This window comes from Acinetobacter sp. SK-43, assembly GCF_015351505.1.
Taxonomy (GTDB): Bacteria; Pseudomonadota; Gammaproteobacteria; order Pseudomonadales; family Moraxellaceae; genus Acinetobacter; species Acinetobacter junii.
Genome location: NZ_JADKPY010000071.1, coordinates 1 through 57671 on the forward strand (window position 1 = coordinate 1; position 57671 = coordinate 57671).

A 57671-nucleotide genomic window follows, 5' to 3' on the forward strand; every position below is an offset into this window, starting at 1 on the left:
AAAAAATGATTTTTGCAAGAGGTCTATTTAAAGATAAGGTTTTTATTTTTATACATATTGTATAGGACTTATTTTTTCGCCCGCCAGATCAAAATAAGTCCCACCAACGATGAAAAGCTGATAATGAATTAACATCGGCATGTAAGTTCATATCCATTATAGTGAATCGTCTTTTTCGTCATAGTTAAAGCCCTCTTTGTTTGAACGTACAATCAATATAATCAAGATTTCTCAAGCTGTGAAATAAGAAAGATCGCAATAAAAATCTAATTATCTGCTAGGGATTTTAAATATATAAAGCTTTAACAATAAAAAAGCTCCCTATAAGGGAGCTTTTAATCATTCACTCAGCTTAAGCTGAAAATGGATGACGTAAAATAATTGTTTCCGCACGATCAGGACCAGTTGAAATAATATCAATTGGACATTCGATCAACTGCTCAAGGCGTTTAACATATGCCAAAGCGTTTGCAGGAAGTTGATCAACCTGAGTTAAACCTACTGTAGATTCGCTCCAACCTGGCATAGTTTCATAGATAGGCTTCAAGCTTTCAAATGAAATCGCGTCAGAAGAACCTGCACAGCCTGAATCAACATCTTCATAGCCTACACAAATTTTAATTTCTTCTAAGCCATCAAGTACATCTAGCTTAGTTAAGCAAATACCAGATAAAGAGTTCACTTCAACAGAGCGGCGAAGAATCTCGGCATCAAACCAACCACAACGACGTTGACGTCCAGTAGAAGCACCAAACTCATGCCCCACTGTACCTAAATGACGACCAATTGCATCACCTGTATCTGTTGCTGCATCATAGTGCAACTCTGTAGGGAATGGACCTGCACCTACACGTGTTGTGTATGCTTTAGTAATCCCGAGTACATAATCTAAATGTAATGGACCCATACCCGAACCAGAACTCACACCACCAGCAGTTGTGTTCGAACTAGTTACATAAGGATAAGTACCATGATCGATATCAAGTAATGAACCTTGTGCACCTTCGAACATGATTGCTTTGCCTTCTTTACGATAATCATGTAACACTTTAGTTACATCGATCACTAATGGCGCAAGAACCTCACGCCATTCATCACAAAGTGCAATCACATCTTCAAACTTAACTTCTTCAACACCATAGAATTGAGAAAGTTGGAAGTTGTGAAGCTCAAGCATTTCCTTGAGTTTTTCTTCAAGTACTGCACCACCACGAACAAGATCAGCTACGCGTACAGCACGACGAGCAACTTTATCTTCATAAGCAGGACCAATACCACGACCAGTCGTACCAATCTTAGCATTGCCACGCTTTTTCTCACGTGCTTGGTCAAGTGCAATATGATTTGGCAAAATCAATGGGCAATTTGGAGAAATACGAAGACGCTCTTTAACAGGTACGCCTTCAGCTTCCAAAATCGCCATTTCTTTGATTAATGCTTCAGGTGAAAGCACAACACCATTACCAATTAAGCACAATACGTTTTCACGTAAAATACCAGATGGAATGAGGTGTAATACAGTCTTTTTACCACCGACCACTAGAGTATGACCCGCGTTATGTCCACCTTGATAGCGAACTACCGCAGCCGCTTGGTCTGTGAGCAGGTCGACGATTTTACCTTTACCTTCGTCGCCCCATTGGGTACCAAGTACCACAACATTTTTGCCCATAATAGCCTCATTACATCATGCTGTTAAAATTGGAAACTAAGTCAAAACTTAGCAATTAAATTTTTTCAATTACCCATTGCCCATTCTGTGACACCATTTGATGCGTCGCATAAGGAACAGAGTTTAAATCATCTTTACCTAACAGTTGCACTACACGCATACCTTGATGACGTGCATCTGCAATTGCTTTCAATAAATTTTGATCATTTCCACGAGGAGCTACTATCGTTTCAATTTCAGTAAACTGAGTAGATCCTAATGCATATAAATCACAGCTAAAACCAGTCGCAGGACGTGAACGACCAAAGTGTTCACCAATTCCATCATAACGACCACCTTGAGCTAGCGGTGCTGCGCGATTAGGTGCGTAAATGGCATACATTAAACCAGTGTGATAGTGATAACTACGAAGCTCAATCACATCAATACCAATATTTAAATTCGACCATTTAGACTGAATTTGTGTAAATGTGCTTTCTAAAGCCTCAAATGCAGTTTTGAAGTCAGCATCATTTAAAATATCTTGGCTAAGATTCGCTTTTAATGCACCCAAATCACTTGCGTAACGACCTAATGCATAAAAATCAGAGCCCATTGATAAGTCTTGGGTAAACTCAGCTAATTCTGGTAAAGCTTTACGCTGATAAAGATCAGAAAGTTGATTCTCTGTATTTTTATTTAAACCAGCGCGCTTAACTAAGCTACGGAATAAACCTACATGACCTAAGTCTAAATGAGCGCCTTCTAAAGTATGCGCTTGTTCAATTAGACCTAACATCACATCAATCATTTCAACATCAGCTTCGATGCTATCATGACCATATAGCTCAGCACCCAACTGTAAAGGCGCACGCGTTGCATTGAAATTCTGTGGTTTAGTATGAAGCACAGTGCCTGCGTAGCAATAACGAGCGACGCCTTCAATTGGTCGTACATGTGCATCAATACGCGCTACTTGAGGTGTCATATCAGCACGAACACCTAACAAGCGACCAGAAAGTTGATCTATAACTTTGAAAGTAACTAAATCTAAATCTTGATTTGATTCTGAAAGTGAAGACAACGATTCGATGTATTCAATAAATGGCGTATACACCAATTGATAACCTCGAACTGCGAGGAAATCTAGAGCTTCTCGGCGCAATGTTTCGACAACTTGCGCTTGTTCGGGTAATACATCTGCCACCCCGTCAGGGAGCAACCATGTCTCTGAAATGGTCATGTTCCAAACCTAAAATCTGTTTAACGTGGAGGCATCCACATAAAAAGCAACCACATAAAAAAATCGGGTGAATGCCCGATTCAGCGTAGTGTAGCATGAAGATTTATGTGATGCACCTTCGAATTTGAATAATTCTTTACCATTTAACTAGCAAGCCACCAACTTGTTATTTTAAATTTAACAAATAGATTCAATACATTAAGATCACTCATCAATACAAACAACACTTATGTTTCTTGAAAAGAAGTGTCCAACATCTGTACTATTGAACTGTTCTCGATTGGTGAGATATTACTTTTTGATGACGAATGTTACTTAAACAATTAAAGCAAAATATGCTTATAGTATTTTCCCAAATAAGAAACTGCTGGACTAAGTAGTAGATTTATAAAACTGCTCAAATCAAAGAACTTAGCTTTTGCCTTTTGTGCTCTTTACCACGATTTCTAGAACCCCCACCAATTCAGCATTCTGCTTTTCTAAAGCAGCGACATTCGCAATCGTCTTGTCTAATACTTCTTGTTGGACATGCATTTTTTTTGCCATATCTTGCATAATTTCAAGACCTTTTTTGAGGTGCAGCTCTAAATGCAAGACTTTTTCCTCTAGCCTAACGATATCTTTTGCAGTATCAGTAGGTTGATTATTTTTAAATAAGAACCAAAACAAAAATAAAACTGCCAATAGCAATAATCCAATAAATCCCCAAACCATCATTAAGCCCATTACATTCCCCAATAAATTGTTTTTTATTATTTAAATATTAAAAAGATTCACACAAATCTAATAAGCGATTCGCATAACCCCACTCATTATCATACCATGCAAAAACTTTTGCTTGATGCCCCACGACCATCGTTTGCGCCAGGTCAACAATTAATGAATATGGCGAATGATTAAAATCGCTTGATACCAAATCTTCATCGGTCACTTGCATAATTTGAGCATAGTCAAACTTAGCAGCTTTACTTAGAACTTCATTAATTTTATGAACTGTGATCGGTGAATGTGAAACAAATGAAAGATCTATCGCTGCAACATTAATAGTCGGTACACGAATAGAGTACCCATCTATACGACCATCCATTTTTGGCATCACGCGTTTTAATGCGCCCAAAGCACTTGAAGTGGTAGGAATAATATTTTGTCCAGACGCTCTGGCTCTTCGTAAATCACGATGAGCATGATCCAAAACTGATTGATCTGCAGTCACTGCATGGATCTCGGTCATGAGAGCAGTATCAATGCCAAAAGCGTCATCAATAATCTTGACTAAAGGCACTAAGGCCTGTGTCGTACAAGAAACGCTAGAAATAATTTGATCAGTAGGTTTGACATCCGCATGGTTAACACCATAGACGATAGCTGCATCAACAGAATCAAATGGTGCTGCACCAATAATTACTCGCTTTGCTCCTGCATCTATATGACGTGTTGCATCAGCTCTCGATCGAAATAAACCTGTGCATTCGAGCACAACATCTACAACCAAACCAGCCCAAGGTAATAGTTCTGGCTGCGCCTGTTTAAATACTTGCAGCCTTAGCTGTCTTTGATTTGAATGAATATTTAAAAAAATTTGTTCGTTCTCAATCTCAATATCGACTTGACCAGCAAAACGACCATGCGTTGTGTCATATTTAAAGAGATGAACTAAAGTTTGAACATCAGCAATATCATTAATCGCAACAATATCAAATTGAAATTGCTTAGGGCTTTCAAACCATGCACGTAATACATTTCGACCAATTCGACCAAATCCATTGATAGCGACACGTTGCATGCAAAGCCCTTATATTCATCAAAACATCATATTTTCTTGCTATATGGTAAAACATGATCAGCCTTGTTGAATATAGATTTTTAGCTGAAACACAGTTTTATATGATATTGCTTGCAAAATCGTTGGTCGGGCACACATTTTCCGTTATAATTTAGCACTTTTAAAATCTACGCCATGTAAATGCGCTTTGTTTGCAAAAATTCAAAAACAACTCGCCTATTTTACATATAGCCAAATTCAAAATTATGGAGTGTCTTGGTTGTGAGTACTCGTTTTATGACATCAGCTGAAATTCGTGAAGCATTTTTGCGTTACTTTGAATCGCAAGGGCATACACGTGTCGCTTCGAGTTCACTCGTTCCCGCCAACGACCCTACTTTATTATTCACAAATGCTGGTATGAACCAGTTTAAAGACTGTTTTCTTGGGTTAGAAAAGCGTGACTATGTACGTGCTGTTTCTTCTCAAAAATGTGTACGTGCAGGTGGTAAACATAATGACCTAGACAATGTAGGTTACACAGCGCGTCACCATACTTTCTTTGAAATGTTAGGTAACTTCTCATTTGGTGATTACTTCAAACGTGATGCATTAAAATTTGCTTGGGATTTTTTAACGAACGAGCAATGGCTAGCATTACCTAAAGATCGTTTATATGCCACTGTTTACCATACTGATGATGAAGCATTTGATATTTGGAACAAAGAAATTGGTTTAGACGCAAGCCGTATCATTCGTATCGGTGACAACAAAGGTGGTCTGTACGCATCAGATAACTTCTGGGCTATGGGTGATACTGGTCCGTGTGGTCCTTGTTCTGAAATTTTCTATGACCATGGTGATCACATTTGGGGTGGTTTACCAGGTTCTCCAGAAGAAGATGGCGATCGCTTTATCGAGATCTGGAACAACGTATTTATGCAGTTCAATCGTACCGCTGATGGTGTGATGCACCCTCTCCCAGCTCCATCTGTAGATACAGGTATGGGTTTGGAACGTATCTCTGCTGTACTACAACATGTTAATTCCAACTACGAAATCGACTTGTTCCAACACTTATTAAAAGCTGCTGCAAATATCATCGGTATTCAAGATGAGGGACAACCATCATTACGTGTACTGGCTGACCATGCTCGTTCTTGCTGCTTCTTGATTGCTGATGGCGTAAACCCATCAAATGAAGGTCGTGGTTATGTTCTACGTCGTATTATCCGTCGTGCAGTACGTCATGGTAATAAGCTAGGCGCTACAGGTACATTCTTCTACAAGATGCTACAACCATTAGTCGAAGTTATGGGTGAAGCTTATCCAGAGCTTACATCCCGTAAAGATGTGATTGAAGCGACTTTACTACGTGAAGAAGAACAATTTGCAAAAACACTTGAGCAAGGTTTGAAGCTTTTAGAAGCTGAGCTTGCACAGTTGAAAGATACTGTGATTCCAGGTGCAACTGTATTTAAACTTTACGACACTTATGGCTTCCCAACTGACTTAACTGCTGATATTGCACGTGAACGTGGTTTTACCATCGACGAAGCTGGCTTTGAAGTTGAAATGGCTGCACAACGTCAACGTGCACGTGACGCAGGTAAATTCGCAGTTGACTACAATAGTATTGTCAAAGTTGAAGGTGAAACTCAATTTGATGGCTACGATGCAACTCAAGGTCAAGGTCAAATCGTTGCAATCTACAAAGACGGTACTCAAGTTGATGAAATCAATGAGGGCGATGAAGCGCTTATCGTTTTAAACCAAACACCTTTCTATGCAGAAAGCGGTGGTCAAATCGGCGATTCAGGTATATTCAAAAACGATACAGGTATTTTCGAAGTACAAGATACTAAGAAATCTGGTGGTGCTTTTGTGCATCAAGGTATCGTGACGATGGGTAGCTTAAAAGCAACTCAAAATGTTGAAGCAACAGTTAAAGCAGATATTCGTGCTGCAACAGCGCGTAATCACTCTGCCACTCACCTTCTACATGCAGCTTTACGTCAAATTTTAGGTGATCACGTTCAGCAAAAAGGCTCATTGGTTGCAAGCGATATTTTACGTTTCGACTTTGCCAATGACCAACCAGTGACATTTGAACAGCTTCAACAAATCGAACGTCTAGTGAATGCTGAAGTTATTGCAAACACTCCAGTGACAACTGAATTACTTGACATCGAGTCTGCTAAAGCCAAAGGTGCGATGATGCTGTTTGGTGAGAAGTATGGCGAAGAAGTTCGCGTACTATCGATGGGTTCAATTATCGAAGAGAAAAACTTCTCAATCGAGCTTTGCGGTGGTATCCACGTTAAACGTACAGGTGATATCGGCTTATTCAAGATCACTTCTGAAGGTGGTGTAGCAGCTGGCGTTCGTCGTATTGAAGCTGTAACAGGAACTAAAGCTTTAGAAGCCGTTCAAAAAGCTGACAACGATATCCAAACAATTAATGGTTTATTGAAAGCTCAGAAAGACCAAACTGTAGAAAAAGTTGAAGCAATTGTTGAGACTGCATCAAGTTTGCAAAAACAAATTGAACAGCTAAATCAAAAATTAGCAAGTTTCCAAGCTGCTGATTTATTAGACCAAGTTAAAGAAATCGCTGGTCGTCAAACGTTAATCACAACCGTAAAAGGTTTAGATGCAAAGTCATTACGCAATTTGCATGACAGTGTAAAATCAAAATTGGAAGATGCAGTCATTATTTTAGCTGGCGTTGAAGGCGATAAAGTGAGTTTAATCGCGTCCGTCGCTAAACAATATGCTGCAAATCTAAAAGCGGGTGACATCATCAAACACTTGGCTCAAGAGCTAGGTGGTAAAGGTGGTGGTAAACCTGACTTAGCACAAGGTGGCGCGCCACTAAACGAGAAGTTTGATCAAGTTTTTGCAGCATTGCCTGCTTGGCTTGAGCAATAACAACTTCACTTTTGTGTAACTGACCCTGATGCCTCTCAGGGTCATGGCTTATATGGAACAACTATGGCATTAATCGTTCAAAAATATGGCGGTACTTCTATGGGTACTCCTGAGCGCATTTTAAATGTTGCTCGTCGTGTCAAGCGCTGGCATGATCACGGTCACAAAGTGGTCGTTGTTGTGTCTGCAATGAGTGGTGAAACGAACCGCTTACTTGCGCTTGCAAAAGCCATTACCAACACCCCTGACCCACGTGAATTAGATCAAATGGTGTCAACGGGTGAACAAGTAACGATTTCCATGTTAGCTATGGCACTGAATTCAATTGGTGTAGAAGCTAAGTCATATACTGGTCGTCAAGTTGGTATCAAAACGGACAGTGCTTTTACCAAAGCGCGTATTGAATCTATTGATACTGATGTCATGACCAAAGATTTAGATGCAGGTCGTGTTCTCGTTGTTGCAGGTTTCCAAGGCTTTGATGCCGAAGGAAATACCACAACTTTAGGTCGTGGTGGTTCTGATACCTCTGGTGTTGCAATTGCAGCTGCATTAAAAGCTGATGAATGTCAGATTTACACTGATGTTGATGGCGTTTATACAACTGATCCACGTGTCGCACCTAAAGCGAAAAAGGTTGATCGTATTTCTTTTGAAGAAATGCTAGAAATGGCATCTTTGGGTTCAAAAGTTTTACAAATTCGCTCTGTTGAATTCGCAGGTAAATATCAAGTTCCATTACGTGTATTATCAAGTTTTGATAATGACGATGACGGCGCATTCGATGAAGAATTCAAACAAAATGTAGGCACACTAATTACGACTGAGGCTGAAGACGATATGGAACAACCAATCATCGCAGGTATTGCATTTAACCGTGACGAAGCAAAATTAACGATCTTAGGTGTTCCTGATGAACCAGGTATTGCATCTAAAATCTTGTCACCTATAAGCAATGCCAACATCGAAGTGGATATGATTATCCAAAACGTTGAAGAAGATGGTACAACTGATTTCACATTCACTGTAAATCGCAATGATTTAGCAAAAGCTAAGGCGATTTTAGAGCAAACAGCAAGCAGCATTGAAGGATGTGAAGTTGTTACTCGTGATGATATCGTTAAAGTATCAATCGTAGGTGTGGGTATGCGTTCACATGCAGGTGTTGCAAGCAAAATGTTTACTGCATTAGCTGATGAAAGCATTAATATTTTGATGATTTCAACATCAGAAATCAAAATTTCTGTACTTATCGAAGAAAACTATTTAGAACTTGCCGTACGTTGTTTACACACAGCTTTTGGTCTAGATCGTGAACACGGCGAAAGCAGTGCACGTGCTTAATTAATAGCTTGTTAAACATATTTACTTTCAAGTAAATAGCAAAAAAAACAGAGCCACTATGGTTTTTACTACAGTGGCTCTGTTATATTAATCTTTGAGGTTTTTCAGTGATTCTCAACAGAACGTACGAAAAATAATGTTTTTTACATATTTCTGTTGGAATTTTCTGTATATTAAGGCTGTGCTTTCGAACAATGAATTCCCTGTCGCAAGTTTAAGCGTTTAGCAAGGAGATAAACATGCTGATTCTGACCCGTCGTGTCGGAGAAACATTAATGATTGGGGATCAAGTCAGTGTTACTGTGCTTGGCGTAAAAGGCAATCAGGTGCGTATTGGTGTTAATGCTCCAAAAGAAGTTTCTGTGCATCGTGAGGAAATTTACCAACGTATCCAACATGAACGTGCCATGCATGAGCATTTACAACATCTTGATCAGGATTATCAACTTTCGTATGAAGAAGATAATAGCGATTTTCCGCGACATAATAACTTTAATCGTTAATTTTCAGAATTCTCCCCACATAATTAAAGCGACACAAGATGGTCGCTTTAATTTTATTTAAAACCTCAATTTATAAGAAATTATAAACCTAAAGCTTTTTTTACAGGCGCGTAACTACGACGATGTTGATCAATTACGCCGTGTGCTGCAATAGCTTCAAAATGCGCTTTTGTAGGATAACCTTTGTGCTTTGCGAACCCATAATCAGGATATAATTCATCTAAGGTCTTCATTTGATGATCACGTGTAACTTTAGCTAGAATACTTGCTGCACTTATCTCAGCATGAGTCGCATCACCTCCCACAATTGCTTCACATGCAATCTCAATCCCTTTTGGAATTTGATTACCATCTACAATTACTTTGTGTGGCGTGGTTTTTAAATTTTCGACCGCACGGCGCATTGCAAGAAATGTGGCTTGCAGAATATTCATTTCATCAATTTCAGTGTGTGTCGCTTCAGCAATCGACCAAGCTAATGCCTTTTGTTTAATCTCTATAAACAACTTTTCGCGTTTTTTTTCAGTTAATTTCTTAGAATCATTTAATCCTTCGATTGGATTATTAGGATCTAGGATCACCGCAGCTGCAACAACTGAACCCACTAGAGGACCGCGACCTGCTTCATCTACACCAGCAACAAACATAATTTACTCGCAAAAAATTGGCTGCATTTTAGCACCCAATCAAAGTCAATTGAATACAGAACTATTTTACCACTTCTGATACACAAGCATTCATAGTTTTAGCTACTGCTACACCTGTTAAAGCTGTTCGCGCTTTAGAATCCACTGCAGCAAGTGCCAATTCTGAAGGTGATAAAACAGTAGGTGCATTTTTGCCAACGCATTTACAAATTTGGGTTTTCTTCTCTTTCTTCTAGGTCTTTGTCATTAATTTACTTGCAATTTTCCAAGCTGCAAAATCATCAATATCATGATTACACTTAGTCTGTGCAGCAAACTGAATTGCAGATGTTCCTAATTTTAAATTACTTTGCTCGCCACTTTGCACAGTACTACAAGCCGCCAAAGCAAACACCGTTGAAATTGCCAAAACAAATTTATTCTTATACATGTAATTACCATTTTAATTGAATAATATCATGATTAATTTAAGGTTTTAAGCATCTGAAAACGATCTAAAATTACAAGAAAATATAAAATTATTTTGCTAAGAAACAAAGCTGAAAATCATTCAGCTTTGCTTATATATCTTACTTTTATTTCTTCAATGCTTCAGACACGCAAGCATTAACAGTTTCAGCAACCACTTGATTCACAATTGTTGCTCTTGCAGTTGGATCAATTGCAGCTGTAGCCAACTCCAAAGTCGTTACACTATTGGGCGCTTTTTCACTTACACACCCACAAACATCCATCTGAATATTTTCACGCTGTTCAGTGGTCATCAAACGTGTTGCTGTTTTCCATGCAGGTAATGTATTGATTTCACTCATACATTTAGCATTAACCGCAACCTTTAATGCCGTTACACCTAACTGTTGAGATGTAGATGGTGTTGTAGAAGTATTTGTATTTGGCGCAACACATCCATTTAAAACAAATAATACTGGCAGAGCCAACAATAATTTTTTCACAACTTTTAACCTTATAGCGACTTAATTGCAGTCGTATTTTGCACAAAGCATTTTATTAAGCAATTGACCGTGCAGACTTATTACATATTTAAACATATCGTTTCGATTAATAATCGTTGCAAGGACAAGACGCTCTGTTACATATACACCGTATGAGGAATAAATAACGCTATTTAAAATCTACAAAATCATATCACAACTAGGATGTTGCGATGTCAACCTCAGCACAGTACTACACTCGCACAGCACAAGTATTACATTGGCTCATGGCCGTTATTTTTATAGTTGCATGGCTTATTGGATTTTACAGTGGAAATTTTTTAAGTTATGAAGTTGATGGAACGTTTAAAGGCACTGTTATTACACTTCATAAGAATATTGCAACAACCATTATCTTTTTAGTCGTTATAAGAATTTTTTGGCGTTATACCCATCCAGCTCCACAACTACCAAATACCATGTCACCAATGATGAAAACCTTGGCACATATTGGTCATTTTCTATTATATTTAATGTTATTAGCTCTACCCATTACAGGCTGTTTATTCAGTTGGAGCGCTGGTCACCCCGCCCCTGTTTTATACTTATTTGAAATTCCCCGTCTAGTTCAAGACAATCCAGATTTATTAGCAATCGTTAAACCCCTACACATTTATATATCGTGGTTTGCGGGCTTACTCATTGCAGGTCATATTCTCGCAGCGATTAAACATCATCTCATCGACAAAGATAATGTATTGCTCAGCATGCTAAGACAACCCAAATAAAAATTGATATAAAAAAAACCGCTTATAGCGGTTTTTTTATGCATTAGATTTTTCTAACTTCGGTAATCCACTTCTGCTTATCATCATCAGAAATAAACGAAGCTTCAAAAGAGTTAATCGCAAGCTGCTTTAATTCTTCATTTGATAAATTCAAAGCTTGTTGAATCGCAATAAAGTTATCATTAATGTACCCGCCGAAATATGAAGGATCATCCGAGTTTACAGTGACATGTATACCTTTTTGTAGCAAACGACGAATGTTATGCTCAGCCATATCTTTCACGACACAGAGTTTTAAGTTACTTAACGGGCACACTGTTAATGGCATTTTCTCTGCAATCAGGCGTGTCATCAATTGCTCGTCTTCTTCTGAACGAACACCATGATCAATACGATTCACCTTAAGTAAATCTAAAGCTTCCCATATATACTCAGGAGGACCTTCTTCTCCAGCATGTGCGACGATCAAGAAACCAGCTTCGCGTGCTTTGGCAAAGACACGTTCAAATTTTGATGGTGGGTGCCCAACTTCACTCGAATCCAAACCTATCGCAATAATGTCATCTTTGAATGGCAAGGCTTGTTCTAACGTTTCAAACGCTTTTTCTTCACTTAAATGGCGCAAGAAACACATAATCAATTGAGAGCTAATACCCAACTTTTCTTTTGCATCGGTGCATGCACGCTTTAAACCATTTAAAACGGTAACAAACTTAACACCACGCTCAGTGTGTGTTTGTGGATCAAAGAACATTTCTGTATGTACCACTCGATCTTCTGCACATTTTTCAAAGTATGCCCAAGCTAAATCGTAGAAGTCCTGCTCATGCACTAACACATTGGCGCCAGCATAATAAATATCTAAAAACGATTGAAGGTTATGAAAGTTATAAGCCTGTTTCACTTCTTCAACAGATTGATAAGGAATTTGAATCTGATTACGCTGTGCAATAGCGAACATCAACTCTGGCTCAAATGTCCCTTCAATATGCACATGTAATTCGGCTTTGGGCAAAGCACGAATCAGCTCGATTTGATCCATATAAACTCCACGTCTAAATAAAAAAGGGTGCTGCCTAACACGGTACACCCTTTAAAGGTTTTATCACTTAGTTTTAAGTGGCTTAGCCACCAAATGCAACAAATTTAAATACCCAAAGTGCAGCAATAATCCACACCATATAAGGTACTGTTTTTGCCTTACCTGTAAACAGCTTAACCAATGCATAACTAATGAAACCCATTGCAATACCATCGGCAATTGAATAGGTAAATGGCATAAATACGATCGTTAAAAATGCAGGTACAGCTTCAGTAATATCATCCCAATCAATGTGCGTAATTCCTTGAATCATTAACACACCGATAAATAATAGTGCTGGTGCAGTTGCAAAACCTGGTACGGATTGTGCCAAAGGAGCCAAGAATAAGCAGCCGATGAAAAGTAAAGCAACCACAACCGCAGTTAAACCTGTGCGACCACCAGCTGCTACACCTGAAGCTGATTCAATATACGGGGTGGTAGATGATGTACCTAATGCAGCTCCCGCTACAATTGCAGTTGAGTCAGCAAATAGAGCTTTCTTTAAGCGTGGTAATTTACCATCTTGAAGCAACCCGGCACGATGTGAAACACCAACCAAAGTCCCAGTACTATCAAACAAGTCAACGATAAAGAATACAAAAATAACCCCGACCATACTTGCAGTAAATAGACCTTCAAAATCCATTTGCATAAAAGTAGGTGCGATTGATGGGATATGTCCTACGACACCTTTGAATTCATTCAAACCCAGAATAGTCGCTATTGCAGTGACAACTAAAATACTGATGATGATTGCACCACGAACTTTTAATTGATGCAAAACAACAATCATTAAAAATCCGAATAATGCTAACAATACTGTTGGCTGTTTAATATCACCCAATCCAACCAATGTCGCTGGATTATCTACAATAATTCCTGCATTTTTAAGCGCAATCAATGCAAGGAAAAGACCAATTCCCCCACCAATCGCAAACTTTAAAGACATCGGAATTGCATTGACGATTGCCTCACGAATTTTAAAGAAACTGATAGCAAGGAAAACAAGACCTGAGACAAATACCGCTGCTAGAGCAGTTTGCCAAGGCACCCCCATGCCCAAACACACAGAATAGGTAAAATATGCATTTAAACCCATACCTGGTGCGAGTGCGATTGGATAATTCGCCACAATCCCCATGACCAAACACCCGATTGCAGCAGCCAAACAGGTTGCAACAAACACAGCACCATGATCCATTCCGGTTTCAGAAAGAATGAGTGGATTTACAATGATGATGTAACACATGGTCAAAAATGTGGTTACACCTGCTAGAACTTCTGTTCTAAAGTTGGTTTTGTTATCACTTAATTTAAATAAGCGTTCTAACAGTCCAACTGAAGCATTAGGCGTTGTCATATAGCACCTGTTAAAATCTAAGATCGTAGAATATGAAATCTATACGCTTGTGTTTCAAATAATTTTTTGAATGTACACAAAATGGTATACAAGGCTAAAAGCAATCTACATGCCAGTTTCACGCTTGCTATACAGAGGAGATGTATAAATTTGGTTCCGATTTCAAAATGTAAAAAGCCGCATAACAAGATGCAGCTTTTTTATTTAATGGTAAATATTTTAACAGATTCTAATAAAAACTTGGACACAACCCGATAAAAAAAGCTAAATCCTGTGACATTTCACCTGAGAACTTAATTATTCGCTTCGGTAGGTCGCTAATCGAGAATGCTTCACATAATTTGGATTGTGTTGAATCGAATTTAGGCTATGTTCTGCATCGTTCACAATCTTCATCAGCTCTTGTCTTTTTTTGTTATGCGAATCAACATAAACCGCATAACCCAAAATAAAAACAGAACAGAGAATAAGTATTGAAAGTACTATCTTCATTATTATTATCTCTAATGTATGCTTTTCTTAAATACTAACAAATGTGTACAAAAATGTTATCAATTAACACTTTTAAATCAAAAACAAATGTAATGTCACAATAAATTTTCCAATAAAAGACAAATGTGAACATTTTTTACACACTTAAATACTAGAATAATAAAGTATTTTAATCAACAACTTTTACATAAATTCAATTAGATAATTTTAATATTTTACCAATTGATTAATTAATATTTATTAAATCAGTAATAATTTAAGCTTAAAAAGTACCTTTATCGCTTAAAGGTACTTTTTGATATTGCTAAAAATCGCTTTTAGAACTGATAGTTAACTCTTACTAAGAAGTTACGTGGTGTTCCAGGCATAGAGTCCGAACGCCAATATTCTTTGTTGGTTAAATTATTCACGGCAAGCGTAATATTCCAAGGATTTGCACTATAACCAATCGCAGCATCAAGTCTTGTAAAACCTTTTAAATCAGTGGATGTACTATTGAGATTACCATTTGGATGAACTTTTGCATCACCCACATATGTAGCACCTAGCTCAGTATAGATTTGATCTGTCGGCAGATATCGAATAAACAAATTTCCTGATGGATGGAAAACAGGGTCAATAAATTAGCTCGTCGTTTATTGCCAAAAGCTTATGCGGAAATTGATACAAATACTCAATTTGATAGGAAAAATCTGCGTCTAGGTATCGAAGTTACTTTATAAAAATGATTAAACATTAAATTAAAATCGAACGCTTCGTTCGGTTTTAATTATTATTCGGAAATAAATCAATGCGGACTAGATTTTGATAAAAGGTTTAGAATCAACACACCACACATAATTAATGCTATGCCGATAATTCCCCATAGATCCAATTTTTGATCATAGAAAAACCAAGCAAAGGTCGTGATCAATACAATTCCTACCCCAGACCATATCGCATAAGCAATACCAACTGGAATTGTTTTCAGGGTCAAAGATAAGCAATAAAATGCAATGATGTAACCTAAAATCACAACGATAGAGGCAAATGGCTTTGTAAACCCTTCGCTACTTTTCAGTGCAGATGTCGCAATCACTTCTGCTGTGATCGCTACAAATAAAAATATCCAACTTTTCATTTACCACACCTGCTCTATCCAAACAAATATTTCACATCTATTAATTCAATCATAAAAAAAACACCCTTTAATAAAAAGGGTGTTTTCTAGTTCTAAGATCAAGAATCTATTAATAATATTTAAGCAGATTTCTTCGCCATATTATTTTTACGAATCGTAATCATCACCAACTGAACTGCTGCAGGAGTCACACCTGGGATACGGCTTGCTTGCGCTAAAGTTTCAGGGCGAACTGTTTTAAGCTTTTGAGTAATCTCGCGAGATAAACCTGAAACACCATCATATTCAAAGTCAGCTGGAATCTTCGTTTCTTCAAGGCGTTTCATCTGAGCAACATCATCATGTTGACGGTTGATATAACCTTCATATTTCACAGCAATTTCAATTTGCTCACCGACCTGTTCAGAAACCTCTGAGCCTGTAAGTTCAGCAATTTGACCAAAATTAATATTTGGACGTTTCAATAAATCAATCGCGCTGCACTCTTTACTTAGGTCCGCACCAGTCATTTCAACAAACTTTTTACCCATCAGGTTATTCGGTGCTGCCCATAAGTGTTGTAAACGTGATGTCTCGCGCTCAACAGCTTCCATTTTTTCGCTATATGCAGCCCAACGTTCGTCATCAACTAAACCGAGTTCACGACCAATTGGTGTTAAACGTTGATCTGCATTATCTTCACGAAGCATCAAACGATATTCTGCACGTGAGGTAAACATGCGATATGGTTCTTTAGTCCCTAATGTAATCAGGTCATCTACCAGTACGCCCATATATGCTTGATCACGTTTTGGTGTCCACTCTTCTTGTTCCCAAGCACGACGTGCTGCATTCAAACCAGCAAGTAAACCTTGAGCACCTGCTTCTTCATAACCAGTGGTACCATTAATCTGACCAGCAAAATACAAGTTTTGAATTGCTTTAGTTTCAAGCGTAAATTTCAATGCTTGCGGGTTGAAATAGTCATATTCAATTGCATAACCTGGACGCAAGATATGAGCATTTTCCATACCGCGAATCGAACGTACAAGATTGAACTGAACGTCAAATGGCAATGAGGTTGAGATACCATTTGGATAAAGCTCATGCGTATCTAAACCTTCAGGCTCAAGAAACACCTGATGCGAATCTTTATCAGCAAAACGATGAATTTTATCTTCAATCGAAGGACAGTAACGAGGACCTACCCCTTCAATCACACCTGTATACATAGGTGAACGATCTAAACCACCACGAATAATCTCATGTGTTTTTTCACTGGTATGAGTGATGTAGCAGTTCACTTGTTCAGGGTGCATCGATACATCACCCATAAATGACATCACTGGAGATGGGAAATCACCCGGTTGTGGTGTCATCACAGAGAAATCAACGCTACGCGCATCAATACGCGGCGGTGTACCCGTTTTTAAACGACCTACTGGAAGTTTTAACTCACGTAAACGATGCGCCAAAGCAATTGAAGGAGGATCACCTGCACGACCACCGCTCGAATTTTGCAACCCGATATGAATGACACCACCTAAGAAAGTACCCGTAGTGAGTACAACGGTTTTGGTATCAAAACGAATACCCATTTGGGTCACAACACCTTTAACGGTATCGCCTTCAACAATTAAATCATCAGCAGCTTGTTGGAAAATATCCAAGTTCGCTTGGTTTTCTAAAGTATGACGAATGGCAGCTTTATAACGAACACGATCTGCTTGAGCACGCGTCGCACGCACAGCAGCACCTTTGCGCGAGTTTAAAATACGGAATTGAATACCGCCCTTATCAGCAGCAAGCGCCATTGCACCGCCAAGTGCATCTATCTCACGAACTAAGTGCGATTTACCAATACCACCAATCGCTGGGTTACAGCTCATCTGCCCCAAAGTCTCAATATTATGCGTCAACAATAATGTTTGTCTTCCCATACGAGCCGCCGCAAGCGCAGCTTCCGTACCAGCGTGACCGCCACCAATTACGATAACGTCGTAAACTTTAGGATAGTGCATAGTGGTAATGTGTATTTAAAAAATGACAGAGTATTATACAGAAGTTTTCTATTAAGTTGACAAAATCCGTCAATATTCTTGTAATCCCCATCTGCTTAGCTTGATTTAAATATATACAAAATAAAACTTAATGTTGCACTTTTCATGCATTGTTAACACATGGACTTATAACTATTAACCTGATACCCACTGTTCCGATTTAAAAAATTCTTATCATTATTAGTGCATAACAAATACTTTAGGAAAATGATATGAACACTAAGCTTTTATTTTCGACGCTTATTTGTAGCCTGTGTTTTGCTGTAACAGCACAAACCAATGCAAAAACCACAGTTGATGCACAAACTCAAAAGTATCAACAAGTATGTAAGGGCAAAAAACAAGGTGATATGATTTCATTTGCCTACAAAGGTGTTGTCTTTAATGGTACATGTGAGCCAAATGAAGCTGGTAAATTAGCATTCCAACCTCCAATGCCTGCGAATAATGCAATGCCTGAAACTCAAACTAAGATTTCAGAAACACAATCAGAACCTCGACCAGTGAGTGCGCCTGTTCAGCCTATGGAAATGACACCTCCTCCAATGGAACAATCAGCTCCACAAATTGAACAAACATCTCCATAAAAAATTGGACACCTATATATAGTTATATAAGGATGCTGTTCAGCATCCTTATTTTTTGTTCAGGCGATATCAAAAGAATTATGTTTGAAAAAACATCTTAAAATTGTAATCAGTCTATTTTATAATCCCTCTGCATGGTCTGAATCTATTACAATAACCAAAATACATTAACTTAGGTTTTCCTGTGAACTGGCTACAAATTCATATTACTGTCGATCAAGAACAAGTTGAACTAACTGAAACTTTGCTCCTTTCTTTGGGTGCTGTAAGCGTTATGCTAGATGATGCCGAAGATCAAGCACTGCTTGAGCCTTTACCAGGTGAAACCCCTCTTTGGAATAAAGTCATTGTAACGGGCATTTATCAACAAGAAGAAGATGACCCAATTGATGTTGATACTTTAGAAGCATTTTTAAAAGCACAACTCCCTGATGTTCCAATGCGCCATGAGTATTTAGAAAACCAAGTTTGGGAACGCGCATGGATGGATTATTACGAACCAATTCAAATTGGTGAAAAATATTGGATCGTACCAGAATGGTTAGAGCCACCTGAAGCGGATGCAACCAACATTAAACTGGATCCAGGCTTAGCATTCGGTACAGGTAACCATGCCAGTACATTCCTATGCTTACAATGGCTAGGTAAGACTGATGTAAAAGATAAAATCGTGATTGATTACGGCTGTGGGTCAGGCATCTTGGGTGTTGCTGCTCTTCTATTAGGTGCTAAAAAAGTATATGCCACAGACATTGATCCACAGGCTGTTCTAGCAACAAAACAAAATGCAGAGTTGAATGGTGTACTTGAGCGTCTGTACGTTGGCTTACCTGAAGAATTCAATAACGAGTTTAAAGGTCAACAATCGGACATACTAGTTGCAAATATTCTAGCTGCACCTCTAATGGCTTTAGCGCCTGAATTCTCAACTTTAATTAAAAATGAGGGAGAGTTCGCACTTGCTGGTGTAATCGAAGAGCAAGTTGCTGATGTTTCTAGTGTTTACTCTGAGTTTTTTGATATATTAGAGATCGAAAAGCGCGAAGAGAACTGGTGTCGCATTTCAGGAAAACGCAAAACAACAATTTGAGAATATTGTTCCTCATGAGTGAAAAACAAACCCGCTGCCCTAAATGCTCAACCGTGTATAAAGTGACCCCTTCACAACTCAGTGTTGCTCAGGGCATGGTTTGTTGTCCCAAGTGCGTTATTAACTTTAATGCACTGACCAATCTTTTAAATACAGAGACAAACGAAACGATTCCTACACAAACCAATCGTTCACTATTCTCCTCTATCCAACCTGATAGCAGCTTTGCTGAAAAGCAAATGCAAATTTTAAGTATTTTCGATCAAAAAATTGAAAACTCAAATATCGATCTTTTGACCTATCTAAACAATTTAAATTATTTTAATACTGAGCCAGTCACAGCATTACCAAATTTAAATTTATCCGAAGATGCTTTATTGGTTGATCATGAACCAACATCAAAACAACACGGTTGGCTATATTACAGTCTTTGGGGGATCGGTAATATTGTCCTCATTTTGGTTTTCGCTTTTCAAATCTTATGGTTTAACCCAAAGCTTATGCATGAAAGCCCTGCTTTAAACCGTATCTTTAACTATGCATGTGGTGTTTTGACTTGCAAAACACTTGATGAACAATATAAATATCTAAGTTTTGAGAAAGTTAAAGTTAAACGCTACAGTAAAAACGAAACAATGTTTTCGGGTGTGCTGATCAATCATCATAAAGATAGTGTCTTGATTCCTTCGATTAGACTCATCCTTAAAGACAAAGGTGAGACCGTTACGGATATCACACTCAAACCCCAAGACTATTTAGTAGACAGTCTAAAGCCGATTCAACGCATCCCTTCAGATAGTCCATTTAAATTCGAATTTACGGTTGAAAAAAGCAAAAATAGCTTCGACAACTATAGTTTAGAAATTGTACAGCCCTAAAAGCATAAAAAAGTGACAAAAAAATAAAAAAAAGTGCAGTTAATTTGCTCACTTTTTCGCAGACAGTGGTATGATACGCGCCACGAATGCTTTGACCTACTTACTCCTCGTTATTTATAAACAATAAAATCGTTAAACGAACTGTGCTTTAATCCTATAAGCGCATTGTTGGTTTTTTTGTTTTTGAAAGTAGGCTGTAACAAATATTTAACTATTGTTACGCTTATTTTTTACACAATTCGAGGATTTGTGGCAAGCTAATAGTCCTTTTGTTTTAGAGTCACTGTTTTAGGATCTAAAACAGGGCTCAGTAATTTAGACCACATTTATATATCACTTTACCCAAGTGATATTTGATTTTTCGGATTAACACGCATGAATAGCAAATCTCCTATTTTTACGGCTCAATCTGATGTCGCTCTTCGCATCCATGTAGATCGCGCAGTTCGTCATTATTTTGCACAGTTGCAAGGTGAGCAACCATCTCAAGTATATGACATGGTTTTAGCAGAAATGGAGAAACCTCTTTTATCTGTGGTCTTAGAATATACTCGTGGCAATCAAACTCGTGCTGCCGAGATTTTAGGCCTTAACCGTGGTACTTTGCGTAAAAAGTTAAAAGCTCACGGTTTAATGAGTGAATAATTGATAAAATGCTCACGTTCTCGTGGGCATTTTTTTATGCTTAATTGTTTTAATCTGTAGACTTCAAACTGTTGACCAAAATCATGACTATCAAACGTGCTTTAATCTCTGTTTCCGACAAAACTGGAATCGTTGAATTCGCTCAAAACCTTGCTGCTCTAGGGGTAGAGATCTTATCTACTGGCGGTACTTATAAGTTGCTGAAAGACAACAACATCGCTGTCGTAGAAGTTTCTGAGCATACAGGTTTCCCTGAAATGATGGATGGTCGTGTAAAAACACTACATCCTAAAATTCATGGTGGTATTTTAGCTCGTCGTGGTCTGGACGAAGCTGTAATGCAAGAACACAACATCGATCCGATTGATTTGGTGATTGTAAACCTTTATCCATTTGCAGCTACAGTTGCAAAACCAAACTGCTCACTTGCAGATGCGATTGAAAATATCGATATCGGCGGTCCAACTATGGTTCGCGCCGCTGCGAAAAACCATGCTTCAGTTGGTATCATTGTGAATGCATCTGACTATGATGCTGTAATTGCAGAGTTAAAGACAAATGGAGCTCTTTCTTACGAGACTCGTTTTGATTTAGCAGTTAAAGCATTTGAACATACTGCTCAATATGATGGCATGATCGCATCTTATTTAGGAGCACGTGTTGGTAAAGCTGAGGGTGAAGCAGATTTATTCCCTCGCACGTTCAATACGCAGTTAAATAAAGCACAAGATTTACGTTATGGTGAAAATCCACACCAAAATGCAGCGTTCTATGTTGAAGCAAATACTAAAGAAGCATCTGTTTCAACTGCAAAGCAATTACAAGGTAAAGAACTTTCTTATAACAACATCGCTGATACTGATGCTGCACTTGAATGCGTAAAATCATTCGCTAAACCAGCTTGTGTCATCGTTAAACATGCAAACCCATGTGGTGTTGCTGTTTCTTTAGATGGCATTAAAGCAGCTTATGATCTTGCATATGCTACAGATCCAGAATCAGCATTCGGTGGCATCATCGCATTCAACCGTGAATTAGATGTAGAGACTGCTCAAGCGATTGTTGATCGTCAGTTCGTTGAAGTGATTATTGCTCCAAGCATCGCAGAAGGTGTACTTGAAGTCACTGGTGCGAAGAAAAATGTCCGTGTCATGGTTTGCGGTGAGCTTCCAGCGATTGATGCACGTGCGCCGCAACTTGATTATAAACGTGTCAATGGTGGTTTGTTAGTTCAAGATCAAGACTTAGGCATGATCACTAAAGATGATCTTAAAGTTGTGACTAAACGAGCGCCAACTGAACAAGAAATTGATGACATGATTTTTGCTTGGAAAGTTGCAAAATATGTGAAATCAAACGCAATTGTTTATGCCAAAAACCGTCAAACCATTGGTGTAGGTGCAGGTCAAATGAGCCGCGTGAACTCTGCTCGTATTGCTGCGATCAAAGCTGAACATGCAGGTTTAATTGTTGAAGGTGCAGTTATGGCATCAGATGCATTCTTCCCATTCCGTGATGGTATTGATAACGCTGCAAAAGCTGGTATCAAATGTATCATCCAACCTGGTGGTTCTATGCGCGACGAAGAAACGATTGCTGCAGCAGATGAAGCTGGTATTGCAATGGTCTTCACTGGTATGCGCCACTTCCGTCACTAATAGATTTAAAAAATCCCTCTTGCGATGTTTTAGTTGCATCTCAAGGGGGAATTTTCTATTTTTAGTGGATGTACTTGAGATACTTAAAAAGGAAATAAATTAATAATGAATATTTTAGTTTTGGGTAGCGGTGGCCGTGAACATGCACTTGCATGGAAAATCGCACAAGATGCACAAGTGACTAAAGTTTTTGTTGCGCCAGGCAATGCAGGCACTGCAACTGAAGACAAATGTGAAAACGTTGAACTTGATATTCTAGATAATCCAGCAATTATCGCTTTTGCCAAAGCAAATGATGTTGCTTTAGTGATCGTAGGACCTGAAGCTCCATTAGTAAATGGTGTTGTGGATGCAGCACGCGAAGCTGGTCTAAAAATTTGGGGTCCAACTCAATACGCAGCTCAGCTTGAAGGTTCAAAAGCATTCGCTAAACATTTCTTAAAACGTCATAACATTCCAACTGCTTTTTATGATGTATTTACTGAAGTGGATGCTGCGAAGGCTTATGTCGAGCAGAATGGCGCCCCTATTGTAATTAAAGCTGATGGTTTAGCTGCAGGTAAAGGCGTTATCGTTGCGATGACTAACCAAGAAGCATTTGATGCCATTGATGATATGTTAGCGGGCAACAAATTCGGTGATGCTGGATCACGTGTTGTGATTGAACAATTCCTCGAAGGTGAAGAAGCAAGCTTCATTTGCATGATCGACGGTAAAAACATTTTACCGATGGCAACTTCACAAGACCATAAGCGTATTTTTGAAGGTGACCAAGGTCCAAATACGGGTGGTATGGGTGCGTACTCTCCTGCTCCAGTTGTTACACCGGAAGTATTTGAACGCGTAATGAACGAAGTTATGCGTCCTACTGTTGATGGTATGGCAGCAGATGGTCATGTTTATACTGGTTTCTTGTATGCTGGTTTGATGATTGATGAACAAGGCCAACCACGTGTGATCGAGTTTAACTGTCGTTTTGGTGATCCTGAAACTCAACCAATCATGATGCGTTTAAAATCATCTTTAGTTGATTTGATTGAAGCTGGTATTGCTGGTAACTTACCAAGTGAAGCTGAATGGGATGATCGCAAATCAATCGGTATTGTACTTGCAGCTGAAGGATATCCTGAAACTGTACGCAAAGGCGATGTGATATCAGGTATTGGTCAATCTCCAGAAGATACAAAAATTTTCCATGCAGGTACTGCAACGACTGAAGATGGTCATGTGATTACTGCAGGCGGTCGCGTGCTTTGCGTGACTGCGCTTGGAGACACCGTTCTAGAAGCTCAAATCAATGCACTAGAAGTATGTGGTCAAGTGACATTTACAGGTATGCAGTATCGTAGTGATATTGGTTATCGCGCAATTGCACGTGAAAAAGCAGAATAAGCTTTGGTTAATTAACAAAAGCCTTCTTCGGAAGGCTTTTTTATTCTTTAATTAGCATAAAAATCATTTCCTTATTCATTATTTAAATATTAAATTCAGAAAAATATATATCACTAATTCAATAAAATCTGACATTTCCACCATTAGAAAAAACTACAAAAGTATCATTTATTTACTTTTACCAAAATTAAACTATTTTTCTAATAATCATATATTTATACCCACAAGTACAAAATAGAACACTATAACAGAACCCGAATTATTGTTATGATTGCCAAAATTTTCGGCGAGTACTTTTAGTTATATACATATTTTTTTATATATGAATAAGAATATGAAATTTAACTCGAAAAGTATCAGCTAATCTCGATTTGATATGAAAATTATTGAACTAATGTGCTTAAGTCAAATTCTTAAGATCAACGTTCTTAATTTTCTGTTGTTGCAAATAATTCGATCAGTCGCCTGTTCATAACACTAAATTTTGAACCGACTCACCTCTTTGTAACAAGAACCCTATAGCTCTTAAGTAATGCATTAGCGGATTATTTACTAAGCATTATTCCGATTAGGATTTACACATGAAAAAGCTAATTAGTCTTTTTTTAAGTGTGTCTGTGTTATTACTTGCAGCGTGCAGTAAACAACCTGACACCAAAGCAGAACAAAAAAATGAAGCGGGTGGATTACAAACCGTTGTAATGGCATCAACAGGTTCAGATGCTGATATTTGGCGTTTTATTGCGACCTTGCCAGAAACTAAAGCTGCTGGTATCAAGCTTGAAGTGAAAAACTTTACAGACTATGTAGCAATGAATACAGCTGTAGCAAATAAAGAAGTTGATGTGAATGCATTCCAATCATATGCTTACCTTGTTGCTTTCAATGCTTCAAATCAAGATAAGATTGCACCAGTTTCAACGACGTACTTAGAGCCTATGGGCATCTACTCAAGCAAAGTCAAAAAGGTCGAAGAGTTTGCTGAAGGTGCTTCTATCGCGATTCCAAACGATGCAGCAAACGAAGCTCGTGCGTTATTGTTATTACAAAGTGCTGGTTTGATCAAACTAAAAGCTGACTTTGATCCAGCAAAAGGCACACCAAGCGATATTATCGAAAATACGAAAAAACTCGATATTAAACCAATTCAAATGGCAACTGCTGTACGCGTTAAAGATGAAGTTGATGCGATTGTATTGGGGAATACCCTTGCAATGGAAGGTGGTTTAAATGTTCTAAAAGATTCTATCTTTTATGAACCAATTGACCAAAGCACGAAGCTGAATGTCAACATTTTAGCTGTAGCTGATTCAAGAAAAAATGATCCTGTATTACAAAAGCTAGGAACTCTTTATCACACTGAAGCGGTGAAAAAATATGTTCAAGAACATTTTGCTGGTACGAAAGTTGACGTGAATAAACCTGTTAGTTATCTCACAGAAACAAATTCGTAATATAATCTGTATAGGAAACAGGCAAATCACTTTGCCTGTTTTTTTCATTTTTGCTTAGTATTGACGATATGATCCAATTTAAAAATATTTCAAAGCATTACCAGCTAAAAGGTCAAACGATCAACGCTCTGGATCAAATTAATTTAGAGATTCCAGAAGGCAGTATATTTGGCATTATTGGGTATAGTGGTGCGGGGAAAAGTACGCTAATACGTTTGATTAATCTGCTTGAACGCCCTACTCAAGGTCAAGTCATTATCAATCAGACTGATTTTACGGCTTTAGATGCCCGTAGCCTTCGTCAAGAACGTGCAAATATTGGCATGATCTTTCAACATTTCAATTTATTACAGACCAAGACGGTATCTGAAAATATCGAGATGCCACTAAAATTACTGGGTCATAGCAAAGTTGAACGTGAAAAGCGTTTGAATGAGCTGTTAGACTTTATTGACCTAAAACATAAGAAAGATGCATATCCAGATGAGTTGTCTGGCGGTCAAAAGCAACGCGTGGGTATTGCACGTGCACTGGCCAATCATCCTAAAATCCTGCTTTGTGATGAGGCAACTTCCGCTCTAGATCCTCAAACCACAAAATCTGTACTAGCATTATTAAAGAAGATTAATAAAGAGCAGAATATTACGATTGTTATGGTGACCCATGAAATGGATGTAATTGAATCTGTTTGCGATTATGTTGCGGTCATGGAAGCGGGCAAAGTGATTGAAACTGGTCCAACTTTAGATATTTTCAGTCAGCCTCAACATCCCACAACCAAAACCTTTATTCAAACTGTTTTACAACAGCAATTGCCGATTAATATTTTAGATAATTTAGAACACCAAAATCACAATAGTATCTATAGCTTGCAATTTCTCGGCACGTCAGCCCAAGAAACTGTTATTCAAGCCGTCATTAAAAAATTCGATATCAGCTTAAATATTCTTTTTGCAAACATGACTGAAATTAATGGCACTGTAATCGGACAAATGTTTATTCAACTTTTGGGCGATCAACTCATCATTCAGGAAGCAATCAAATTTCTTGAGGGTCAAGGTGTAAAAGTTGAGCAATCAGGAGTCAGTCAATGAGAGATTTAATTGTACAGTGGCTCACTGAAGTGACAGCTCCTTTTTGGAAAAGCGCTTTAACAATCGACCAGTTTGTTACAGCATTGCAAGAAACATTTCAAATGGTTTTCTTCGCCTTATTGTTCGGCTGCATTTGGGGATTCATTCAAGGCATAACTTTAGTTGTTACGCGTACAGGTGGTATTTTACAGAATAAAGCAATTTACTATGCCATAAACCCCATCGTAAACGCACTCCGCTCTTTGCCCTTTATTATTTTACTGATTGCTGTTATCCCTTTGACTAAACTGTTAGTCGGTACATCAATTGGGACATGGGCTGCGATTGTGCCTCTAACGATCTATGTAGGACCATATTTAGGTCGTCTCATCGAAACATCTTTACTTGAAGTTAACGAAGGGATTGTTGAATCTGCACAAGCAATGGGAGCTTCGCCTTGGCAAATTATCTTCAAGTTTATCATTCCTGAAGCACGTAGCTCCCTTATCCTTAACTTAACCACTGGCACAATTTCTTTAATTGGCGCAACGGCGATGGCAGGTGCAGTTGGTGCGGGCGGTATTGGTGATTTAGCGATTTCATACGGTTATCAACGCTTTGATACTAGTGTGGTCATCTTAACCGTGATCGTGCTATTGCTTTTAGTTCAATTCGTTCAATCTTTTGGTGACTGGTTAGCTAAACTTCGATAAGTTAAAACATCAAAAAACTCTCAAAATGATTTTTGTTTATTTTGAGAGTTTTTTATTTACATAGGATAGTAAATCTCATTTGCAGCCTTGAAGGTATTTACATGTAATGGTACCAAATCCTCTAATTGTTGATATCCACCAGCCAAAACAAACAAAATTGGGATTTTCATTTTTTTTGCCATATCAAAAACCAAATAGTCTCGAGCATATAACAATTCTGTCGTAAACCATTTAGACCCATACTTATCATGCTGATGGCAATCCATCCCTGCTTGATAAATAATTAAGTCTGCTTCCCAACGAGAAGCGTATTGAAATGCCTCAAATACGGCTTCTCGATATAAATCAAAATTTCCATTTTTTGGATGAATATAGCGCGTCAGACTACGCTCACCAGCTTTACAACCGAATCGAATCCCAAAAATTCCAAAATTCACAAGATTACTCAGGCGGTTAGTAAAAATGGCAGTACCATCACCACCGTGTTGGTCACAATCCAAAATAAAAATGCGCTTTTCTGGATATTGTTTTGCCACCAATGCTAGGCCATTAAAAGTACAATATGCAGCACCCGACTCATAACTAGCATGATGAAAACCTTGGGCAATATTGGCTGCCACACCCTCTTTAAAAGCGATCTCAGCAGCAACCAACTGTCCTGCTTGTACTGACAAAATTGCATCACGTAATTGTTCATTCCACGGTTTAAATCCTTGGATAGTTGCGAAAGAACTTTCACCTGTTACAAAGGCGTCAACAAACTGAGGGTTGTGTAACTTTTTTAAAATCTCAACATCTATTATTCCAGGATCAACAAATTCTACCATTTGTTGCTGGTGCAAGACCTCCGCCACAGCTGAAAGCTTCTCCATACTGTTGGTATGTGTCTTTGCGTAATATCGAGGTGAATAACAAGCTTTTAGCATGGATGCTCTACGCATAACTGATCTCGAGCAATTTCCATCAATTGACTCAATTCAGTTGAATCAGGTCTAAATAGCCCGTTATCGACTTGTTGCTTGAAATGATAACCAAAAGCGCGCGCTCGATTTTGAGGAGATACAGCTAATGTCGTCAGTCTTAAAAACCAAAAACCATTCATCTGAGAAATCGGAATCACATAACCTTTATATTGTTTATTTTTTGATTTCTCTAAGTTCTCTATCTCATATTGTGCAGAAAACAGACTCCCTGCTGGTAACCGTACACCATTCATGATCAAAGGAACTAAACTGATACAGGAATGATTATCACCCATATTCATTTTTTCCATCATTATCGGTTGATCATGTTCATCTACAAAAATATTTATCTCGCCTTGTCTAAGAAGTCGATGATGTGCAATTCTTAAAAAGAACTTCTCCGCCATTGGACAAGAACCCACTTTAGGCTTCTCGGTCAGCGCAAGACATTCAATCATATCTAAGGCTGTTGAATCTTGTGGAAGAATAATATCTGCAAGTAACTGACATATCAGTATACTTTCTTCTAACTCTGCATATTGATGTAGTTTTCTTAATTTCGATTGAAAATCATATTCTTGTTGCAGGTTTTGGGTAAATGTTTCTTGGGGATTCAAACGAGTTAAACTCTCAATCACTTGTGGATTTTGATCCAAATTGCGCCATGTAGATAACTCCAAACCATATGACGAAGATTGATTTAAAATATTTCTTAGTGCTTTGGTATCGTAGTCATCAAAAATGCGTAAGTCTTGAAAGCCAATTAAATCACGTGGTTGTGAAACAAACTCAGCTATTACCCGTGTGGCTTGTGTATAACCACATCCCCGTCTTTCAGTTTGATGACTGAAATGTTCATTCAACATTTCAGTGAGTTTTGCTGATAAGGGATGCAAATATTTTTTAAAAATAGTGACAACTTCATGATCAACTAATTCAGACATAATCCCTCCTCATTCTTCTTATATCCCACAAGCACCACTTCATCCTTTTCATATATTCATAATTATTTATTTAGATATATTAGCTCGAGTTTATTATTCAAATATCGAGTTTCCGTTCTTTGTCAAAGCCCCATAGAAATCATGATCTTATAAAGACTTCTGATCTCATATTCATGCAATTTACTACACTTGTCAACCTTAAATACAACCCTAGATTTGATAGGTCATATAATGACGTGAAAGGTCAATAAGTCACTTGATAAGCTGTTCATGCTTTTGCACTTGTCACAATTTGGACTTACACTGTTAAGTAATGATTTTCTGATTGATCTACAAAAGTTATTTTAATAACTGTTTTAGGGATAGTTTATGCAATACAAAATCCACGTTATCGATGTTAAAAACAACCTAAAAAATTACATTTGGTTGTTAGAAGACACACGTACAAATGAAGTGATTGTTGTAGATCCAACAGAAGCGAAACTAGTCACGGATTTTTGTGAAACACATCAATTACACCTTAAACAAATTTGGCTGACGCATTGGCATCCTGATCATACAAATGGCGTAGAAGGCTTGTTGGCTGAGCAAAACATTCTGGTTTATGGTCCGCGTGATGAACTCAGCAAAATTCCCTACCTTTCAAACCCTTTACAGCATGATTACCATTTTTTCTTTAATGATTTAAAAATTGAAGTGATTGCAACTCCTGGACATACTTTAGGTCATATCACTTATTTTATTGAAGAAATAGATTCTTTGTTTTGTGGAGATACTTTGTTTGCAATGGGATGCGGTCGCTTATTTGAAGGTACTGCTGAGCAAATGTATCATTCATTGAATAGATTGGCAGCTTTACCTATTCAGACAAAAGTATATTGTACTCATGAATATACACTTTCGAATGCTGAATTTGCGTTAACCATAGAACCTCATAATATTGCTCTTCAAGAACGTTTCGAGCAAGTAAAAATGCTAAGAGAATCAGATCAAATCACTCTACCCTCTACGATAGAACTTGAGCTAGAAACTAATCCATTTTTACGCACAGAAAATGCTGAAGAGTTTGCCCGCATTCGTAGTCTGAAAGATCAATTTTAAAATTTTAGGTTAATCAATAATTTCATTTTCCAACCTAGCCATATTGTGGAAAATGAAATTATTTTTTACATATATTTTCCCAGATTTATTGCTTTTCAGCTTATCGAATATCACTTAAATATTTTATTTTTTCAATATAATACAATTATTTATTTTTTTAATTCTCAAAAATTAGTATTAAAAATTTACTCTAGTTTTACATTATTTACATCTAGAAAAATAAATATATGCAATCCCCCTTTAAAAAAAATTCATCAACCCCTATTAATGAACAATGATTCACAAGGAGTACTGGTTATGAAAAACAGAGTTGTTAAAGCAAAAAATTTATTGGCTTTCCGTATTTGGTTAGAAAAATTAGGTTATTCGGTGAAAAATTTAGCAGACAATCGCGGGTTCACTTTCAGTTTTAAAAAAGAATACGGCTTGGTTACTGGTGACTTATCAGGAAATGCTTTAGCAATGCAACTCGGTGAAGAATTTGAAGACCATTTAAAAGCATAATGTTCATACTAATTATTTAGGGTTTCAAACGGACATGAAGCCCTAAAGCATAAAAGAGACCAAATCAAATTTTGCTTTTTAATTTCAATCTCTCACTTTATAACCATCTCTCGAAAAAATAACATTGGAACAAAACAGTTTTCCAAGTATTATAATGTCCTAGTCGAGGGATGCTGCGACATTTGATTTATGACTATAAATCACATGCCAGGCTCGACGATCGGTTAAACATTCGTTTGAACCAACAACGGCATCCGCGAACTGAATGATCAATACTATTTTTTCTAGGAGATCCTGATGAACGCGGTGAATGCTTCATTTACAGATTATAAAGTTGCTGATATTTCCCTTGCTGACTACGGTCGTAAAGAGATCAAACTTGCTGAAGCAGAAATGCCAGCTTTGATCGGCTTACGTAAGCGTTATGCAGCTGCTAAACCACTTGCTGGCGCTAAAATTTTGGGTTGTATTCATATGACAATCCAAACAGCAGTTCTTATTGAAACTTTGATTGAACTCGGTGCAGAAGTTCGTTGGACTTCATGTAACATCTTCTCAACACAAGACCATGCTGCTGCTGCAATTGCAGCTCGTGGTATTCCTGTTTTTGCTTGGAAAGGCGAAACTGAAGAAGAATATGTGTGGTGCTTAGAGCAACAAATCAATGTGAACGGCAAACCTTGGGATGCCAACATGATTTTGGACGATGGCGGTGACTTGACTGCACTTGTTCATGACAAATACCCTGCTCTTTTAGAGCGCATCCACGGTATTACTGAAGAGACCACAACAGGTGTACAACGTTTGTTGGAAATTTGGAAAGATGGTTCTCTTAAAGTTCCTGCAATCAACGTTAATGACTCGATTACTAAGTCTAAAAACGACAACAAATATGGTTGCCGTCACTCATTAAATGATGCAATCAAACGTGCAACTGATATGTTACTTTCTGGTCGCCGCGCTTTAGTGATTGGTTATGGCGATGTAGGTAAAGGTTCAGCTCAGTCTTTACGTCAAGAAGGCATGATTGTTCGTGTGACAGAAGTAGATCCTATCTGTGCAATGCAAGCATGTATGGATGGTTACGAGGTTGTTTCTCCATATAAAAATGGCGTTCAAACTGGCAAGAAAGAAGACATTAACCAAGACTTGTTATCAAATACCGACCTTGTTGTCACAACTACTGGTAACTACCACGTGTGTGATTCAGCAATGTTAGACAGCTTAAAAGCTGGTGCTGTGGTATGTAACATTGGTCACTTTGATACTGAAATCGACACGGCATACTTACGTGGTTATAAATGGGTTGAAGTGAAGCCTCAAGTTCACCAAGTGTACCGCTCAGAAGATGAAAATAACTATCTCATCCTTTTATCTGAAGGTCGTTTAGTGAACCTTGGAAATGCAACAGGTCACCCATCACGTGTTATGGATGGTTCTTTTGCAAACCAAGTGCTCGCACAAATGCATCTTTTCGCTGAGAAATTTGCAGATTTACCAGCTGATCAAAAGCAAGCGGCGATTCGTGTTGAAGTTCTTCCTAAGAAATTAGACGAAGAAGTTGCAGCGGCAATGGTTGCAGGCTTTGGTGGTGTAGTAACTCAATTAACTCAAGTTCAAGCTGATTATCTAGGTGTACCTGTTGAAGGCCCATTCAAATCTGACGCTTATAAATACTAAGACAATTAGGGCAGACGTTTCACGGACTGCCCTTTTTTATAAAATCTTCTCAGTAATTTATAAAAGGATTTGAAATGACGAAACGAGTGCCTATTTCTTTCGAGTTTTTCCCACCGAAAACTGATGCTGGTGCAGAAAAATTACGTGTTGTTCATCAAGAGTTACAACTTCTCAACCCTGAGTTTTTTTCTATTACTTACGGTGCCGGTGGCTCAACCCGTGAACGTACTTTAGCAGCGATTAATGATTTTAATGGTAAGGGCACACCAGTTGCACCTCACCTTTCTTGTATTGGTGATGACAAAGCACGTATTGCTGAACTTCTTGATCTTTACAAATCACAAGGAATTGACCGCATCGTTGCACTAAGAGGTGACTTGCCTTCTGGTCAGGTTGGCTTAGGTGAACTTCCGTATGCTCAAGACTTAGTTCGATTCATACGCGAACATTCAGGTGATCATTTCCATATCGAAGTTGCTGCGTATCCTGAAATGCATCCACAAGCTGAAAGTTTTGATGCAGACATCCAACGGTTCGTCGAAAAAGTACAAGCTGGCGCAAATGCAGGAATTACCCAATTCTTCTTTAATCCTGATGCATATTTCTATTTCATCGAACGCTTAGCGAAATCAGGAATTAATATTCCTATCGCACCGGGTATTATGCCGATCACAAATGCAAGCAACTTGATTCGTTTTGCGGATGGTACAGGTGCAGAAATCCCACGTTGGATTCGCAAGCAACTTGCAGCTTATGGTGATGACAGCGCAAGCATTAAAGCATTTGGTCACGAAGTCATCGTTAACCTTTGTGAACGCTTAATTGCTGGTGGAGCACCTACGCTACATTTTTACTCAATGAACCAAACTGAACCAACCCGACAACTTGTTGTTGATTTAGGTTTAAACTAATTTCTACGAGCACGACCCAAGCATGAATCGTTTTTATATCGAAACTGAATTAAATACTGGCAACACGATTGAATTAACTGAGTCAGTATTTCATCATTGGGTTCGTGTACTTCGTGCGAAAGTACAAGAAAAAGCCATCTTTTTTAATGGAAAAGGTGGTGAATATCGTGTAACGCTAACTGAAATTAACAAGAAAAATGCTTTCGTATCTGTTGATCATTTTGAAGAAATCAATCGAACTGCACCATTCAAGGTGATTTTGGGTCAAGTGATGAGCAAAGGTGATCGCATGGATTATGCGATTCAAAAAGCAACTGAACTTGGTGTAACAACGATTCAATTATTAACCAGTGATCGTTGTGAAATGCGTCTTAAATATGACCGTGATCAAAAGAAATTAGACCATTGGCAATCAGTTGCAGTCGCAGCCTGTGAACAATGTGGAATGAATATTGTGCCTAAAGTTTTAGCTCCAATTTCAATCGAGGAATGGATTCAAACAGATCTGCCAATATCGCGTTTTGTAATGGCGCCGAACAAAGATCAGAAAAATGTATTACTAGATGCACAACTAGAACTCGCTTTATTGATTGGCCCAGAAGGTGGTCTGAGTGAATCAGAAATTGGGCTATCGAATCAACATGGATTTGTAAATTGGTGTATCGGAGATCGTGTTCTAAGGACAGAAACAGCTCCGGTCGTGGCTTTATCAATTTTAAATTATCACTTTGCTAGCAATTGATACATTTCATTTGCTTTCAGTTGTGTTTAGCGTTAATTTAAAACAAAACTCTATAGTGTTTACAAAAAAATAAAGACTGTGAACACTGATAAAAAACGAAAAGGATTATTCTTTATATGTCAGGGGTTCTGGAAAAAAATTTGCCACAATTTATATATACGGATCAGATTAATTATCCTAACCATATACGTCTATTTGTTGTAAGCGTAATCTTCATTATTTTAATCGATTATTTTTTATTCGGTTTTTTCTATTCATTTGATTTAAACATCTTCTCTATTTGGACGATAAGTTCACTAATTGTATTAAGTATTTTTTTAATTATCTGTAACTTCTCGCTTAAACATTACACATCCGTTCGTCATGCTAAAAAAACCAATCTGACTTTTCAACTGATTTGTCTTTGTATAGGTAGCTTACTGGGTGTAGGCAGTGTGGTTATTAGCCAACTGCTTATTAAAGATGTTCCCCATCTCTCACATTCTCACATTCTCACATTAACTGCACTACTCCTCACTTCATCACACATTATTTCGCTGACCTTTTTAACTCAGCATATTCGTTATTTTTTCTTGTTTTTTATTCCTAGTGTTTTCCCTCTTGTTCTTTCTCAGATTATAAACAGAGACCAAGAACATACTTTGTTTTATGTAGCCTATTATTTTTCTTTTGTTGCAACTTTATTATGTGCACATGCAACGTTCAAAATTCATAAACGTTTCTTTCAAGTCCTTGAAAAAAATAAGCAACTGATAGATGTTGCAGAACAACATAACCAATGGACTGAAGAGCTATGCCAACAATTGCAGCGAGAAGTAAATAAATCTAAAGATATCGAGGCACAACTGCAATTCAACAACCATTTATTGGAACAGAAAGTACGTGAACGGACATACGATCTTACTAAGATGAATGAGCGACTCGAAGAGCATCGTCAAAATTTAGCATTTGCGCATGAAACTGCTGGAATCCGTCCATGGGAATGGAATCTTGAAGAGAATACGGTTGGTGTAACAAATTCTCACCAAAAAGAAGTGACACGCAATTCAGAGAATCATTACGAACTATTGATTAAAATCGTTCATCCTGATGATGCTGAACGTGTAAAAAATACGATATATAGTCATTTGTGTGGTCAAACCAAACGTTATGAAGAAACCTTCAGAATAAAACGTTCGAATGGTGATTGGAGTTGGATTCATGATGTTGGTCAGGTGATTCAGCGAAATCCAAAAGACGGTACTCCACTAAGAATGGTTGGTATTCATCGAGACATTAATCAAGAAAAGAAAGATCAAGAACGACTAAAATTAGCCGCAAGTGTTTTTGAACAAGCATCTGAAGGTATTTTTATTCTAGATGAAAACTTTAACTATCTTGAAGTCAATCCAAAATATGAACAACTTACTGGTTTAGACAAACAATATATTTTGAATAAACATTTATTCGAAATCACAAAACAGACGAAACAACATCACTTAAATTTTCATCTCTCTATTCTCGATACTTTACATGAAGAATTTGAATATGAAGGAGAGTTCCAAGAAACCTATCTATCTGAAAAATCTTGTTTTCTTTGGATACATATCAATGCAGTTAAAGATGAGTCTGATCGAGTATTAAATTATATCGGTATCGTTTCAGATCAAAGTGAACGTAAACACCAAGAACAACGCTTATCATATTTAACCAATTATGACACTTTAACTGATCTACCAAATCGCTTTTATTACCATCAACAACTCCATCAATACTTGGTAAATGAAGCATCGATTCAGCATCTAGCCGTCATTCGCTTAAATATAGATCGATTCCGTGCATTAAATGAATTATTAAGTAATCAAGCTGGTAATGAGCTTTTAAAACAAGTTGCACAACGCCTACGAATCAGCAATATAGATGCATTATTGGTCGCTCATTTAAGTGCTGATGATTTTGCAATCATCTATGAAATGTCCCCTTTGCACCCTCCAATTCATCAAATTTGCAATAATATCGTGGAAGCCTTTAGCAAACCTTTCTACATTGCAGATCAAGAACATGTGGTTAGTATCTCGATTGGTGTTGCAATTTACCCTGAGCATGGACGTCAAGTAGATAATTTAAATACTCACGCAGAACAAGCACTCACAGAAGCCAAACGTTTAGGTGGAAATACCATCCGTTATTACTCAAGCGAACGCACAAACTTTGTGGCTAAGCATACGGATTTAGAGCTTGATCTAAGAAAAGCAATTCAAAATAAAGAACTTGTGGTGTATTACCAACCAAAGATAAATACTCAAAATTCCAATATTACAGGTTTTGAAGCTCTGATTCGTTGGAAGCATCCAACAAAAGGCTTAATCATGCCTGACATCTTTATTCCAGTTGCTGAAAGTACAAGTCTAATTTCTGATATTGGTCGTTTTGTACTTTATGAGGCAGCTCGTCAACTTCAAGTTTGGCAAAAACTTGGCTTTGTCCACATACACGTTGCTGTGAACATTGTTGCTCAACAAATCTTGCGGGGACAATTGCTTCAAGATATTGATGCTGTGTTAGATCAATACTCAATTGGTGGGGAAAATCTTGAATTAGAAATCACTGAATCTGCGTTTTTAGAAAATACTGAAAACGTAAAAATGGTGCTTTGTGCACTCAAAGAACGCAATATTTCAATTGCATTAGATGACTTCGGGACTGGTTATTCTTCACTCGCCTACCTAACCGAATATCCAATTGACATTTTAAAAATTGACCGTACATTCATTTCAAAAATTGGTGATCCAAAGCAAGATGCGATAGTTAATGCCATGATTGCCATGGGTAAAACCATTGGCTTAAAAGTTGTTGCTGAAGGTGTAGAAACTGAACAGCAACGTGACTACTTGAAGCGACAAAATTGTGACATATTACAGGGTTACTTATTTGCGAAACCTTTAACTGCTTCGGATGCTACAGACTACTTGCAACAACACATGAGAATGTCAACCGCGAGATATTCCATATAACGTTACAATTCGAGCTTTTTGAATGTTTATTTTGATCAAAAAATAAATTGTCAATAAGCACATACGTTCAGTGAAAATAAGCTATTTTGACTGGGCGAATGCGTGAACTAGTGCTATATTCTTGTGCACTTATCTTAATATAATAATCAGACATATATCCTGATTATTATCGGAACAATCGAGACTCAGATGGACGATCAATCTTTAAAACAAGCCGCTTTGTATTACCATGAATTTCCAACCCCAGGAAAAATCAGTGTGACACCTAGCAAGCAACTCGTTAACCAACGAGATTTAGCGCTTGCATATTCTCCTGGTGTTGCTGCTCCATGTTTGGAAATCGAACGTGACCCTTCTGCTGCTGCGAAATACACAGCTCGCGGAAACCTAGTCGCAGTCGTGAGTAATGGTACCGCCGTGCTTGGTTTAGGTAATATTGGTCCTCTTGCCTCTAAACCTGTAATGGAAGGTAAAGGCGTTTTATTCAAGAAGTTTGCTGGCGTTGATGTTTTCGACATCGAAATCGCTGAAAATGATCCGGATAAAATCGTCGATATCGTGGCATCTCTTGAACCAACATTTGGTGGTATCAATCTAGAAGATATCAAAGCACCTGAATGTTTCTATATCGAGAAAAAATTACGCGAACGCATGAAAATTCCTGTGTTCCATGATGACCAACACGGTACAAGTATTATTGTTGGTTCTGCACTTCTAAATGCATTGCAAATCGTAAATAAAAAAATCGAAGATATTAAAATTGTCGCTTCAGGTGCGGGTGCAGCTGCCCTCTCTTGTTTAGATTTATTGTGTGCACTCGGTGTAAATAAACAAAATATCATCGTAGCTGACTCTCGTGGTTTACTCACAACTTCACGTGATGGTCTTGATGAATCAAAGAAACGTTATGTACAAGACATTCAAGCAACGCAATTACATGAAGTAATGGCTGGCGCTGATATGTTCTTAGGTCTTTCAGCAGCTGGTATTTTAACCAAAGAAATGGTTAAAGAAATGGCTGAAAACCCAATTATCTTTGCTTTAGCTAACCCAGATCCGGAAATTTTACCTGAGCACGCACATGAAGTTCGTCCTGATGTCATTATGGCAACTGGTCGTTCAGACTATCCAAACCAAGTAAACAACGCGCTTTGTTTCCCATATATCTTCCGTGGTGCACTAGACGTCGGTGCAACTACAATTAATGAGGAAATGAAGATCGCATGTGTACATGCAATCGCTCGCATGGCTCATATTGAAGCAGATGCTGCAACGTATGGCGAGAAATCAGCTTCATTTGGTCGTAATTATTTAATTCCTCGCCCACTTGATCAACGCTTGATTCTTGAAATTGCACCAGCAGTTGCTAAAGCAGCGATGGATTCAGGTGTAGCAACTCGTCCTATCGAAGATTTCTCAGCTTACCGTCAGCGTCTTTCTGAGTTTGTATACAACTCAGCATTCTTGATGAAGCCTATTTTCTCTCAAGCTAAATCTGATCCTAAACGTATTGCTTATGCTGAAGGCGAAGACGAACGCGTGTTGCGTGCAGTACAAATCGTTGTTGATGAAGGCCTTGCTAAACCAATCTTGATTGGCCGTACAACTGTGATCGAAGCGAATATCAAGAAATTAGGCTTACGCTTACAACATGGCATAAACATTGAAATCGCAGATCAAGAACAAAACCCTTTATATGAAGAGTTCTGGAAAGACTATTATCAAACGATGCAGCGTAAAGGTGTAACAGTTGAGTATGCTCAGCGTGAAGCACGTCGTCGCTCAACACTAATCGCAGCTTTGATGGTGAAGTTTGGCAAAGCTGATGGTATGTTGTGTGGTACTTATTCAAGCTACGATATCCATTTAGATTTCGTTAAAAATGTCATTGGACTAAAAGAAGGTCGCAGTACATTCTTTACTTTAAATGCGCTTATGCTTGAAGATCGCAACTTATTTATTGCTGATACCTATGTAAATACTAACCCTACTGCTGAACAGCTTGCTGAAATGACAATTTTAGCTGCTGAAGAAGTTCGTCGCTTTGGTATGACACCTCGTGTTGCTCTGCTTTCTCACTCTAGTTTTGGTAGTGATCAGTTTGACCCAAGTGCTCAAAAGATGCGTGAAGTCTTCCGTTTACTTTCAGAACAAGCTCCTGAGCTTGAAGTTGAAGGTGAAATGCATGGTGATGCAGCATTAGACGACAATATTCGTCATTTTGCATTCCCGAACTCACGTTTTAAAGGTTCAGCAAATCTTTTGATCATGCCTAATCTTGATGCAGCGAATATTTCATTTAACCTCTTAAAAGCAACTTCTGGTAACAACGTTACTATTGGTCCTATTTTATTAGGTGCTGCTAAGCCTGTTCATATTTTAACCCCAACGGCAACAACACGTCGTTTAGTTAATATGACAGCATTGACGGTTGCAGAAATTCAGCAAAGTCAAAACTGATTATCTTAAGCAGAGCTTTTCGAGAAAAGCTTCGCTTAATGCTTGAGAAAACCTCTATTCTGTTGCATGATTGTGTGAAGAATAGAGGTTTTTTATGCAAGTTTATTTAGTAGGCGGTGCTGTCAGAGATCATTTACTTGGGCACCCCTATCACGAAAAAGATTACGTGGTGGTCGGAGCAACACCCGAACAATTACTCGCCGATGGATTTCAACCTGTAGGTAAAGACTTCCCTGTATTTCTTCATCCAAAAACAAAAGAAGAATATGCTCTCGCGCGTACAGAACGTAAGTCTGGCGTGGGATATCATGGATTTCAATTTCATACCGATAAAACAGTCAAATTAGAAGAAGACTTAATACGTCGTGATCTCACCATCAATGCAATGGCAATGGATGAAAATGGAAACATTTATGATCCCTATGGTGGTCAAGATGATCTTAACCAAAAAATTCTTCGCCATGTCTCAGATGCTTTTATTGAAGATCCACTTCGTGTTTTACGCGTTGCAAGATTTGCTGCACGTTATACAGCTTACGGATTTAAGATTGCTGAAGAAACATTAAACCTAATGAGTGAAATCGCAAGTTCTGGTGAATTAGATGCACTAACACCTGAACGGGTTTGGAAAGAAACCTCTCGTGCATTGATGGAAGATCATGCCGATGTGTACTTTCAAACGCTCAGAGACTGTAATGCTCTCAAAGTTTTGTTTCCTGAGATTGATGCATTATTTGGTGTTCCACAACGCCCCGAATTCCACCCAGAAATTGACTGTGGTATTCATACATTAATGTCATTAAGACAAGCCTGTTTAGCAAATTACGCCCTAGACGTTCGTTATGCAGTACTTGTACATGATTTAGGGAAGGCGCTCACACCTGCTGAGGAATTACCCAAGCATATTATGCATGAAGAAAGAGGTTTAAAACCTGTTGGTGATATTTCTGATCGCTTAAAAGTTCCTACACAGCTCAAGAACTTGGCGCTTATCGTTTGTAAAGAACATTTAAAATGTCACCAAGCCAAAAATCTTAAACCTGGCACGCTATGGCGCTTATTACAACGTTTAGATGTATTACGCAAACCTGAGAAGGTTCAGGCATTTGTACAGGCATGTGAATGTGATGCCAAAGGTCGTTTAGGTTTAGAGAATCACCCCTATCCACAAGCACAATACATCTTAGATGCGATGGAAATTGTGAGAAAAATACGTGCTCAAGATTTACCGCCAGATATTCAAGGTGTTGAAATAGGTGAAATGTTGATTCAATATCGCATTGATGCTTTGGCTAAATTTAAAGAACAGCATGATGAGCCATCATCTACATCATAATTTTGCATAAAAAAAACCCAGTCAAAAGTGACTGGGTTTTTTTATTTTACTGATTCAATAAAAATTATTGAGCAGCAGCAGCTTGAGCAGCAGCAACTTCATCAGCAAAGCTCATTTCAGCTTTCTTCTCAATACCTTCGCCTACTTCGAAACGAACGAATTGAGCTACAACTGTACCAGTTGCTTTTAATACATCAGCAACTTTCTTGTCGTTGTCGATAACATACATTTGACGATCAAGAGCAACTTCGTTCAAGTATTTTTCTACTGAACCAGTTACCATTTTCTCAACGATGTTTGCTGGCTTGCCAGATTCTAACGCTTTCGCTTCAGCAATTTCTTTCTCTTTAGCGATTAAGTCAGCTGGAACAGCTTCAGCATTTACTGCAACTGGGTTGAACGCGGCAACATGCATTGCAATACCTTTACCAGTATCTGCATCACCTGTATAAGAAACAACAACACCGATTTTTAAACCGTGCTTATAAACAGCTAAGTTTTCGCCTTCAACGATTTGTGCACGACGAACTTGGATGTTTTCACCGATTTTTTGAACAAGCGCAACACGAGCTTCTTCTACAGTAGCACCGTCTTCAAGCTTAAGTTCAGCAATTTTTGCTGCATCAGTTTCGCCAGCAGCAAGAGCAGCTGTAGCAACTTTGTCAGAGAAGTTTTTGAAGTTGTCGTCTTTAGCAACGAAGTCAGTTTGACAGTTAACTTCAACAAGAATCGCTTTGTTACCGTTTTGAATGATCGTGATCGCACCATCAGCAGCAATGTTACCAGCTTTTTTAGCTGCTTTTGCTTGACCTGATTTACGAAGGTTATCAATTGCAAGTTCGATATCGCCGTTTGCTTCTGTTAATGCTTTTTTGCATTCCATCATTGCAAGACCAGTACGGTCACGTAATTCTTTTACCATGCTTGCAGTAATTGCAGTCATGTTGATCTCCTAAATCGGTAGAAAATAAATCTGTTCAACAAAAACGGCCCAAAGAAACTCTGGACCGTTTGCAATCTCGACGCTTTAATTTGCCACCATTACATGTCGCAAAAATGACAAGCTTGCGTCAAAACGCATTAAGCCTCAGAAGCGTCTTTCGCAGCGTCATCGCCTTTTGCTTGAGCGTTCGCTTGTGATTGAGCGTATTCTTTACCAGCAATGATAGCGTCAGCCATAGCTGAAGCGTATAACGTTACTGCACGGATCGCATCATCGTTACCAGGAATAACGTAATCTACGTTATCTGGGTTTGAGTTTGTATCAACGATACCGATTACAGGAATACCTAAGTTTTTAGCTTCTTTGATTGCAATCGCTTCGTGGTCAACATCGATTACAAATAATGCGTCAGGTAAACCACCCATGTTCTTAACGCCGCCTAAAGCACGTTCAAGCTTGTCCATCTCACGAGTACGCTCTAAAGCTTCACGTTTAGTAAGCTTAGCAAAAGTACCATCTTGAGATTGAGTTTGAAGATCTTTTAAACGGTTGATAGATTGGCGAAGAGTTTTCCAGTTCGTCAACATACCACCTAACCAACGGTGATCTACATATGGTTGACCAGCACGTTGAGCTTGTTCACGGATGATGTTAGAAGCAGCACGTTTCGTACCAACGAATAATACTTTGTTCTTTTTGCTCGCCAAGTTGTTAACGAAGTTCAATGCATCATTTAACGCAGGAACAGTGTGCTCAAGGTTGATGATGTGAATTTTGTTACGCGCGCCAAAAATGTATTGACGCATTTTTGGGTTCCAGAAACGAGTTTGGTGACCAAAGTGTGCGCCTGCTTGAAGAAGGTCGCGCATGCTTACGTTGTAATCTGCCATTTTCTTTACCTTAAAGTTTGGGTTAGGCCTCCATATATCCGCATTCTCCACCTATTGCTAGGCACCCAGAGTAATGTGACGATATATGTGCGGATTTTGTATAACTACTTATCAATTTTTCGAACCACTTCTTATTTAGAAAATAGTCACGAAAAGCATTTGATAAAATAGGCGGCTATTTATACCATAGACGCTTGCGAATTACCAAAAGTTTTTAGAGATCATGAACACGACTTATACAGCTCCTCGTCGATTAATCAAAACTCCCGATGAAATTGAAAAAATGCGCATCGCGGGGAAATTGGCGGCTGAAGTTTTAGACATGATTAAACCGCATATTAAAGCGGGAGTGAGTACTTTAGAACTCGATACAATCTGTCGCAATCATATTGAAAATGTACAAGATGCTATTCCTGCTTGTGTAGGTTATGGTGCAGCTCCAGGTCGACCTGCATTTCAACATTCAATTTGCACATCTGTTAACCATGTCGTTTGTCATGGTATTCCATCTGAAAATAAAATTTTAAAAAACGGCGATATCCTAAATATTGATGTCACAGTAATCAAAGACGGTTATCACGGCGATACCAATATGATGTATATCGTAGGTGGTGAGACCTCTATTTTGGCAAACCGTTTGTGTCAGGTTGCACAAGAAGCCATGTATCGTGGTATGGCGACTGTACGTGATGGTTCTTATTTAGGTGATATCGGACATGCTATTCAACAATATGTTGAGTCTGAGCGTTTTAGCGTAGTTCGAGAATATTGTGGTCATGGTATTGGAAATGTGTTCCATGATGAACCACAAGTTCTACACTATGGACAAAAAGGTACAGGAATGCGTTTAGAGGCTGGCATGACCTTTACTATTGAACCAATGGTGAACGCTGGCGTTTGGCAAACAAAATTATTAGGTGATAAATGGACTGTTGTCACAAAAGATCATAAATTGTCTGCTCAATACGAACACACCATCTTAGTGACTGAGACTGGAATTGAAGTATTGACAGCTCGCCCTGAAGAAGATCTTTCACGTTTTCAATAATTCATTTTTAAGGGTGGGTACTTAAGTACCCACCCTTTTTAGCGTAAAAATCACTCAATTTTAATCTAATTACTACAATTTTTTTCATAGTTATAACAATTATAAATTCTATCTATACAAATTCTGCATAAAAAAACGTTATGGTGAGCGCAAGAAAAATCCTTACAAACTTTAGGACATGGAGTCCCAAGATGATGAAGAAGTCATTTGCATGCCTGATTACAACAGGTTTATGTGCCCTTCCTACACTTACTTTTGCAGATTCACCATATTTTAGCCTCAAAGATGGAGATGGGTTTAAGCGCTTCTCTATTTCAGCTGGTCCCCTATATGTAAAACCAACGGGTAAAGGACAACCTATACGTGTAAATACCTCTGTTGCAGAGGGAACCAAAACCAAAGTTGGAGATGTCAAAGGCGATTCTGTGTTAGACGCGATTGATGAATCACAACCAGAAGCTACAGCTAAAAAAGCTATATTAAAAGGCGTTCTTGATCTAGAAAGAAATACACTCCTTAATTTGGGTAAAGAAGGTATTGTCTCTTATAAAGGTGATGATGGAGCACAGTACCTCAGAGCGAGCACTGCAGGTACAGCAGAAATCAATGGTTTATCTTCATGGGAAAATCAAGGTACAGGTCTTGAAGCCGATGATGTTCTAACCTTAGGGATCATGACAAGTTATCATTTTACAGATAATCTGTCGTTGGAAGTTAAAGCTGGTATCCCTCCTAAAGTAGATATTCAAGGTAAAGGAAAAATTTATGCACCTTTAACAGGGATCGCTACTCCAGAAGGATTAGGTGTAGTAGTTGGTGATCTTCCATTAAAGAAAGATATTTTCATTACGGACTTAGAAGCCCATAAAAAGACATCTTCCGCACGTGCTTGGACACCTGCATTCGAACTCCAATACCGCTTTGGAAAAACCGGTATAAATAAATTTAGACCATATGTTGGTTTAGGGTTCATGTATGCTTACTTCAGTGAACTAGAAATGAACCCAGACTTGGAAAAAGATCTTGTCAATGCTGGTCATATGATTGTCAATATTAAAGACGGTAAAGCTGGCGCAGCTCTAGACCAGAAAAAAAGCTCAGGAAATCCAAAAGTTAAGTTAGATGCTTCAGATACTTTTGCTCCTGTAGCAACGGTTGGTTTTACCTATGATTTTAATGAAAAATGGTACGCTGTAGGCTCTGTATCTTATGCTCACTTAAGTACTGATGCTACTATTACTGTGAATGATTCAAAATATGGGGAATTAATTAAAACCAAAGCAGATATCGAAATTAATCCTATTTTAGGTTATGCAGGTATCGGCTACCGTTTCTAATCTTTTCTTTTTATCAAAGCAGCTTCGGCTGCTTTTTTTCGATCGCTATGTTTTTAATCAAACTGTATAAAAATGATGCACCATTTAAAAACAACTCATTCAATATTGCCTTACAGTTGCTATCACATTTCCTGTTTTTAAAATTTAAGCAACTGCCCACTCGGAATCTATAACAATAGAATAATTAATTTTCGCGATTTAAATTAGAATTTTAAATTGTTCTTTTGGTTAAATATTTTTATTGGCACATCCCTTGCATACTTCATAACATACAGAATCAATGTCGATTCAAAAAAATTTGTTGACGGCCAACGGTGTCCGTTCTGTTCGATGTGCTCTCGCAAGTATTGCGAAGCAAAAATTAATAACGTTCAGTTCAGGAGAAGGCTATGTCTTCAAATATGAATTTAGATGCAAAAAAAGCGACTGAAATAAAATTATTCAGCTTTTCCACTCCTGCGATGCGCGCCTTCCATATGACATGGCTTGCATTTTTCGTGTGTTTCTTCGCATGGTTTGCATGTGCTCCATTAATGCCAGTTATTAAAGGGGAATTTAATTTAACCAAAGATCAGATTGCAAATATCAATATTGCGGCTGTTGCCATCACTATTCTGATTCGCCTAATCGTTGGTCCACTTTGCGATAAGTACGGACCTCGTAAAACATACACTGCATTATTAATCTTGGGCAGTATCCCAGTATTCGGTGTTGCAGCAGCAAATACCTATGAGTCGTTCCTTTTCTTCCGCCTTTTAATTGGTGCAATTGGTGCGAGCTTCGTTATCACTCAATACCATACTAGCGTTATGTTTGCGCCTAACGTTGTCGGTACAGCAAATGCAGCATCTGCAGGTTGGGGAAATGCAGGTGGTGGTGCAACACAAGCAATCATGCCGTTAATTCTCGGTGCAATTGTGATGTTTGGTGTAGAACAAGCAATGGGCTGGAGAATTGCACTGCTTGTACCTGGCATTATGATGGTAATTGTTGGTGTACTTTATTGGAAACTTACTCAAGACTGTCCACAAGGTGATTTCAAAGAATTACGTGCGAACGGTGTCGAAGTTGGTAGCGGTAAAAAAGGTGGAATGGCGATTTTAATGCAGGCAGCACGTAACTACCGCGTTTGGATCCTATTTGTCTCTTATGCAGCATGTTTCGGTATCGAAATCTTCATTCATAATATTGCAGCAATGTACTACGTCGACCACTTCAACATGGGTTTAAAAGAAGCAGGTTTAACTGCGGGTATCTTTGGTCTTCTCGCACTATTCGCTCGTGCACTTGGTGGTATCGTATCAGATAAAGTGGCACTTACTAAAGGATTAGATGGTCGTACAAAAGTTTTATTCATCCTGATTTTACTTGAAGGCTTGTTCCTCATTTTATTCTCTCAAATGAATACAATTGGTTTGGCGATCATCACGATGACTGTGTTTGCATTATTTACACACATGTCATGCGGTGCGACATATGCCTTAGTACCATTTATTGATCGTAATGCACTTGGTGGCGTAGCAGGTATTATTGGTGCAGGCGGAAATGTGGGTGCAGTCGCAGCAGGTTTCTTATTAAAAGGCTTACTTGATGTTCAAACTTGTTTGATGATTTTGGGATGCCTTGTGACTGTAGCTGCATTCACTGTCGTTCTCATTCGCTTCTCAGTTGAACACAAAGACAAAGAAAAAGAATTATATGAACAAGCTTTGCTTGAGCGTAATTTAACAACCTAAATGCATACTTTTAGAGGATGAGGCTTTCTCATCCTCCCTCTCTCCAAATTCAAATACTTTATTAAGGATACTGCGATGAATAAATTTTCGTATTCATTAATCACGCTTGCATGTTTATCTACCCTTACTTCAGCATCAGATAATTTTTTCTCTCAAACAAAACTTAGCTTAGATACTCGCTTACGTTACGAGCTTGTTGATCAAGATAATACTCTCAAAAATGCTGATGCATGGACATTACGTATTCGTCCTGCGATCCAAACGGGTTCATGGTATGGTCTAAGTGCATTCGTTCAAGGTGAAGGTACAGTCGAGATTAATGATGAATTTAATAGCACTCGAAATAGTCAAACTCAATACAGCACTGTTCCTGATGCTGAAAACTTGCAACTCAATCAAGCGTATTTAAAATATGTTTACAACCCTAATTTTGATTTAACCGTAGGTCGTCAAACAATTAATTTAGATAATCAACGTTTTGTAGGTACAGTTGCTTGGAGACAGAATGACCAAACCTTTGACGCTGTAAGTTTGAACTATAAACCTTGCAAAGAATTTGGATTATTTTATTCATATATTGATCAAGTCAATACAATTTTTGGTAGTGAAGAACCTGAGCCTAAGTTCATTCAAGCCCAAGCGAGTAAACAAGAAAGTAAAATTCATTTGATTCAAGCCAAAATGAATTACAACCCTCTTTTAAATGCTGTGGTTTATGGTTATTTGATGGACTTTGAAGATCTTGCTGCATGGTCAAATCAAACCTATGGTTTGAGAGTGACAGGTAAGAAAAATGACTTCAAATATTCAGCAGAATATGCAAATCAAACAGAATATGCAGACCAACCAACAGATTATGATGCTGACTATTATGCTCTTGAGCTGGGTTACAATATATCGAGTCAATCAACAACTATTGGGGACATTTCGATTGGTTATGAAGTTCTTGGTAGTGATGATGGAAAAATTGCATTCCAAACACCATTAGCAACCAAACATAAATTTAATGGTTGGACGGATATGTTCTTAACGACACCTGCCAATGGTTTGAAAGACTTGTACATCACATCTAACTTTAATATTTTCAGCAAAGGAAAACTGGGTACGGAATTACATCAATATCGAAGCGAGGAAAAGAATATAGATTACGGTCAAGAATATTCAATTTCTTATAGCCATACCCTACCAATCAAAGGTTTATCTGCTCTAGCAAAATATTCAGACTATCAAGCAAATGATTTTGGTGCTGATACACAAAAATTATGGTTACAGGTCGATTATAAATATTGATCAACAACCATTCACTTTAATCCAGTGAAATTGAATGCACTTAATCATTTCATTTGATTCACTTTATTAACCAAGTTGCAGAAATTGAAAAGGTTAAGTTGCGATGAAATGTCATCAAAGCATCAAAAAACTGTCATCAAAACATAAGAATTGACTGGTTAAATGAAAAATAAAAAAGCTTAAAAAAAACTAAAAAGCTTGCTGATTGACCTTCAGCAAGCTTTTTTCTTTGATTAACGTTTTGGTAATGGTATGTACTGTGACTGAGCATTTTGTTGAACTTTTCGCTCACCAACTTTCACTTGCAGTGTTTGTTGTTTTCCATCACGCTCAACGATCACATTAATGATGCTTTCAGGTGCTTGTAATGCTACATAATTAATTAAGTGAGATGCAGATGTAATCTGCTCATTATTCACTTGAATAATTTTATCATTACGCTTCACCCCTGCTTCATCCGCAGGTCCACCACGTAAAACATCGGCAACAACAACACCTACAGATTTGGCTGCTAATACATCTTGCTCAACAGTGTTCGGAATTAAGCTAATACCTAACCAACCACGCACAACACGTCCATCTTTCAAAATTGAATTTAGAACTTGTTGGCATACATTTGCAGGAATCGCAAAACCAATTCCAAGTGATCCACCTGATTGCGAGAAAATAGCGGTATTTACACCGATCAAGTTACCAGCGACATCAATTAATGCACCGCCTGAGTTACCTGGGTTAATTGCAGCATCTGTTTGAATAAAGTCTTCGTAAGTATTAATACCAAGATCTGAACGACCAGTGGCAGAGATAATCCCTTGAGTCACGGTTTGCCCTACACCAAATGGATTGCCAATTGCGAGAACGACATCACCGACTTCATTACCACTCAATTTGAATGGCAATACAGGAAGCTTATCCAACTCAATCTTGATCACAGCTAGATCTGTATCAGGGTCAGTGCCGATCACTTTCGCTTCTGCACGACGACCATCATGCAAAGCAACCACAATATGTTCAGCCTGAGCGATTACATGATTATTCGTTAGAATATAACCGTCCGCACGAACAATTACTCCAGAACCTAAACTATTTTCATTCTGTGGTTGTTGTGGCATTTGATTACCAAAAAACTCACGAAATACAGGATCATTAAGCAATGGATGATTCAACTGTTTCACTTTTTGTGTAGTAAAAATATTGACTACAGCAGGTGCAGCAACTTTAACTGCAGCACTATATGAAACAACGCCACCAGCTCGTGTAGTATCAATCAGAGGTTCAACTTTTTCAGCAGGCATTTTTACACCATCAGCTGCAACTGTTGGTTTAGGTTGATGAAATCTCTGCCAAGCCAGAAAACTAAATATAACAAGAATGAGTAATACCCAAGGTAACCATGTAAATGCACGGCGCACGTCTATTATCCTCTAGGCGAAATTAGTTTATGAGTAAGTAAAATATTGATGAACTAGAAATTTCTATCATTGTAAAGTAAATACCTTAAAATCAATGCAAAAGTTAAAAAAGTTTTGTCTAGCTTTAGTTACATTTAAAAATATGTTTTTATTATTCACAATGAAAATGTTAACAATCTGAGGATAAGCATGGCTAATTTGCATGAAATTGTGCAATGGTGTAATCAAACTTTAAAAACCAACGAATTTAAAGACTATGCTCCTAACGGCTTACAAATTGAAGGTCGAACTGAAGTTAATAAAATTCTTTGCGCTGTCACAGCATCTGAAGACGCAATTGATGCAGCAATTGAGCAAAATGCAGATGTTTTGCTCGTACATCATGGTTACTTTTGGAAGGGCGAACCATATCCAATCACAGGAATGCGCGGTAATCGAATTAAGAAATTAATCCAAAATGATATCTCTCTAGTGGCTTACCATTTACCTTTGGATTCACATCCCACGCTTGGTAATAATGCCGCAATTGCAGATTTAATTGGTTTAAACCATTTGGAAGCTTTGGATCCATTTGAAAAGCATCCAATTGGCAATATTGGCTACCTAGAAAGTCCATTAAGCCCTGAACAGTTCAAAGAAAAGTTAAAAAATATTTTTGATTTTAATATTCTCCATTTACCTTGCAGCAAGAACACTATTCACAAGGTAGGTTTTTGTACTGGAGGCGCTCAAGACTTCATTGCAAAAGCAGCTGAAGCCAATTGTGATGCATACATATCTGGTGAAGTCAGCGAACGCACTTTCTACGAAGCAAAAGAGCAAAACGTCCATTATTTTGCATGTGGTCACCATGCAACAGAACGTTATGGCGTTCAACGTTTAGCTAAGGCAATCGCAACACAATTTTCAGTAGAAACACATTATTTTGAGTTGAACAACCCGATTTAATTAAATTGAATAATCCGATTTCATTTATCGTTTTTAATTGAACCTTTATTGTATATCGTTCTTTAAAAGACTGCCCTATTGTGTTTGGAATCATTTACAATAGAGCCACTTAACGTAAAACCCAGCAATTGCAAGGATTGGAACATGACAACCATTACTTTACCTGCACTTCCATATGGCTATGATGATTTAGCTCCGCATATTACTCGCGAAACTTTAGAATACCATCACGATAAACATCACAATACTTATGTTGTTAACTTAAACAACTTGATCAAAGGCACAGACCTTGAAGGTAAATCTTTAGAAGAGATCATCAAAGCATCTGCTGGTGATGCTTCTAAAGCAGGTATCTTCAACAATGCTGCTCAAGTATGGAACCATACATTCTACTGGAACAGCATGAAACCAAACGGTGGTGGTAAACCAACTGGCGCGATCGCTGCAAAAATCGAAGAAGCTTTTGGTAGCTATGAAAAATTTGCAGAAGAATTCACTGCTGCTGCAACAACTCAATTCGGTTCAGGTTGGGCTTGGTTAGTTGCTGATGAAGTTAACGGTAAATTATCAATTACTAAAACTTCAAACGCAGATACTCCACTTGCACACGGTCAAGTTGCAGTATTAACAATTGACGTATGGGAACATGCTTACTACATCGATTTCCGTAACCTACGTCCAAAATACATCGCTACTTTCTTAGAAAGCTTAGTGAACTGGGACTACGCTAACGCTAAATTAGCTGGTCAGCCAGCTGGTGTAGAGAAATAATTTTTAATTCTTGCATAAAAACTGCCCATCTCGGGCAGTTTTTTTATTTATCCAATCATAAAAGAATAATTATCAAGCAAACAATTCATTTTCTTTACTATTCTTGTTGACGCATCTGAAATTCATCCCTAAAATGCGCATCAGATTCTCCAATAGCTCAGTCGGTAGAGCGACGGACTGTTAATCCGCAGGTCCCTGGTTCGAGCCCAGGTTGGAGAGCCATCTACTATTCTCCCATAGCTCAGTCGGTAGAGCGACGGACTGTTAATCCGCAGGTCCCTGGTTCGAGCCCAGGTGGGAGAGCCAAGATTCAAAAAAGCCTATATCATTGATGTAGGCTTTTTTATTTCCCCCAATTCTGTCAAATAAAATCAGTTTTCATTTCCTTATCTCTAAAATCTAGAAAATGATGATAAAAAATACAATTAAATCAATATTTAAATTTTTTAGCTTAAACTCACTTGACCTACATCTGCTTCATGCATAGAATGCCTACCTAGATTCTCCCATAGCTCAGTCGGTAGAGCGACGGACTGTTAATCCGCAGGTCCCTGGTTCGAGCCCAGGTGGGAGAGCCAAATTCTAAAAACCCGCTCACTTTGAGTGGGTTTTTTATTAACTATTTGATTTGAATATGCTGGACTTTCTTCAAACTATTTTCCTAGTTATTGGATGCATAAGTAGTATTATTCTTCTTGTTAGCTTTATTCCTTTTTTTCTACCTAAACAAAAATTCTTTCCTCGATCGGTAATTAGCTCATTTGAAACTGAAATGTTCCTTCGATTAAAACAATCCTTCCCCCACTACCACGTTCTGACTCAAGTGGCTTTTAGTGCATTAATTACGAGTGATCATTATAAAATTCGAAGCAAATTTAATCGTAAAGTTACCGACTTCGTGCTACTCAATAAAGATATGAAAGTTGTTGTGATTATTGAATTAGATGATCCGAGTCATCTCGGAAAAGAGCAGGAAGACAAACAAAGAGATCAAATGTTACAAGAGGCAGGCTATGATGTCATTCGCTATACTGAAATTCCATCCATAAAACAATTACAGATGGATATTCGTTCTTAAAAACAATGCTATAAGCATTTATTCAGCATTCTTAGCTTGTTCAGCATTTTTTTGATCTTCAAACTTCTTTGCAATCTCAGCACGTTGTTGATCATATTTACGTTTTGTTTCTGCATCACTTCTTGCTGCAATAAAAGCCATACCAACAATAAATATTGGTATCAATAAACCCAAAGCCATTAAACCCCATGGTATTTGCTTTTTTTCAACTGAATTCTGACTCATAGTATTCAAAATGCGCTATCAAAATCGATGCAACAATATAACAAAAAAGAGCCCCACTGATGAGACTCTTTTTTGATTTACAAGTTCTAAAATCTAATCATAATATCGTTGAATAATTAAGAACTCACGCCTGTACACTGCGGGTCTTTGCTTGCATCAATTTTTGCAGGATCAATCACCACATTTGTCTTAGCAGGCATTTTCGCTTGAATAAAGTTATAAATATCTAAGTTTTTACATACAATCGCTTGGGTATGTGTTGCATTAAGCACAGGTTTTAATTCCACCTCATCAGAACCTAATGCCTGTAAATTAGCTACCAATGCCTGAGTCACTGGGAAAGGAACGTTAGTGTCAGCTGTACCTTGTACAACTAAGACCGGCTTATCAATTCGCTTAGTTCCAGGCTGATTATCTACCAAAAACTTCTGAACGGTTGGATTGGTTTTAAAATTGTTTGTATCTAATCCAGGGTAATCCATCACTTTTTTATCTGGATTATCCGTCATAAATTTGATGATATCTGCTTTAAACTTCTCGATGAGGCTTGCACTTGGGTCACTTTCATTATCAAGACATAAACCATTTTCACCAGTTGTACCTTCAGCAAACTCTGCTAATGATTTAGCACGATCTTGGAAAATATCTCGATAATCAAACCTTGGTTCATATGCTTTGATACCAACACCCGTTAAAGCAGCGTATGCCAGTAGCGTTGCGTAAGAATCTACAGACACACGATTTACTAATGGAACATTATTGGCTACTTCTGCCTGCTCGATGTTTGCCAATGCAGCTGGAGCGACTTCAAGAATAATCTTACCTAAACTTGAAGCTGGTGCTCCAGCAACCGCCCCTTTATAAGATATATCAGCATTTGCATATTCAGCCGTACCAATAGAAGCTTGCCCACCTTGAGACTGCCCTACTGACATCCATGCACCATTTAATTGGGTGCCATAACGATCTTTAACCGCTTGCATCGCTGAGATAGCAGATTTTGCTTCACTTGCTAAATTAAGATAAGGATGGATACCAGCCGTTCCCAAACCCTCGTAATCAGGTGCAACCACCACATAACCAGCAGCAAATAGAGTTTCAGCTAAAATTCTAAAACGCGGATTAAGCACATTATTACTAGGAGCACAGCTATCAGCGACTCCCACTGTTCCATGTTCCCATACCACTACACGATAACCATCGCTTGGTGCAGCAACCTTAGGAAACATAACCATCGCAGTCGCTTTTGCTGTTTTACCCTGAACATTAGTCATGTTATAGGTCATAACTTTGATCGATGCTGCAAAAGTCAAATTATCTTTTGATTAGCTACTTTCTGAAATATATGTTTTATCTTTATTGCTGCTTGAATAACCATCATTACTGTCATTACACGCAAATAGAAATAAAGCAGAGATTGAAAAGCTAATTGCTAATCCAATTTTAGACCGTTTCATAAAATTTTCTTTTAGTCTTGTTTTTGTGTGCACGAAACTACATGCGACTTTATTAAGGCATAAAAAAAGTGCTCTGCATAGAACACTTTTCAACTAATTGGTCATTTTAAACCACTAATTGTAAAAAGATTCCTAGAAAAATTATCATTCCAACCCATCTATTGTGACGAAATGCCCAAAAACAAAGTTGCGGATCCCTATCTTGAGTCTTAAATGTTTGATAAATAAAATCTCCAGCAACGACAATCAATCCAGCTATTCCAAAAGGTACAAGCAAACTTTCGATATACAAAGCAATGCCGATCAATACCAAACTCACAAGCTGTAACACACCAATAATTTGTATATCGTAGCGACCAAATAGAATAGCCGTCGATTTGACCCCAATTTTTAAATCATATTCACGATCTGTGATCGCGTACTGGGTGTCATATGCTACAGTCCATGCCAAATTGCCAAAATAAAGCAACCAACAAGTCAAATCTGGGGTCTGCCCAACAGCGGCATATGCCATTGGAATTGACCAAGAAAATGCAGCACCGAGAAAAACTTGTGGTAGATGCGTATAACGTTTCATAAATGGATATATGAACGCTAACAATAACGCTCCAAATGACCAATAAAATGCTTCTATAGGCAAGAACAACAACAAACTTGCACTAAGCACTACCAAGGCTAAAAAAACAAACACTGCTTCCTTGGCTTTGATCACACCTGTGGCTAAAGGACGATTTTTCGTTCGTTCTACATGTGCATCTACTTTACGATCAGCAAAATCATTAATTGCACAACCTGCAGCACGCATAAATAAGCATCCCAAAGCCATGATTAGCAATATCTTAAGATCAGGTATGCCCTTAGATGCAATCCATAACGCCCACATGGTTGGCCAAAAAACCAATTCCGTACCAATCGGTTTATCAAATCTACATAGATAATAATAGGCTTCTAAACGTTGTCGCCATGTTATATGTTGCACTGTTTCCATGAGTAATCCTGAGAGTCAATGCTGTCGAATAAACTGTTCAAAAGCAGGCAAAAAAGTTTCCTGCACAATAAATTTACACCCATGCCATGTATAACAACTTTGCCTAGTCCAGCCCTCATCAAGTTGAATAACACGTCGCTCACACTGAGGATCAGTTCTTTGAAATAAGAACCAACCGATTGGCTTATTGCGTATATATTTAAATATTCTTGCTTTTTTTTGTAGACTAAGAATCGGGAAAATACTTTTTGCCTTCACCCAAGGCTCTCGCTCGCTACCATATAAATGAGTTTCACGTACCCAAGCAACATGATGGTAAGGCATTAACATCCATTTACTGTCAGCAAATGTTAAACGTTGATAATGCTCTCTAATCCGCTCAACATGGAAATCACCACTAGCAAGATCAGTAAGTTGTTGAGTTAATGAACCTGATGCGTACAACCATTTTTTTAATTCTTTAGGAATCTGCTTTGAATTTATTGTGTTTGGTCGTAAATTTCGCATGCTTGGCTCACTAAAAACATCGCATCTAGTTTACATGAATTTTTTGATAAAAAGCGTATGACTTTCAATTGAATCAAAGCATAAAAAAAGCTCGCCTAAGCGAGCTTTTTTATTTGGGATGTATTACAAGCTATAGTACATATCAAATTCAACTGGGTGAGTAGTCGTGTTAAGACGACGTACATCTTCAGTTTTAAGTTCGATGTAAGCATCTAACATTTCTTTAGTGAATACACCGCCTTTTAATAAGAACTCGTGATCCGCTTTAAGAGCATCAATCGCCATTTCTAAGTTGTGAGCAACTGTAGGGATTTTTGCTTCTTCTTCAGGAGGAAGGTCATACAAGTTCTTGTCAGCAGCTTCACCTGGGTGAATCTTGTTTTGAATACCATCAAGACCAGCCATTAACAATGCCGCAAAACCTAAGTATGGGTTCATTAATGGATCTGGGAAACGTGCTTCGATACGTTTGCCTTTAGGGCTAGAAACGTAAGGAATACGGATAGAAGCAGAACGGTTACGTGCTGAGTAAGCAAGCATAATCGGAGCTTCATAGTGAGGAACTAAACGCTTGTACGAGTTTGTACCAGGGTTAGTAATTGCGTTCAAAGCACGAGCGTGTTTGATTACACCACCGATGAAGAACAATGCCATTTCTGATAAACCAGCATATTCATCACCAGCAAACAAGTTCTTGCCATCTTTAGAGATAGACATATGAACGTGCATACCAGAACCGTTATCACCTACCATTGGCTTAGGCATGAAAGTCGCTGTTTTACCATATTGGTGAGCAACGTTCCAAACTGCATATTTGAACTGTTGAACTTCATCCGCTTTACGAACTAATGTATTGAAGCTCACACCAATTTCTAATTGGCAAGAAGCAACTTCGTGGTGATGTACTTCTACACGACCTGGACCCATGATGTCTTCAATACGTGCACACATTTCAGCACGCATGTCTTGGTGAGAGTCAACTGGAGGAACTGGAAAGTAACCACCTTTCACACGTGGACGGTGACCAGAGTTGCCAGCTTCGTAATCTTTACCAGTAGACCATGCAGCTTCTTCAGCGATTAATGTATGGCGAGCGCCAGACATATCGATATCCCATTTAACTTCGTCGAAAACGAAGAATTCTGGTTCTGGACCAAAGAATGCTGTATCACCGATACCTGTAGATTTTAAATATTCTTCAGCACGACGAGCAATCGAACGTGGGTCACGCTCGTAACCTTGACCAGTAGATGGCTCAATAACGTCACAAGTCACAACAACAGTTGGCTCAGCAAAGAACGGGTCAAGAAAACCTGTTTCAGCATCTGGACGTAAGATCATGTCAGAAGCTTCAATGCCTTTCCAACCAGCGATTGAAGAACCATCGAACATTTTACCATCTTCAAATGTATCTTCATCAATCGTGTCAGCTGGGTAAGTTACGTGTTGCTCTTTACCCTTAGTATCAGTAAAGCGAAAATCGACCCATTTTGCGCCACTTTCTTTGATGAGTTGAAGGACCTTGTTCGCCATGCTCATTTGCTCCAATGAAATTTATATGCACTTGTTAAGTGCGTGTTAGTTGTTGGTGTACAATTAGCAATTATCATACCAACAATTTTAAAGCATACCTAAAACATTGAAATTCTTTGCAGAAAAAATGCTTTAAGCTCCATGTCCTATGTCTTCTATAATGTTTGCAATCGCAAATGCACCATATTCACACATTTCCATTCCAGCCCGTCCCCAAAAAAGACATAATGAACCAAAATAGTGCAGTATATGAAACAAAGAACTATTGTAGTGCTAAATTACGCCATCATTTATTAGCATAAATTGGCTTTTTATATCATTCTTTTGGAGTACATTCCAATCAATTCCACTGGACTTTCGATTCACCGACATGTTTTTTTATCAAACCTTTAAATTTTAAAATAATATTGATAATTATTTGTGTGTCAAAAGCTCATTTTGAACTGACGACTTACTCGACCAAATTAGAAATATTGAACATTGAGCTTC

49 protein-coding genes, 3 tRNA genes and 2 pseudogenes are annotated in these 57671 nt (G+C 38.1%); 31 read left to right on the plus strand and 23 right to left on the minus strand.

The window, feature by feature from the left end; translation table 11 throughout:
- Positions 1-352: 352 nt before the first annotated feature.
- The 4 genes from IRT38_RS13090 to IRT38_RS13105 form a co-directional block, all read right to left on the minus strand.
- On the minus strand, positions 353-1672 hold the full coding sequence (locus IRT38_RS13090; protein WP_194597947.1) for an adenylosuccinate synthase: 1320 nt from the start codon (positions 1670-1672) through the stop codon (positions 353-355).
- A 55-nt stretch (positions 1673-1727) separates the two neighbouring features.
- A complete protein-coding gene (locus IRT38_RS13095) occupies positions 1728-2894 on the minus strand; it encodes an ATP phosphoribosyltransferase regulatory subunit (protein WP_194597948.1) in 1167 nt (388 codons plus the stop codon).
- Between the two features lie 411 nt (positions 2895-3305).
- Complete coding sequence (locus IRT38_RS13100; protein WP_194597949.1) at positions 3306-3620, minus strand: hypothetical protein; 315 nt, start codon at positions 3618-3620, stop codon at positions 3306-3308.
- 37 nt (positions 3621-3657) lie between these two features.
- Positions 3658-4677, minus strand: a complete 1020-nt coding sequence (locus IRT38_RS13105; protein WP_005402353.1) for a type I glyceraldehyde-3-phosphate dehydrogenase — start codon at positions 4675-4677, stop codon at positions 3658-3660.
- Between the two features lie 261 nt (positions 4678-4938).
- Here IRT38_RS13105 and alaS point away from each other — a divergent pair, with 261 nt between their 5' ends.
- The 3 genes from alaS (at position 4939) to csrA (ending at position 9434) form a co-directional block, all read left to right on the plus strand.
- Complete coding sequence (gene alaS, locus IRT38_RS13110) at positions 4939-7587, plus strand: alanine--tRNA ligase (RefSeq protein ID WP_194597950.1); 2649 nt, start codon at positions 4939-4941, stop codon at positions 7585-7587.
- A gap of 63 nt (positions 7588-7650) precedes the next feature.
- The gene (locus IRT38_RS13115) at positions 7651-8931 is read left to right on the plus strand and encodes an aspartate kinase (protein WP_004955120.1); all 1281 of its coding nucleotides are present in this window, start codon (positions 7651-7653) and stop codon (positions 8929-8931) included.
- A 239-nt stretch (positions 8932-9170) separates the two neighbouring features.
- On the plus strand, positions 9171-9434 hold the full coding sequence (csrA, locus tag IRT38_RS13120) for a carbon storage regulator CsrA (protein ID WP_004912217.1): 264 nt from the start codon (positions 9171-9173) through the stop codon (positions 9432-9434).
- Between the two features lie 80 nt (positions 9435-9514).
- On the opposite strand, the gene rnhB is transcribed toward csrA, so the two are convergent.
- From rnhB to IRT38_RS13135, 3 genes are all read right to left on the minus strand, one after another.
- Complete coding sequence (rnhB, locus tag IRT38_RS13125) at positions 9515-10081, minus strand: ribonuclease HII (RefSeq protein ID WP_194597951.1); 567 nt, start codon at positions 10079-10081, stop codon at positions 9515-9517.
- 232 nt (positions 10082-10313) lie between these two features.
- Entirely contained in the window at positions 10314-10511 is a 198-nt protein-coding gene (locus tag IRT38_RS17580; protein WP_227592168.1) for a hypothetical protein, read from the minus strand.
- Positions 10512-10656: 145 nt separating this feature from the next.
- Positions 10657-11034, minus strand: coding sequence for a hypothetical protein (locus tag IRT38_RS13135; protein ID WP_004955128.1), 378 nt, complete (start codon positions 11032-11034; stop codon positions 10657-10659).
- Between the two features lie 212 nt (positions 11035-11246).
- On the opposite strand from IRT38_RS13135, the gene IRT38_RS13140 reads away from it, so the two are divergent.
- Positions 11247-11801 carry a cytochrome b gene (locus tag IRT38_RS13140; RefSeq protein ID WP_004912224.1) on the plus strand — a complete coding sequence of 185 codons (555 nt, stop codon included), beginning with the start codon at positions 11247-11249 and terminating at the stop codon, positions 11799-11801.
- Positions 11802-11844: 43 nt separating this feature from the next.
- On the opposite strand, the gene IRT38_RS13145 is transcribed toward IRT38_RS13140, so the two are convergent.
- The 6 genes and pseudogenes from IRT38_RS13145 to mnmG all read right to left on the minus strand — a co-directional run bounded on the left by IRT38_RS13145 (position 11845) and on the right by mnmG (position 17857).
- The gene (locus tag IRT38_RS13145) at positions 11845-12843 is read right to left on the minus strand and encodes an adenosine deaminase (RefSeq protein ID WP_194597952.1); all 999 of its coding nucleotides are present in this window, start codon (positions 12841-12843) and stop codon (positions 11845-11847) included.
- 82 nt (positions 12844-12925) lie between these two features.
- Positions 12926-14245, minus strand: a complete 1320-nt coding sequence (locus IRT38_RS13150) for an NCS2 family permease (protein WP_005402348.1) — start codon at positions 14243-14245, stop codon at positions 12926-12928.
- 297 nt (positions 14246-14542) lie between these two features.
- On the minus strand, positions 14543-14737 hold the full coding sequence (locus IRT38_RS17585) for a hypothetical protein (protein ID WP_227592169.1): 195 nt from the start codon (positions 14735-14737) through the stop codon (positions 14543-14545).
- A gap of 317 nt (positions 14738-15054) precedes the next feature.
- Positions 15055-15336: pseudogene (locus IRT38_RS13155) on the minus strand (TonB-dependent siderophore receptor); the annotation flags it as partial.
- A gap of 188 nt (positions 15337-15524) precedes the next feature.
- A complete protein-coding gene (locus IRT38_RS13160; RefSeq protein ID WP_129263301.1) occupies positions 15525-15857 on the minus strand; it encodes a DMT family transporter in 333 nt (110 codons plus the stop codon).
- A gap of 119 nt (positions 15858-15976) precedes the next feature.
- The gene (gene mnmG / locus IRT38_RS13165) at positions 15977-17857 is read right to left on the minus strand and encodes a tRNA uridine-5-carboxymethylaminomethyl(34) synthesis enzyme MnmG (RefSeq protein ID WP_194597953.1); all 1881 of its coding nucleotides are present in this window, start codon (positions 17855-17857) and stop codon (positions 15977-15979) included.
- A gap of 251 nt (positions 17858-18108) precedes the next feature.
- Here mnmG and IRT38_RS13170 point away from each other — a divergent pair, with 251 nt between their 5' ends.
- The 9 genes from IRT38_RS13170 (at position 18109) to IRT38_RS13210 (ending at position 27386) form a co-directional block, all read left to right on the plus strand.
- On the plus strand, positions 18109-18483 hold the full coding sequence (locus IRT38_RS13170) for a hypothetical protein (protein WP_194597954.1): 375 nt from the start codon (positions 18109-18111) through the stop codon (positions 18481-18483).
- Between the two features lie 184 nt (positions 18484-18667).
- Positions 18668-19573: a 50S ribosomal protein L11 methyltransferase gene (gene prmA, locus IRT38_RS13175; RefSeq protein WP_194597955.1), complete on the plus strand. Its 906-nt coding sequence runs from the start codon at positions 18668-18670 to the stop codon at positions 19571-19573.
- A 14-nt stretch (positions 19574-19587) separates the two neighbouring features.
- A complete protein-coding gene (locus IRT38_RS13180) occupies positions 19588-20451 on the plus strand; it encodes a DUF3426 domain-containing protein (RefSeq protein WP_099948892.1) in 864 nt (287 codons plus the stop codon).
- 375 nt (positions 20452-20826) lie between these two features.
- Positions 20827-21096, plus strand: coding sequence for a DNA-binding transcriptional regulator Fis (fis, locus tag IRT38_RS13185; RefSeq protein ID WP_001086304.1), 270 nt, complete (start codon positions 20827-20829; stop codon positions 21094-21096).
- An 83-nt stretch (positions 21097-21179) separates the two neighbouring features.
- The gene (gene purH / locus IRT38_RS13190; protein WP_194597956.1) at positions 21180-22754 is read left to right on the plus strand and encodes a bifunctional phosphoribosylaminoimidazolecarboxamide formyltransferase/IMP cyclohydrolase; all 1575 of its coding nucleotides are present in this window, start codon (positions 21180-21182) and stop codon (positions 22752-22754) included.
- A 105-nt stretch (positions 22755-22859) separates the two neighbouring features.
- Positions 22860-24146 carry a phosphoribosylamine--glycine ligase gene (gene purD / locus IRT38_RS13195; RefSeq protein WP_194597957.1) on the plus strand — a complete coding sequence of 429 codons (1287 nt, stop codon included), beginning with the start codon at positions 22860-22862 and terminating at the stop codon, positions 24144-24146.
- A 581-nt stretch (positions 24147-24727) separates the two neighbouring features.
- A complete protein-coding gene (locus IRT38_RS13200) occupies positions 24728-25600 on the plus strand; it encodes a MetQ/NlpA family ABC transporter substrate-binding protein (protein ID WP_004955163.1) in 873 nt (290 codons plus the stop codon).
- Between the two features lie 68 nt (positions 25601-25668).
- Positions 25669-26694, plus strand: coding sequence for a methionine ABC transporter ATP-binding protein (locus IRT38_RS13205; RefSeq protein WP_004912274.1), 1026 nt, complete (start codon positions 25669-25671; stop codon positions 26692-26694).
- Entirely contained in the window at positions 26691-27386 is a 696-nt protein-coding gene (locus tag IRT38_RS13210) for a methionine ABC transporter permease (protein ID WP_004912277.1), read from the plus strand. Before IRT38_RS13205 ends, IRT38_RS13210 begins: the two co-directional genes overlap by 4 nt.
- Before the next feature lie 56 nt (positions 27387-27442).
- On the opposite strand, the gene IRT38_RS13215 is transcribed toward IRT38_RS13210, so the two are convergent.
- Together IRT38_RS13215 and IRT38_RS13220 are read right to left on the minus strand one after the other, a co-directional pair.
- Positions 27443-28312 carry a hypothetical protein gene (locus tag IRT38_RS13215; RefSeq protein ID WP_004962983.1) on the minus strand — a complete coding sequence of 290 codons (870 nt, stop codon included), beginning with the start codon at positions 28310-28312 and terminating at the stop codon, positions 27443-27445.
- Positions 28306-29292, minus strand: coding sequence for a hypothetical protein (locus tag IRT38_RS13220; protein WP_194597958.1), 987 nt, complete (start codon positions 29290-29292; stop codon positions 28306-28308). The genes IRT38_RS13215 and IRT38_RS13220 overlap by 7 nt, the downstream gene beginning before the upstream one ends.
- A gap of 369 nt (positions 29293-29661) precedes the next feature.
- Between IRT38_RS13220 and gloB the strand changes: the two genes are divergently transcribed.
- The 8 genes from gloB (at position 29662) to IRT38_RS13260 (ending at position 41019) form a co-directional block, all read left to right on the plus strand.
- Entirely contained in the window at positions 29662-30393 is a 732-nt protein-coding gene (gloB, locus tag IRT38_RS13225) for a hydroxyacylglutathione hydrolase (RefSeq protein WP_151738640.1), read from the plus strand.
- Between the two features lie 297 nt (positions 30394-30690).
- A complete protein-coding gene (locus tag IRT38_RS13230) occupies positions 30691-30897 on the plus strand; it encodes a hypothetical protein (protein ID WP_004676939.1) in 207 nt (68 codons plus the stop codon).
- A gap of 297 nt (positions 30898-31194) precedes the next feature.
- Positions 31195-32577: an adenosylhomocysteinase gene (ahcY, locus tag IRT38_RS13235; RefSeq protein ID WP_194597959.1), complete on the plus strand. Its 1383-nt coding sequence runs from the start codon at positions 31195-31197 to the stop codon at positions 32575-32577.
- A 74-nt stretch (positions 32578-32651) separates the two neighbouring features.
- On the plus strand, positions 32652-33488 hold the full coding sequence (metF, locus tag IRT38_RS13240) for a methylenetetrahydrofolate reductase [NAD(P)H] (RefSeq protein WP_004912291.1): 837 nt from the start codon (positions 32652-32654) through the stop codon (positions 33486-33488).
- 22 nt (positions 33489-33510) lie between these two features.
- Entirely contained in the window at positions 33511-34230 is a 720-nt protein-coding gene (locus IRT38_RS13245) for a 16S rRNA (uracil(1498)-N(3))-methyltransferase (RefSeq protein WP_194597960.1), read from the plus strand.
- A gap of 116 nt (positions 34231-34346) precedes the next feature.
- On the plus strand, positions 34347-37223 hold the full coding sequence (locus IRT38_RS13250) for an EAL domain-containing protein (RefSeq protein ID WP_194597961.1): 2877 nt from the start codon (positions 34347-34349) through the stop codon (positions 37221-37223).
- 189 nt (positions 37224-37412) lie between these two features.
- A complete protein-coding gene (locus tag IRT38_RS13255) occupies positions 37413-39683 on the plus strand; it encodes an NADP-dependent malic enzyme (protein ID WP_194597962.1) in 2271 nt (756 codons plus the stop codon).
- Between the two features lie 94 nt (positions 39684-39777).
- Complete coding sequence (locus tag IRT38_RS13260; protein WP_194597963.1) at positions 39778-41019, plus strand: multifunctional CCA addition/repair protein; 1242 nt, start codon at positions 39778-39780, stop codon at positions 41017-41019.
- A 64-nt stretch (positions 41020-41083) separates the two neighbouring features.
- On the opposite strand, the gene tsf is transcribed toward IRT38_RS13260, so the two are convergent.
- Both tsf and rpsB read right to left on the minus strand, forming a co-directional pair.
- Positions 41084-41962: a translation elongation factor Ts gene (gene tsf, locus IRT38_RS13265; protein ID WP_004955180.1), complete on the minus strand. Its 879-nt coding sequence runs from the start codon at positions 41960-41962 to the stop codon at positions 41084-41086.
- Between the two features lie 137 nt (positions 41963-42099).
- Positions 42100-42852, minus strand: coding sequence for a 30S ribosomal protein S2 (gene rpsB / locus IRT38_RS13270; RefSeq protein ID WP_004912304.1), 753 nt, complete (start codon positions 42850-42852; stop codon positions 42100-42102).
- A gap of 223 nt (positions 42853-43075) precedes the next feature.
- Here rpsB and map point away from each other — a divergent pair, with 223 nt between their 5' ends.
- The 4 genes from map to IRT38_RS13290 all read left to right on the plus strand — a co-directional run bounded on the left by map (position 43076) and on the right by IRT38_RS13290 (position 48263).
- Entirely contained in the window at positions 43076-43900 is an 825-nt protein-coding gene (map, locus tag IRT38_RS13275) for a type I methionyl aminopeptidase (protein ID WP_194597964.1), read from the plus strand.
- 191 nt (positions 43901-44091) lie between these two features.
- Positions 44092-45237 (plus strand): OmpW/AlkL family protein, encoded by a 1146-nt coding sequence (locus IRT38_RS13280; protein WP_194597965.1) that lies wholly within the window; start codon positions 44092-44094, stop codon positions 45235-45237.
- Positions 45238-45626: 389 nt separating this feature from the next.
- Positions 45627-46973, plus strand: coding sequence for an MFS transporter (locus IRT38_RS13285; RefSeq protein ID WP_004682636.1), 1347 nt, complete (start codon positions 45627-45629; stop codon positions 46971-46973).
- A gap of 75 nt (positions 46974-47048) precedes the next feature.
- Positions 47049-48263 carry an alginate export family protein gene (locus tag IRT38_RS13290; protein ID WP_194597966.1) on the plus strand — a complete coding sequence of 405 codons (1215 nt, stop codon included), beginning with the start codon at positions 47049-47051 and terminating at the stop codon, positions 48261-48263.
- A gap of 233 nt (positions 48264-48496) precedes the next feature.
- On the opposite strand, the gene IRT38_RS13295 is transcribed toward IRT38_RS13290, so the two are convergent.
- Entirely contained in the window at positions 48497-49675 is a 1179-nt protein-coding gene (locus tag IRT38_RS13295) for a trypsin-like peptidase domain-containing protein (protein WP_004912314.1), read from the minus strand.
- A gap of 189 nt (positions 49676-49864) precedes the next feature.
- On the opposite strand from IRT38_RS13295, the gene IRT38_RS13300 reads away from it, so the two are divergent.
- From IRT38_RS13300 to IRT38_RS13325, 6 genes are all read left to right on the plus strand, one after another.
- Positions 49865-50623: a Nif3-like dinuclear metal center hexameric protein gene (locus IRT38_RS13300; protein ID WP_112987262.1), complete on the plus strand. Its 759-nt coding sequence runs from the start codon at positions 49865-49867 to the stop codon at positions 50621-50623.
- Between the two features lie 144 nt (positions 50624-50767).
- The gene (locus IRT38_RS13305; protein WP_004963006.1) at positions 50768-51394 is read left to right on the plus strand and encodes a superoxide dismutase; all 627 of its coding nucleotides are present in this window, start codon (positions 50768-50770) and stop codon (positions 51392-51394) included.
- A 146-nt stretch (positions 51395-51540) separates the two neighbouring features.
- Positions 51541-51616: transfer RNA gene (locus tag IRT38_RS13310), tRNA-Asn, on the plus strand.
- A gap of 8 nt (positions 51617-51624) precedes the next feature.
- Positions 51625-51700: transfer RNA gene (locus IRT38_RS13315), tRNA-Asn, on the plus strand.
- Positions 51701-51896: 196 nt separating this feature from the next.
- Positions 51897-51972, plus strand: a tRNA-Asn gene (locus IRT38_RS13320).
- 56 nt (positions 51973-52028) lie between these two features.
- Positions 52029-52472: a DUF2726 domain-containing protein gene (locus IRT38_RS13325; RefSeq protein ID WP_112987263.1), complete on the plus strand. Its 444-nt coding sequence runs from the start codon at positions 52029-52031 to the stop codon at positions 52470-52472.
- 18 nt (positions 52473-52490) lie between these two features.
- On the opposite strand, the gene IRT38_RS13330 is transcribed toward IRT38_RS13325, so the two are convergent.
- The 5 genes and pseudogenes from IRT38_RS13330 to glnA form a co-directional block, all read right to left on the minus strand.
- Positions 52491-52697, minus strand: a complete 207-nt coding sequence (locus IRT38_RS13330) for a hypothetical protein (protein WP_004912325.1) — start codon at positions 52695-52697, stop codon at positions 52491-52493.
- A gap of 116 nt (positions 52698-52813) precedes the next feature.
- Positions 52814-54154, minus strand: a pseudogene (locus IRT38_RS13335) (prolyl oligopeptidase family serine peptidase).
- Positions 54155-54260: 106 nt separating this feature from the next.
- Complete coding sequence (ubiA, locus tag IRT38_RS13340; protein WP_125272017.1) at positions 54261-55142, minus strand: 4-hydroxybenzoate octaprenyltransferase; 882 nt, start codon at positions 55140-55142, stop codon at positions 54261-54263.
- Positions 55143-55157: 15 nt separating this feature from the next.
- Positions 55158-55649: a chorismate--pyruvate lyase family protein gene (locus IRT38_RS13345; protein WP_039048088.1), complete on the minus strand. Its 492-nt coding sequence runs from the start codon at positions 55647-55649 to the stop codon at positions 55158-55160.
- A 123-nt stretch (positions 55650-55772) separates the two neighbouring features.
- Positions 55773-57188: a type I glutamate--ammonia ligase gene (glnA, locus tag IRT38_RS13350; protein ID WP_005402324.1), complete on the minus strand. Its 1416-nt coding sequence runs from the start codon at positions 57186-57188 to the stop codon at positions 55773-55775.
- Positions 57189-57671: the final 483 nt, after the last annotated feature.

What these genes read in the sequence shown, in the direction of transcription:
- map (WP_194597964.1), top strand. Translation starts at nt 43,076, where the DNA reads ATGAACACGACTTATACAGCTCCTCGTCGATTAATCAAAACTCCCGAT.
- IRT38_RS13105 (WP_005402353.1), bottom strand. Translation starts at nt 4,677, where the DNA reads ATGCAACGTGTCGCTATCAATGGATTTGGTCGAATTGGTCGAAATGTA.
- IRT38_RS13280 (WP_194597965.1), top strand. Translation starts at nt 44,092, where the DNA reads ATGATGAAGAAGTCATTTGCATGCCTGATTACAACAGGTTTATGTGCC.
- rnhB (WP_194597951.1), bottom strand. Translation starts at nt 10,081, where the DNA reads ATGTTTGTTGCTGGTGTAGATGAAGCAGGTCGCGGTCCTCTAGTGGGT.
- IRT38_RS13230 (WP_004676939.1), top strand. Translation starts at nt 30,691, where the DNA reads ATGAAAAACAGAGTTGTTAAAGCAAAAAATTTATTGGCTTTCCGTATT.
- IRT38_RS13095 (WP_194597948.1), bottom strand. Translation starts at nt 2,894, where the DNA reads ATGACCATTTCAGAGACATGGTTGCTCCCTGACGGGGTGGCAGATGTA.
- csrA (WP_004912217.1), top strand. Translation starts at nt 9,171, where the DNA reads ATGCTGATTCTGACCCGTCGTGTCGGAGAAACATTAATGATTGGGGAT.
- ahcY (WP_194597959.1), top strand. Translation starts at nt 31,195, where the DNA reads ATGAACGCGGTGAATGCTTCATTTACAGATTATAAAGTTGCTGATATT.
- IRT38_RS13140 (WP_004912224.1), top strand. Translation starts at nt 11,247, where the DNA reads ATGTCAACCTCAGCACAGTACTACACTCGCACAGCACAAGTATTACAT.
- IRT38_RS13300 (WP_112987262.1), top strand. Translation starts at nt 49,865, where the DNA reads ATGGCTAATTTGCATGAAATTGTGCAATGGTGTAATCAAACTTTAAAA.
- rpsB (WP_004912304.1), bottom strand. Translation starts at nt 42,852, where the DNA reads ATGGCAGATTACAACGTAAGCATGCGCGACCTTCTTCAAGCAGGCGCA.
- IRT38_RS13180 (WP_099948892.1), top strand. Translation starts at nt 19,588, where the DNA reads ATGAGTGAAAAACAAACCCGCTGCCCTAAATGCTCAACCGTGTATAAA.
- IRT38_RS13150 (WP_005402348.1), bottom strand. Translation starts at nt 14,245, where the DNA reads ATGACAACGCCTAATGCTTCAGTTGGACTGTTAGAACGCTTATTTAAA.
- purD (WP_194597957.1), top strand. Translation starts at nt 22,860, where the DNA reads ATGAATATTTTAGTTTTGGGTAGCGGTGGCCGTGAACATGCACTTGCA.
- tsf (WP_004955180.1), bottom strand. Translation starts at nt 41,962, where the DNA reads ATGACTGCAATTACTGCAAGCATGGTAAAAGAATTACGTGACCGTACT.
- IRT38_RS13305 (WP_004963006.1), top strand. Translation starts at nt 50,768, where the DNA reads ATGACAACCATTACTTTACCTGCACTTCCATATGGCTATGATGATTTA.
- IRT38_RS13205 (WP_004912274.1), top strand. Translation starts at nt 25,669, where the DNA reads ATGATCCAATTTAAAAATATTTCAAAGCATTACCAGCTAAAAGGTCAA.
- IRT38_RS13285 (WP_004682636.1), top strand. Translation starts at nt 45,627, where the DNA reads ATGTCTTCAAATATGAATTTAGATGCAAAAAAAGCGACTGAAATAAAA.
- IRT38_RS13100 (WP_194597949.1), bottom strand. Translation starts at nt 3,620, where the DNA reads ATGGGCTTAATGATGGTTTGGGGATTTATTGGATTATTGCTATTGGCA.
- IRT38_RS13245 (WP_194597960.1), top strand. Translation starts at nt 33,511, where the DNA reads ATGAATCGTTTTTATATCGAAACTGAATTAAATACTGGCAACACGATT.
- IRT38_RS13115 (WP_004955120.1), top strand. Translation starts at nt 7,651, where the DNA reads ATGGCATTAATCGTTCAAAAATATGGCGGTACTTCTATGGGTACTCCT.
- glnA (WP_005402324.1), bottom strand. Translation starts at nt 57,188, where the DNA reads ATGAGCATGGCGAACAAGGTCCTTCAACTCATCAAAGAAAGTGGCGCA.
- IRT38_RS13210 (WP_004912277.1), top strand. Translation starts at nt 26,691, where the DNA reads ATGAGAGATTTAATTGTACAGTGGCTCACTGAAGTGACAGCTCCTTTT.
- ubiA (WP_125272017.1), bottom strand. Translation starts at nt 55,142, where the DNA reads ATGGAAACAGTGCAACATATAACATGGCGACAACGTTTAGAAGCCTAT.
- purH (WP_194597956.1), top strand. Translation starts at nt 21,180, where the DNA reads ATGACTATCAAACGTGCTTTAATCTCTGTTTCCGACAAAACTGGAATC.
- IRT38_RS13215 (WP_004962983.1), bottom strand. Translation starts at nt 28,312, where the DNA reads ATGCTAAAAGCTTGTTATTCACCTCGATATTACGCAAAGACACATACC.
- IRT38_RS13170 (WP_194597954.1), top strand. Translation starts at nt 18,109, where the DNA reads ATGAACACTAAGCTTTTATTTTCGACGCTTATTTGTAGCCTGTGTTTT.
- IRT38_RS13160 (WP_129263301.1), bottom strand. Translation starts at nt 15,857, where the DNA reads ATGAAAAGTTGGATATTTTTATTTGTAGCGATCACAGCAGAAGTGATT.
- IRT38_RS13345 (WP_039048088.1), bottom strand. Translation starts at nt 55,649, where the DNA reads ATGCGAAATTTACGACCAAACACAATAAATTCAAAGCAGATTCCTAAA.
- gloB (WP_151738640.1), top strand. Translation starts at nt 29,662, where the DNA reads ATGCAATACAAAATCCACGTTATCGATGTTAAAAACAACCTAAAAAAT.
- IRT38_RS17585 (WP_227592169.1), bottom strand. Translation starts at nt 14,737, where the DNA reads ATGAAGATAGTACTTTCAATACTTATTCTCTGTTCTGTTTTTATTTTG.
- IRT38_RS13325 (WP_112987263.1), top strand. Translation starts at nt 52,029, where the DNA reads ATGCTGGACTTTCTTCAAACTATTTTCCTAGTTATTGGATGCATAAGT.
- metF (WP_004912291.1), top strand. Translation starts at nt 32,652, where the DNA reads ATGACGAAACGAGTGCCTATTTCTTTCGAGTTTTTCCCACCGAAAACT.
- IRT38_RS17580 (WP_227592168.1), bottom strand. Translation starts at nt 10,511, where the DNA reads ATGTATAAGAATAAATTTGTTTTGGCAATTTCAACGGTGTTTGCTTTG.
- IRT38_RS13090 (WP_194597947.1), bottom strand. Translation starts at nt 1,672, where the DNA reads ATGGGCAAAAATGTTGTGGTACTTGGTACCCAATGGGGCGACGAAGGT.
- IRT38_RS13290 (WP_194597966.1), top strand. Translation starts at nt 47,049, where the DNA reads ATGAATAAATTTTCGTATTCATTAATCACGCTTGCATGTTTATCTACC.
- IRT38_RS13250 (WP_194597961.1), top strand. Translation starts at nt 34,347, where the DNA reads ATGTCAGGGGTTCTGGAAAAAAATTTGCCACAATTTATATATACGGAT.
- IRT38_RS13330 (WP_004912325.1), bottom strand. Translation starts at nt 52,697, where the DNA reads ATGAGTCAGAATTCAGTTGAAAAAAAGCAAATACCATGGGGTTTAATG.
- IRT38_RS13220 (WP_194597958.1), bottom strand. Translation starts at nt 29,292, where the DNA reads ATGTCTGAATTAGTTGATCATGAAGTTGTCACTATTTTTAAAAAATAT.
- IRT38_RS13260 (WP_194597963.1), top strand. Translation starts at nt 39,778, where the DNA reads ATGCAAGTTTATTTAGTAGGCGGTGCTGTCAGAGATCATTTACTTGGG.
- fis (WP_001086304.1), top strand. Translation starts at nt 20,827, where the DNA reads ATGAATAGCAAATCTCCTATTTTTACGGCTCAATCTGATGTCGCTCTT.
- IRT38_RS13145 (WP_194597952.1), bottom strand. Translation starts at nt 12,843, where the DNA reads ATGGATCAAATCGAGCTGATTCGTGCTTTGCCCAAAGCCGAATTACAT.
- mnmG (WP_194597953.1), bottom strand. Translation starts at nt 17,857, where the DNA reads ATGCACTATCCTAAAGTTTACGACGTTATCGTAATTGGTGGCGGTCAC.
- IRT38_RS13255 (WP_194597962.1), top strand. Translation starts at nt 37,413, where the DNA reads ATGGACGATCAATCTTTAAAACAAGCCGCTTTGTATTACCATGAATTT.
- IRT38_RS13200 (WP_004955163.1), top strand. Translation starts at nt 24,728, where the DNA reads ATGAAAAAGCTAATTAGTCTTTTTTTAAGTGTGTCTGTGTTATTACTT.